The 55,213-nt window shown below is 67.7% G+C and carries 55 protein-coding genes, 1 tRNA gene and 3 pseudogenes (2 of these 59 only partly in view); 28 read left to right on the forward strand and 31 right to left on the reverse strand.

The features are described from left to right. Together C1A17_RS04220 and C1A17_RS04225 are read left to right on the forward strand one after the other, a co-directional pair. Positions 1–145, forward strand: partial view of an MgtC/SapB family protein gene (locus tag C1A17_RS04220; protein ID WP_101651017.1) — the end only. It extends 563 nt beyond the left edge of the window; the window shows 145 of its 708 coding nt (coding positions 564–708); its start codon lies beyond the left edge, outside the window; it ends in the stop codon at positions 143–145. Between the two features lie 189 nt (positions 146–334). Next, entirely contained in the window at positions 335–994 is a 660-nt protein-coding gene (locus C1A17_RS04225) for a hypothetical protein (RefSeq protein ID WP_101651020.1), read from the forward strand. Positions 995–1,009: 15 nt separating this feature from the next. Here C1A17_RS04225 and C1A17_RS04230 read toward each other — a convergent pair whose 3' ends face one another. Continuing rightward, positions 1,010–1,582 carry a mismatch-specific DNA-glycosylase gene (locus tag C1A17_RS04230; RefSeq protein ID WP_101651022.1) on the reverse strand — a complete coding sequence of 191 codons (573 nt, stop codon included), beginning with the start codon at positions 1,580–1,582 and terminating at the stop codon, positions 1,010–1,012. 84 nt (positions 1,583–1,666) lie between these two features. Here C1A17_RS04230 and C1A17_RS04235 point away from each other — a divergent pair, with 84 nt between their 5' ends. Further along, the gene (locus C1A17_RS04235; RefSeq protein ID WP_146000572.1) at positions 1,667–2,350 is read left to right on the forward strand and encodes a hypothetical protein; all 684 of its coding nucleotides are present in this window, start codon (positions 1,667–1,669) and stop codon (positions 2,348–2,350) included. Here C1A17_RS04235 and C1A17_RS04240 read toward each other — a convergent pair. After that, positions 2,307–3,134, reverse strand: coding sequence for an alpha/beta fold hydrolase (locus tag C1A17_RS04240; RefSeq protein WP_245873420.1), 828 nt, complete (start codon positions 3,132–3,134; stop codon positions 2,307–2,309). The two genes, C1A17_RS04235 and C1A17_RS04240, sit on opposite strands and share 44 nt — an antisense overlap. A gap of 67 nt (positions 3,135–3,201) precedes the next feature. Here C1A17_RS04240 and C1A17_RS04245 point away from each other — a divergent pair, with 67 nt between their 5' ends. Then, positions 3,202–3,507, forward strand: a complete 306-nt coding sequence (locus C1A17_RS04245) for an acylphosphatase (RefSeq protein WP_101651026.1) — start codon at positions 3,202–3,204, stop codon at positions 3,505–3,507. Between the two features lie 11 nt (positions 3,508–3,518). Then, positions 3,519–4,214, forward strand: a complete 696-nt coding sequence (locus C1A17_RS04250; protein ID WP_101651028.1) for an HAD family hydrolase — start codon at positions 3,519–3,521, stop codon at positions 4,212–4,214. A 31-nt stretch (positions 4,215–4,245) separates the two neighbouring features. Here C1A17_RS04250 and C1A17_RS04255 read toward each other — a convergent pair whose 3' ends face one another. After that, positions 4,246–5,187, reverse strand: a complete 942-nt coding sequence (locus C1A17_RS04255) for a diacylglycerol/lipid kinase family protein (RefSeq protein WP_180953206.1) — start codon at positions 5,185–5,187, stop codon at positions 4,246–4,248. 20 nt (positions 5,188–5,207) lie between these two features. Beyond that, a complete protein-coding gene (locus C1A17_RS14140) occupies positions 5,208–5,633 on the reverse strand; it encodes a hypothetical protein (protein WP_180953207.1) in 426 nt (141 codons plus the stop codon). A gap of 41 nt (positions 5,634–5,674) precedes the next feature. On the opposite strand from C1A17_RS14140, the gene C1A17_RS04260 reads away from it, so the two are divergent. Further along, positions 5,675–6,190 (forward strand): hypothetical protein, encoded by a 516-nt coding sequence (locus C1A17_RS04260; RefSeq protein WP_101651033.1) that lies wholly within the window; start codon positions 5,675–5,677, stop codon positions 6,188–6,190. Between the two features lie 9 nt (positions 6,191–6,199). Here C1A17_RS04260 and C1A17_RS04265 read toward each other — a convergent pair. Then, positions 6,200–6,270, reverse strand: a tRNA-Gly gene (locus tag C1A17_RS04265). A gap of 161 nt (positions 6,271–6,431) precedes the next feature. Here C1A17_RS04265 and C1A17_RS04270 point away from each other — a divergent pair. Next, entirely contained in the window at positions 6,432–6,851 is a 420-nt protein-coding gene (locus C1A17_RS04270; RefSeq protein WP_101651035.1) for a hypothetical protein, read from the forward strand. 143 nt (positions 6,852–6,994) lie between these two features. Here C1A17_RS04270 and C1A17_RS04275 read toward each other — a convergent pair whose 3' ends face one another. After that, positions 6,995–8,542, reverse strand: a complete 1,548-nt coding sequence (locus C1A17_RS04275; RefSeq protein ID WP_101651037.1) for an HNH endonuclease signature motif containing protein — start codon at positions 8,540–8,542, stop codon at positions 6,995–6,997. Between the two features lie 197 nt (positions 8,543–8,739). Between C1A17_RS04275 and C1A17_RS04280 the strand changes: the two genes are divergently transcribed. The 6 genes from C1A17_RS04280 to C1A17_RS04305 all read left to right on the forward strand — a co-directional run bounded on the left by C1A17_RS04280 (position 8,740) and on the right by C1A17_RS04305 (position 11,748). After that, positions 8,740–9,354: an NAD(P)-dependent oxidoreductase gene (locus tag C1A17_RS04280; RefSeq protein ID WP_180953208.1), complete on the forward strand. Its 615-nt coding sequence runs from the start codon at positions 8,740–8,742 to the stop codon at positions 9,352–9,354. A 44-nt stretch (positions 9,355–9,398) separates the two neighbouring features. Beyond that, positions 9,399–9,824 carry a hypothetical protein gene (locus C1A17_RS04285; RefSeq protein ID WP_146000573.1) on the forward strand — a complete coding sequence of 142 codons (426 nt, stop codon included), beginning with the start codon at positions 9,399–9,401 and terminating at the stop codon, positions 9,822–9,824. A gap of 40 nt (positions 9,825–9,864) precedes the next feature. Continuing rightward, positions 9,865–10,308, forward strand: coding sequence for an alternative ribosome rescue aminoacyl-tRNA hydrolase ArfB (arfB, locus tag C1A17_RS04290; protein ID WP_101651042.1), 444 nt, complete (start codon positions 9,865–9,867; stop codon positions 10,306–10,308). Between the two features lie 28 nt (positions 10,309–10,336). Then, positions 10,337–11,191, forward strand: coding sequence for a class I SAM-dependent methyltransferase (locus C1A17_RS04295; RefSeq protein WP_101651044.1), 855 nt, complete (start codon positions 10,337–10,339; stop codon positions 11,189–11,191). Positions 11,192–11,287: 96 nt separating this feature from the next. Next, positions 11,288–11,509: a hypothetical protein gene (locus tag C1A17_RS04300; RefSeq protein WP_101651046.1), complete on the forward strand. Its 222-nt coding sequence runs from the start codon at positions 11,288–11,290 to the stop codon at positions 11,507–11,509. Then, the gene (locus C1A17_RS04305) at positions 11,506–11,748 is read left to right on the forward strand and encodes a hypothetical protein (RefSeq protein ID WP_101651047.1); all 243 of its coding nucleotides are present in this window, start codon (positions 11,506–11,508) and stop codon (positions 11,746–11,748) included. The genes C1A17_RS04300 and C1A17_RS04305 overlap by 4 nt, the downstream gene beginning before the upstream one ends. Here the strand turns inward: C1A17_RS04305 and C1A17_RS04310 are convergent. Both C1A17_RS04310 and C1A17_RS04315 read right to left on the reverse strand, forming a co-directional pair. Next, the gene (locus tag C1A17_RS04310) at positions 11,734–12,168 is read right to left on the reverse strand and encodes a bleomycin resistance protein (RefSeq protein WP_101651049.1); all 435 of its coding nucleotides are present in this window, start codon (positions 12,166–12,168) and stop codon (positions 11,734–11,736) included. The genes C1A17_RS04305 and C1A17_RS04310 overlap by 15 nt on opposite strands. Beyond that, entirely contained in the window at positions 12,165–12,722 is a 558-nt protein-coding gene (locus C1A17_RS04315; RefSeq protein WP_101651051.1) for a putative immunity protein, read from the reverse strand. The genes C1A17_RS04310 and C1A17_RS04315 overlap by 4 nt, the downstream gene beginning before the upstream one ends. Positions 12,723–12,869: 147 nt before the next feature. On the opposite strand from C1A17_RS04315, the gene C1A17_RS04320 reads away from it, so the two are divergent. Both C1A17_RS04320 and C1A17_RS04325 read left to right on the forward strand, forming a co-directional pair. Further along, on the forward strand, positions 12,870–13,697 hold the full coding sequence (locus C1A17_RS04320; RefSeq protein WP_101651053.1) for a hypothetical protein: 828 nt from the start codon (positions 12,870–12,872) through the stop codon (positions 13,695–13,697). Between the two features lie 9 nt (positions 13,698–13,706). Next, positions 13,707–14,405 carry a hypothetical protein gene (locus C1A17_RS04325; protein WP_101651055.1) on the forward strand — a complete coding sequence of 233 codons (699 nt, stop codon included), beginning with the start codon at positions 13,707–13,709 and terminating at the stop codon, positions 14,403–14,405. 58 nt (positions 14,406–14,463) lie between these two features. Here the strand turns inward: C1A17_RS04325 and C1A17_RS04330 are convergent, their stop codons facing one another. Further along, complete coding sequence (locus C1A17_RS04330) at positions 14,464–15,045, reverse strand: DUF1345 domain-containing protein (protein ID WP_342750294.1); 582 nt, start codon at positions 15,043–15,045, stop codon at positions 14,464–14,466. A gap of 222 nt (positions 15,046–15,267) precedes the next feature. Here C1A17_RS04330 and C1A17_RS04335 point away from each other — a divergent pair, with 222 nt between their 5' ends. Together C1A17_RS04335 and C1A17_RS14785 are read left to right on the forward strand one after the other, a co-directional pair. Beyond that, on the forward strand, positions 15,268–15,507 hold the full coding sequence (locus C1A17_RS04335) for a PspC domain-containing protein (RefSeq protein WP_101651059.1): 240 nt from the start codon (positions 15,268–15,270) through the stop codon (positions 15,505–15,507). Between the two features lie 719 nt (positions 15,508–16,226). Next, entirely contained in the window at positions 16,227–16,481 is a 255-nt protein-coding gene (locus tag C1A17_RS14785; RefSeq protein ID WP_180953210.1) for a hypothetical protein, read from the forward strand. 6 nt (positions 16,482–16,487) lie between these two features. Here the strand turns inward: C1A17_RS14785 and C1A17_RS04345 are convergent, their stop codons facing one another. The 6 genes and pseudogenes from C1A17_RS04345 to C1A17_RS04370 all read right to left on the reverse strand — a co-directional run bounded on the left by C1A17_RS04345 (position 16,488) and on the right by C1A17_RS04370 (position 20,165). Continuing rightward, positions 16,488–16,841: a putative quinol monooxygenase gene (locus tag C1A17_RS04345; protein ID WP_101651063.1), complete on the reverse strand. Its 354-nt coding sequence runs from the start codon at positions 16,839–16,841 to the stop codon at positions 16,488–16,490. Then, positions 16,838–17,632, reverse strand: a complete 795-nt coding sequence (locus C1A17_RS14335; RefSeq protein ID WP_219618250.1) for a VOC family protein — start codon at positions 17,630–17,632, stop codon at positions 16,838–16,840. Before C1A17_RS14335 ends, C1A17_RS04345 begins: the two co-directional genes overlap by 4 nt. A 123-nt stretch (positions 17,633–17,755) precedes the next feature. Then, a pseudogene (locus C1A17_RS14340) lies at positions 17,756–18,157 on the reverse strand (DUF3995 domain-containing protein); the annotation flags it as partial. A 288-nt stretch (positions 18,158–18,445) separates the two neighbouring features. Next, a complete protein-coding gene (locus tag C1A17_RS04355; RefSeq protein WP_219618244.1) occupies positions 18,446–18,760 on the reverse strand; it encodes a HigA family addiction module antitoxin in 315 nt (104 codons plus the stop codon). Then, positions 18,735–19,016 carry a type II toxin-antitoxin system RelE/ParE family toxin gene (locus C1A17_RS04360; RefSeq protein WP_101651069.1) on the reverse strand — a complete coding sequence of 94 codons (282 nt, stop codon included), beginning with the start codon at positions 19,014–19,016 and terminating at the stop codon, positions 18,735–18,737. The genes C1A17_RS04355 and C1A17_RS04360 overlap by 26 nt, the downstream gene beginning before the upstream one ends. A 426-nt stretch (positions 19,017–19,442) precedes the next feature. Then, a complete protein-coding gene (locus tag C1A17_RS04370; RefSeq protein WP_101651071.1) occupies positions 19,443–20,165 on the reverse strand; it encodes a TetR/AcrR family transcriptional regulator in 723 nt (240 codons plus the stop codon). A gap of 87 nt (positions 20,166–20,252) precedes the next feature. On the opposite strand from C1A17_RS04370, the gene C1A17_RS04375 reads away from it, so the two are divergent. Together C1A17_RS04375 and C1A17_RS04380 are read left to right on the forward strand one after the other, a co-directional pair. Next, positions 20,253–22,010, forward strand: a complete 1,758-nt coding sequence (locus C1A17_RS04375) for an oleate hydratase (protein ID WP_101651073.1) — start codon at positions 20,253–20,255, stop codon at positions 22,008–22,010. Positions 22,011–22,069: 59 nt separating this feature from the next. Beyond that, complete coding sequence (locus tag C1A17_RS04380) at positions 22,070–22,525, forward strand: uracil-DNA glycosylase family protein (RefSeq protein WP_101651075.1); 456 nt, start codon at positions 22,070–22,072, stop codon at positions 22,523–22,525. 91 nt (positions 22,526–22,616) lie between these two features. Here C1A17_RS04380 and C1A17_RS04385 read toward each other — a convergent pair whose 3' ends face one another. The 4 genes and pseudogenes from C1A17_RS04385 to C1A17_RS04400 all read right to left on the reverse strand — a co-directional run bounded on the left by C1A17_RS04385 (position 22,617) and on the right by C1A17_RS04400 (position 25,369). After that, complete coding sequence (locus C1A17_RS04385; RefSeq protein ID WP_425427272.1) at positions 22,617–23,312, reverse strand: DUF2254 family protein; 696 nt, start codon at positions 23,310–23,312, stop codon at positions 22,617–22,619. 10 nt (positions 23,313–23,322) lie between these two features. Beyond that, a pseudogene (locus tag C1A17_RS14790) lies at positions 23,323–23,829 on the reverse strand (DUF2254 family protein); the annotation flags it as partial. 152 nt (positions 23,830–23,981) lie between these two features. Then, positions 23,982–24,842, reverse strand: a complete 861-nt coding sequence (locus C1A17_RS04395; protein ID WP_101651081.1) for a 3-hydroxyacyl-CoA dehydrogenase — start codon at positions 24,840–24,842, stop codon at positions 23,982–23,984. 125 nt (positions 24,843–24,967) lie between these two features. Further along, positions 24,968–25,369, reverse strand: coding sequence for an HhH-GDP family DNA glycosylase (locus C1A17_RS04400; protein WP_101651083.1), 402 nt, complete (start codon positions 25,367–25,369; stop codon positions 24,968–24,970). Between the two features lie 158 nt (positions 25,370–25,527). Between C1A17_RS04400 and C1A17_RS04405 the strand changes: the two genes are divergently transcribed. After that, positions 25,528–26,391: a hypothetical protein gene (locus tag C1A17_RS04405; RefSeq protein ID WP_146000575.1), complete on the forward strand. Its 864-nt coding sequence runs from the start codon at positions 25,528–25,530 to the stop codon at positions 26,389–26,391. A gap of 889 nt (positions 26,392–27,280) precedes the next feature. Here the strand turns inward: C1A17_RS04405 and C1A17_RS14345 are convergent. The 4 genes from C1A17_RS14345 to C1A17_RS04425 all read right to left on the reverse strand — a co-directional run bounded on the left by C1A17_RS14345 (position 27,281) and on the right by C1A17_RS04425 (position 30,653). After that, the gene (locus C1A17_RS14345) at positions 27,281–27,442 is read right to left on the reverse strand and encodes a hypothetical protein (RefSeq protein WP_219618245.1); all 162 of its coding nucleotides are present in this window, start codon (positions 27,440–27,442) and stop codon (positions 27,281–27,283) included. A 255-nt stretch (positions 27,443–27,697) separates the two neighbouring features. Further along, complete coding sequence (locus C1A17_RS04415; RefSeq protein ID WP_101651087.1) at positions 27,698–28,522, reverse strand: alpha/beta fold hydrolase; 825 nt, start codon at positions 28,520–28,522, stop codon at positions 27,698–27,700. A gap of 55 nt (positions 28,523–28,577) precedes the next feature. Next, positions 28,578–29,357: a BPL-N domain-containing protein gene (locus C1A17_RS14695; RefSeq protein ID WP_146000576.1), complete on the reverse strand. Its 780-nt coding sequence runs from the start codon at positions 29,355–29,357 to the stop codon at positions 28,578–28,580. A gap of 993 nt (positions 29,358–30,350) precedes the next feature. Next, complete coding sequence (locus C1A17_RS04425; RefSeq protein ID WP_101651556.1) at positions 30,351–30,653, reverse strand: HigA family addiction module antitoxin; 303 nt, start codon at positions 30,651–30,653, stop codon at positions 30,351–30,353. 55 nt (positions 30,654–30,708) lie between these two features. Here C1A17_RS04425 and C1A17_RS04430 point away from each other — a divergent pair, with 55 nt between their 5' ends. The 6 genes from C1A17_RS04430 to drmC all read left to right on the forward strand — a co-directional run bounded on the left by C1A17_RS04430 (position 30,709) and on the right by drmC (position 45,025). After that, a complete protein-coding gene (locus tag C1A17_RS04430; protein ID WP_101651088.1) occupies positions 30,709–31,116 on the forward strand; it encodes an integrase core domain-containing protein in 408 nt (135 codons plus the stop codon). Between the two features lie 117 nt (positions 31,117–31,233). Next, the gene (drmD, locus tag C1A17_RS04435) at positions 31,234–34,395 is read left to right on the forward strand and encodes a DISARM system SNF2-like helicase DrmD (RefSeq protein WP_101651090.1); all 3,162 of its coding nucleotides are present in this window, start codon (positions 31,234–31,236) and stop codon (positions 34,393–34,395) included. Between the two features lie 62 nt (positions 34,396–34,457). Continuing rightward, positions 34,458–38,474, forward strand: coding sequence for an Eco57I restriction-modification methylase domain-containing protein (locus tag C1A17_RS04440; RefSeq protein WP_245873425.1), 4,017 nt, complete (start codon positions 34,458–34,460; stop codon positions 38,472–38,474). Further along, positions 38,471–42,199 (forward strand): DISARM system helicase DrmA, encoded by a 3,729-nt coding sequence (gene drmA, locus C1A17_RS04445; protein WP_101651094.1) that lies wholly within the window; start codon positions 38,471–38,473, stop codon positions 42,197–42,199. The genes C1A17_RS04440 and drmA overlap by 4 nt, the downstream gene beginning before the upstream one ends. Further along, the gene (gene drmB / locus C1A17_RS04450; RefSeq protein ID WP_101651096.1) at positions 42,196–44,301 is read left to right on the forward strand and encodes a DrmB family protein; all 2,106 of its coding nucleotides are present in this window, start codon (positions 42,196–42,198) and stop codon (positions 44,299–44,301) included. Before drmA ends, drmB begins: the two co-directional genes overlap by 4 nt. Continuing rightward, on the forward strand, positions 44,291–45,025 hold the full coding sequence (gene drmC, locus C1A17_RS04455; RefSeq protein WP_101651098.1) for a DISARM system phospholipase D-like protein DrmC: 735 nt from the start codon (positions 44,291–44,293) through the stop codon (positions 45,023–45,025). Before drmB ends, drmC begins: the two co-directional genes overlap by 11 nt. Before the next feature lie 94 nt (positions 45,026–45,119). Here the strand turns inward: drmC and C1A17_RS14045 are convergent, their stop codons facing one another. The 3 genes from C1A17_RS14045 to ychF form a co-directional block, all read right to left on the reverse strand. After that, the gene (locus C1A17_RS14045) at positions 45,120–45,461 is read right to left on the reverse strand and encodes a hypothetical protein (RefSeq protein ID WP_146000577.1); all 342 of its coding nucleotides are present in this window, start codon (positions 45,459–45,461) and stop codon (positions 45,120–45,122) included. Positions 45,462–45,732: 271 nt separating this feature from the next. Continuing rightward, a complete protein-coding gene (locus C1A17_RS04460) occupies positions 45,733–47,580 on the reverse strand; it encodes a DUF262 domain-containing protein (protein WP_101651101.1) in 1,848 nt (615 codons plus the stop codon). Between the two features lie 88 nt (positions 47,581–47,668). Further along, positions 47,669–48,772, reverse strand: coding sequence for a redox-regulated ATPase YchF (ychF, locus tag C1A17_RS04465; RefSeq protein WP_101651558.1), 1,104 nt, complete (start codon positions 48,770–48,772; stop codon positions 47,669–47,671). 131 nt (positions 48,773–48,903) lie between these two features. Between ychF and C1A17_RS04470 the strand changes: the two genes are divergently transcribed. Next, positions 48,904–49,806 (forward strand): alpha/beta fold hydrolase, encoded by a 903-nt coding sequence (locus C1A17_RS04470; protein ID WP_101651103.1) that lies wholly within the window; start codon positions 48,904–48,906, stop codon positions 49,804–49,806. Between the two features lie 9 nt (positions 49,807–49,815). On the opposite strand, the gene C1A17_RS04475 is transcribed toward C1A17_RS04470, so the two are convergent. Together C1A17_RS04475 and C1A17_RS04480 are read right to left on the reverse strand one after the other, a co-directional pair. Further along, positions 49,816–50,625: an LLM class flavin-dependent oxidoreductase gene (locus C1A17_RS04475; protein WP_101651106.1), complete on the reverse strand. Its 810-nt coding sequence runs from the start codon at positions 50,623–50,625 to the stop codon at positions 49,816–49,818. A gap of 37 nt (positions 50,626–50,662) precedes the next feature. Further along, positions 50,663–51,052: a heavy metal-responsive transcriptional regulator gene (locus C1A17_RS04480; RefSeq protein WP_010079214.1), complete on the reverse strand. Its 390-nt coding sequence runs from the start codon at positions 51,050–51,052 to the stop codon at positions 50,663–50,665. 107 nt (positions 51,053–51,159) lie between these two features. Between C1A17_RS04480 and merA the strand changes: the two genes are divergently transcribed. Continuing rightward, positions 51,160–52,584: a mercury(II) reductase gene (gene merA, locus C1A17_RS04485; protein WP_010079213.1), complete on the forward strand. Its 1,425-nt coding sequence runs from the start codon at positions 51,160–51,162 to the stop codon at positions 52,582–52,584. 369 nt (positions 52,585–52,953) lie between these two features. Here the strand turns inward: merA and C1A17_RS14795 are convergent, their stop codons facing one another. The 3 genes and pseudogenes from C1A17_RS14795 to C1A17_RS04505 all read right to left on the reverse strand — a co-directional run. Then, positions 52,954–53,856, reverse strand: coding sequence for a hypothetical protein (locus tag C1A17_RS14795; protein ID WP_425427267.1), 903 nt, complete (start codon positions 53,854–53,856; stop codon positions 52,954–52,956). Positions 53,857–54,334: 478 nt separating this feature from the next. Beyond that, positions 54,335–54,730, reverse strand: a pseudogene (locus tag C1A17_RS14800) (relaxase/mobilization nuclease domain-containing protein); the annotation flags it as partial. Further along, positions 54,727–55,213 carry the 3' portion of a hypothetical protein gene (locus tag C1A17_RS04505; RefSeq protein WP_101651112.1) on the reverse strand. 104 nt of this gene lie beyond the right edge of the window, so the window shows 487 of its 591 coding nt (coding positions 105–591); its start codon lies beyond the right edge, outside the window; the stop codon is at positions 54,727–54,729. The gene C1A17_RS04505 and the pseudogene C1A17_RS14800, both read right to left, overlap by 4 nt.

Genomic DNA, 55,213 nt, shown 5'->3' on the forward strand with positions numbered 1-55,213 from the left:
CGTCCCGAACGGCGGCCGGCATCTCATCGAGGCCGAGCTCCGATTCACCCCGCGGCAGAGCGGTGTGGAGCGCGGGGTGTTCGAGATCCTTCACGACATCGAGGGCGTCCACTCCGTCGAGGTCAACGAGCAGGTCAACGACTGACCTGCGCGTTCATTGCCCCGGTGGGACCCCGGCGAGTACCGTCGGGAGCACCGGCCCGCACGGTGCGGGCCTCCCCTCGACGAGGAGACCCGCCATGATCACCGCTTCCCCGGGCCTCGGCTTCCACGGCTCGGCCGAGATGCCGCTCAAGGAGCAGCCCGGGTGCGTCACCATCGACTGCGGCCGGGAGTGAGGGCCGAGCCGAAGCCGCTGAGCCCGGCGCAGGCGCGCCGCGTCGAGGAGCAGTGGAGCACGTTCACCCGCACGGGGCACCTGGAGGTCTCGATGAGCACCGGGCGCTCGGTGCTCCTCCTCATCGGAGCGGTGGTCTTCGCCGGGCTCGCCGCGCTCGCCATCGTCGTCAACGTCCAGGCGGTCATGTGGGGCGAGGAGACGTGGCACATCCTCCTCAACCCGATGTTCTGGATCTTCGTCGCCGGCTTCGTGCTGTTCGGCGTGCTCGGCATCCCGGCGGCGACGGTGGCCATCGCGAACCGGCCCTCTCTCGTGCTGACACGGGAGGGGTACTTCCGCGTGGTCGGACTCCCCGGCCGATGCCTTCGCCACGGCTTCCTTCCCTGCACCGCTGTCGAAGCCGTCATCCTCACCAATATCCCCTCGCTCCGCTGGCCGATGCCTCCGACCCGCCTGGTGACCCTCGTCCTCACCCCGGAGACCTTCGACCGGCACATCGCTCATCAGCGGGCGACGAATCGACGGCTCCGACCGGCCGAATCCCGGTTCTTCGGCCCCCGGGCGGTCGCACTCCATGATGGGTACCGGCACGGCACTCGGGTCGCGTTCGAGCTGTTCGCCTGCGTGCACCGACAGGCCGTGCGCGAGTTCTGAGCGGATACCGGCCGGTCAGTCGGGTGCGACGGCACCTGCTGCCAGCGCGATCTCCCGGTAGGCCGCAGCCAGGTCGTCGAGGCTCGAATGGGCGTTGAGGCCGCTCGGGTTCGGGGCGACGAACAGCTCGGTGTCCGGCCACGGCGAGGGCTGCCTCCCGACCTTCGCGCGCGGGAGTCCGAACGCGGTCCGGTAGGCGGTGATGCCGAGGACTGCGACGACGCGCGGCCGCTGCTCGAGGACGAGCCGGTCGAGCCGCGCCGCACCCTCACGGAGCTCCTCGGCGGTGAGCTCGTCCGCGCGGGCGGTGGCGCGCGGACAGATGTTGCTGATGCCGATGCCGCGCTCGGTGAGCTGGGCGAGGTCGGCATCCGTGAACCCGGCCGAGGCGTCGATGAGCGAGGCGGTGATGCCGGCCCGGTGGAGCGCGGGGTAGAAGCGGTTGCCGGGCCGGGCGAAGTGCGCTCCGGTGGCTGCGGTCCACAGTCCCGGGTTGATCCCGACGAACAGCAGTCGGAGCGGATCGGGGAGGAGATCGGGGACGGTGGTGTCTCGGTACCCCTCGAGCTCGGCGCGGCTGAAACCCATGAGCGAACGGTACCGTGGGAGAGGTCGGCGCGCAGCGGGCGGGCCGCCCGTCCCGAAGGAGACCCCGATGATCAGGGCCGCGGAGTGAGTCGGAACGGTCGACCGCTCTCCTCGAAGGAGGCCGGGCGGGTGGAGGCGCTGTGGGCGACACTGCTCCGGACCGGCAGTGTCGAGATCCCGATGGGCGTCGGGCGCGTGGTCGCCGGACTGTGCGGCGCCGTCCTCTTCGCCGGGTTCACCGGCCTCGCACTCGCCGTCACCGCGCTCGAGGTGGTCCGCGGCGAGGAGACCTGGCAGGTCGTCCTCAATCCGCTGCTCTGGGTCTTCGTCGCCGGATTCGTCCTCTTCGGCATCATCGGGATCCCGTCGATCCTCGCGCTTCTCGCCGCGCGCCCGTCCCTCATCCTCACCCCCGAGGGGATGGCCGAGCACACCGGACGCACCGGTCACCGCACGCGGCGCTCGTTCCTCAGGTGGTCCGAGATCGACGACGTCCGCGCGACCTTCATCCCTCAGCGGTGGCCGCTGCCGCCCACGCACCTCGTCACGATCATCCTGTCACCCGCGGCCCACGACCGCCGCTCCGCCGATCGCGGTCGCGCCCGTCGCACCCTCGATGCTGTCGAAGCGCGGATCTCCGGGGCGAGGTCGGTCTCGCTGCGGTCGGGGTTCCGGGGAGGCAGCCGGGTGCTCGAGGCGCTGCTCTGCCGCGCCCACCGGCACTTCAGTCCCGGTCGTCGAGGAGGAACCCCCGGAGCACCGCGATGAATTCCTCGGGCTTCTGGGAGTGGATCCAGTGCCCGGCGCCCTTGATCATCACCCTCGCGGCGCGCGGGAACAGCGCGCGCATCGCATCCCCGTACTCGGGGCGGATGTAGTCGGAGTCCGCACCGCCGACCCACAGCACCGGGCGCTCGAACCGCGCGTCGCCGAGGTCGGGGAAGCCCCCGATGGTGCCGAGCGAGTCGTGGAGGAGCTCGAGATTGGGCTCCCAGCTCAGCCCCTCCTCGCCGGAGCGGAGGTTCTGGAGGAGGAAGCCGCGCACGGTGCGATTGGGGATCGGCCCGGCGAGCGCGTCGTCCGCCGCCGATCGTCCGTCGAGAGCGTCGAGGTCGAGGGCACGGAGGCTCGAGAGCAGGTGGTCGAACTCGCTGTCGCCCGAGGCCTTCGCGCCGTCCGCGTCGGTCCCGACCGGGGAGATGTCCTCGACGACGAGCCGGTCGACGAGATCGGGGTGCCGCAGGGCGAGGACCATCGCGACCTTGCCGCCCATCGAATGGCCGATGACGTCGACCGGACCCTCGGAGGCGAAGTCGGCCCGGAGCTCGGCCGCGACATGGTCGGCCATGTCGAGGTAGTCGAAGTCTGCGGTCCACTCGGAGCCGCCGTGGTTGGGCAGGTCGACGAGCAGGCTCGTGCATTCGGGCTGCAGGCCCTTGGCGATCCGGGTGAAGTTCTTCCCCCGGCCGAACAGCCCGTGGAGGAATACGACGCGGCGATCGCCGTCGCCGACGGTCCGGGTGCTGAGGTCGATGCGCTCGGTTTCGGTCACCGGTGCAGTCTATCGAGACCGCGCACAGCCCTCCCGGCGGCGCCGCCCCGCGGCTAGGCTGGTGATCATGACGAACTCCGAGCAGACTCCGGACCGGACGGACCTCCGAGAAGTGCAGGTCGTGGTCACCGGCGAGGTGCAGGGGGTGTCGTTCCGCGAATCGTGTCGCCGCGAGGCAGAGGCGCGCGGGGTCACCGGCTGGGTCCGCAACACCGACTCGGGCACTGTCGAGGCGCTGTTCGCCGGCCCGGGCGACGCCATCGAGGCGATGATCGACTGGTGCCGCACGGGTCCGCCGGCGGCCCAGGTCGCATCCGTCCACGCGGAGCCGAGCGACGGATCGACGCCGAGCACCGGATTCATCGTCCGCTGAGGAGGAGCATCATGCGACACGACACCGTCCTCCTCGACGTCGACGGCACCCTCATCGACTCGACCTACCACCACGCGATCGCCTGGCACCGCGCGTTCCGCGATCACGGCATCGACCTCCCGATGTGGCGCATCCACCGCGCGATCGGCATGGGCGGCGATCGGCTCGTCGCCGCCGTGGCCGGGGACGCGGTCGAGGAGCGCCTCGGCGATGCGCTGCGCGAGGCCCACGGGGAGAAGTACGAGGAGATCGCCGAGGACGTGGGGCCGCTGCCGGGCGCGCGCGAGCTCGTCGAGTTCCTCGGCGCGCGCTTCACCGTGGCCCTCGGCTCCTCGGGCAGTCCCGAACACACGGCGCTCGCGATGGAGAAGGTGGGTCTGGGCGAGCACGACATCGCCGCCGCGACCTCCTCAGGCGACGCCGTCTCCTCGAAGCCCTCACCGGACATCCTCCGCGCCGCGCTCGACCAGGCCGGCGGCACGAGTGCGATCGTCATCGGCGACGCACCCTACGACATCGTCGCGGCGGCCCGCATGGGAGCACCCTGCATCGCGGTGCGCACCGGGGGCTTCGGGCCGGCGGAGCTCGAAGCCGCCGGCGCAGTCCTCGTCGTCGACGGACTGCCCGAGCTCCTCGAGGCGGACTGGGACGCGCTCGCGCATGCCGCACCGCCGCCGCACGCCGAGGACGACCCGCCCGTGCTCTGACGGGCCGCGTCCCGATCGGTCCGGTGCGCGGTCAGGTGAGGAGCCGTACCGCTCCGGGCACCACGGTGACGTCGACGACTCCCCCGCCCTCGGAGCCGGCGAGCACCTCGTCGCCGTCGGCGAACACCGGAACGCCGTGCGGGACCGCCACGCGCACCCGGACGGCGCTCCGCTGCCGCAGCGGGGCGAGGAGGCGGTGGGCGCGGAGGTAGACGAAGGGGAAGAGCCCGGCAAGCGCCGCGCGGGGCAGCTCACCGACGATGCTCACCTCGGCCCGGCCGTCGGCGAGGTCCGCACCGGGTGAGAGAGGGATGCCGCCGCCGATCGTCGGGCCGTTCTGCACGCAGACGAGGGCGGCCGGCGTCGTCCGTATCTGCTCGCCGTCGCAGGAGATGCCGAACTCGGCGGTCCGGAACCCCGGCAGCTCCGCGGCGAGCGCCACCAGGTAGCGTCCCGCCGCGGGAAGGCGACGCAGCGTGTTGGCACGCTGGTTGACGAGCGCGTCGAAGCCGATGTTCACCGAGTTCGCCACCCAGAGGTCGAGGGAAGCCTTCGCGCCCTCAGCGTCGGTGACGACGCCGAGGCGGAGAGCGTCGACGGCCCGCGCGGTGAGCGGACCCTCCGCCAGCCGAGTGAGGACCTCGGCGAGGCGGGGACCGGGCCGGCGGGTACGGATGCCGGCGGCGCGGGCGAAGTCGTTGCCGGTGCCTGCCGGGATCACGGCGAGAGGCGTTTCGGTGCCGGCGACGAGCGCGACACCCGCGGCGACGGTGCCGTCACCGCCGATGACGACGACGGCGTCCACCCCGCTGTCCACCACCGCGCGAGCGTGGGCGAACTGCGCCTGCTGGTCGGCACCGTCGGGCACGCTGAGCCCGAGTCGTCGCGTTCCTGCGGTGAGGGCCGTGCTGATCGCCCGCCGGTCGCGCGTCGCGTGCGGGTTGAGGAGGACGAGGACGCGACGGGTCGACATCGGCGTGGTTCGGCGGGCGGTCAGAACCGCGAGAACATCAGTCCGGTGGAGAACCCGATGACCATGTTGACGACGATGTCGATGAGGAGGACTCCTGCGATCGTCAGGGCGATGACCGCCGCCGTCCTCCGCGGGCGACCGCGGAAGAGCGCGACGATGCCGAACGCGATCGCGATGAGCGCGACGACGGCGGTGATGACCGCGCCGACTCCGCTGATGAGGGTGTAGGTCGCGGGATTCGTCGGGAAGTTCCCGCTCAGCGGCAGCATCACCATGACGGCGGACCGGGCGATCGACAGGCCCCAGGCTGCGAGAGCGATGATGAGTGCGGTGATTCCGAACGGCCCGCCGAAGATCCCGGTGCGCCCGGACCGGGCTGGTGGGACGGGTGCTGACGCTGCGGCGGTGCCGGGGTACGGCTCCGGGGACTGCCATGGGGTGCTCATGGGACGAGCATAGGCGGTCGCGCTGTGACAGTATGCGAAGCATGATGCCCGCGCAGGACGAATCCCTCACTGTCACCTACGACACGACCGGCGACCGCCGGACGCTCGAGCTGATCCGTGATCTGCGTGTCCCGCTGCTCATCCGGGTCGGTTCCGTGATCGCGTTCGTCGTGATCGCGTGGGTGTCGCTGCGCGGGGACTCCGTCAACTGGTTCATGCTCGTTTTCGGCACTCTCCAGTTCGTGTTCCTCATGGTTTTCGCACCCCGCTGGATCATCGATGGCATGGAGAAGAGGATCGGCGTAGCGATGCACGATGGGGTCGTGTTCGCGCTGACCCCGGAGGGGCTGTGGCGGGCCCATGCGGACGGGACCGGCACGCTGCACCCCTGGAGGGACGTGCGGATGTCGGGGACGATGAAGGAGAACTCGGAGGAGTACTTCGAGCTCTCCGTGCGAATTCCCGGGGAGAGGCTGGCCCTGAGCGCCAAAGGGCTGCGGGTGCCGATCGAGACGATCCTCGAGCGCCGGGCGAGGTTCGCGAAGCGGGGCCGGTGAGGCCGAGAGAGCGGGCGACGGGAATCGAACCCGCGTATCCAGCTTGGGAAGCTGGCGCTCTACCATTGAGCTACGCCCGCGTACCGGACCAGTCTACATCGACTGCGCCGGTGTCCGGCGGCAGCACGGATTCGGCGAGTCCTCACCGGAGCCGCTGCCGCCTGTGACCTCAGGATGAGCACTTATCCACACAGTCGGATCGGCTCTTCCCGCGGCACTCGTCGAGCAGCAGGATCTGAGCATGAGCTTTGCAGACCTCCCCTCGAACTGGCCCGAACTCCCCCTCACCACTCCCGGCCTCGCCTGCGATGTCGTCGACCTCATCCTCGGCATGCGGGATCGGGCGAACAATTCTCTGCTCGTCCTCCCCTGTGACGAGAACGCTGTCCCATTCCCCTCGCCGATCGTGTTCGAGAGTATGCAGTGGCGCTGCTCCGCCCTCGAGCGGAAGGAGAGGTTCGCGCTGCTGTCGGAGATCGGAGTGCCCGGCATGCTCGTCGCCCTCTCGTGCTACGCGACGATCCCCGATGACGTCGCACTCCGCTGGCACCGCACTGCATCGCTCGTTCTCCCGGAGAACGGGGTGCGGCTCGTCGGACTCTTCACTGCCACGCGCCACGGAGTCCACGAAGTCGGAGGCACGGGCGCCCATGCCGCATGACGGTTCCGGCGCGGTTCCGGAACCGCGCGGCTTCAGCTGCGGAGCTACGGAACTCCAGCTGCGCAACCTTGTGAATTCAGTCCCGCAGCCAGTCAGCCGGGTTCCGAACGCCGCCGCACACCGGGCGCCCATTGCAGCCGTCATCACGACGCCAGAGGGTACTCGCCGATACGGGACCGCAACAGATGCTCGGCCATACTGAGGATCCTGCCGGCGGGCGGGTGCTCGTCGTCGACGTCTCGCTTTCGGCCGACATCCCTGACCTCACCAACTACGCGATCCTCCCCGGCTTCGCGGTCCACTCCAGTTGCGATGTTCTTCCCGGTTTCGCGATCCTCCCCGGCTTCGCGGTCCGCTCCACCGTCGAAATCCCCCTCGGCCGGTCCGGCGCGGGTGGGATCGGCATGCGCATCCGTCCCGGCGGCGGCCTTCGGGCTGACGAGGTCAGTCTGTGTAATCACCATCGGCGGGGTGTCCACCGAGTAGTGGTGTCCGGTCGGCGTCCGTACCGTCAGCCGCTCCGGCACCGCCGCGTGGATCCATCCCGGATTCTCCTTGGCGTAGTTGCATGCCGCGCACAGTCCCGAGGCGTTCCGGATGTCGGTCGCCCCGCCCTCTCGGTAAGGGGTCGCATGGTCGATGTGTCGGATCGGCGCATCGCAGAACGGGCTCCGGCACACGTCGTCGCGGATCATCACCAGCCGGCGCAGCAGCCCGGTGAACTCCCGCCGACGCGAATCCATTCCGACGAGCTGTCCTGAGCCGGGAGCGGTGAACAGCCGGCGGAGGAACACTCCCGCCTCGTTCGTCCGGAGCATCCGGCGCGCGGACCCCGCCGGAAGAGGACCATGACCGGGGATCCACGCCGGGTGCTCACCCTCGCCGACGAGAGCTGCGTCGGTCATCACCAGCTGCACCTCAACAGGCACCGCATCCGCGGCGGCCTGACCCGTCACGCGCTCGACCAGCAGGTCCGCCGCGGTCTGGGTCATGCTCCGGCCGCCGGCCTCGCCGGTTCCCACCATCGCGGCGGCCGTCTTCCGCAGGTTCGAGTAGGCCGCCACGGCCTGGGTGAGCGGGAGGAGCGCGGTCAGGTAGGCCATCCCTCCGGGAGCGGGACGCACGCTCACGCGGCGCTCGGCGGCGCACCGGTCGAGATGCTCCACCGCGGCGACCTGGTCGAGACGCTGAGCATGAGCGCGTGCCTCCGCACCGAGTCTGCGCACGCCGGTCGTGTCGAGGCGGTCCGCCATGAACTCATCGACCCGCCGCCGCTTCTCCGGGGACAGCCACGACGTCTCCCGGTGGAGGACGTGGGCCTTCTCCTCCGAGATCACCCCTGCGCTCAGCGCGTTGAAGGCATGGGGCAGATCGTGATCGAGGGACCGGGCGAGTCCGAGGAAGCGCGCACCGCGGGCCGGGGATTCCCGCCGCGCGAGGCCGATCTCCGCTCCCAGTCCCCGACAGCGCTTGGCCTGCGGGACCCCGCGGGCGGCCTCGTCGTCCTCGCGGATCGTCGCGAGATCGTTCGCCGCACGAACCTGCGCAGCGACTGCGGCAGCCTTGAGCTCTTCGAGAACGCGGATCCGATCGATGGCCTGTGCCTGGGTCGCGACCGGCGGAAGATGCGCCAGCTCATCACGCAGTGCGGCGAGATCCTCGCCGGTTCGCACGCGCTGCTCGGTGGTCATGACAATCACGGTACCGGGACCCACGGACACGGTCCTGACCAGCTGAAATGCGGGCCGAGGAGTTCATGATCCGACTCTGCGGATCCGGCCATGCACCGCGGCCGCGGCGGTTTCGGGCCCGCCGCCGCCCGGTGCCCATCCGGCTAGGATCGGTCCCTGACCGGACAATGCATCCACCACGAGGAAACGGGGGCCCTGTGAAGCTCACCATCATCGGCGGTTCAAAGGGGACGGGTCTCCGGCTCGCAGAGCTTGCACTCTCCGCCGGGCATGCGGTCACCGTCGTCTCCCGCAGCGGCACGGCGCCGAGCGGAGCGGTGAAGGCGATCGGGAGCGCGACCGACCCCGGGCTCGTCACTGCTGCGATCACCGGCGCGGATGCCGTTGTCGTCACCGTCGGTGGAGCCAAAGGCGTGCGGCATCAGCGGGCCGCCGTCACGCGGACCGTGATCGCCGCGATGCAGCAGGCCAGCGTGCGCAGACTGCTCGTCCAGTCGTCGCTCGGCGCCGGCGATTCCGCCTCGCAGCTGCCGAAGCCGCTCAACCTCATCGCACCGTTGGTCCTCGCGAAGCCGCTCGCCGATCACGACGAGCAGGAATCAGCGGTGAGGGAGTCGGGACTCGACTGGACGATCGTGCGTCCCGCAGGTCTGACCGACAAACCCACGACCGGTCGGTGGCAGGCGCTCGAGACCGGGGATGCAGGGAAGCTGCGCGGATCGATCCCGCGCGCCGACCTCGCTGCGTGCATGCTCGAGGCACTCGAGGACAGCGCGACCTTCGGCGCAGCACTCGGGGTGAGCAGCCGGTAGGTTCCCGTTCTCGGTACTCGGTCCCCCTTGCTACCCTGGCCCCCGTGGACGGATTCGAGGGAGAGCAGTACATGCGCCGGGAGCGCCGCGAGGCGTTCCTCATGGTCGTCATCGCCCTCGCCTTCGCCGCGGTCAGCGTCGTCCTCATCCTCTTCGCCGGGAATCCCTGGGTCGGGGCGGTCGGCATCGCGTTCTCCGTCGGCGTGCTCGCCGCCGCCATCGCCAAGTCGAACCGATCGCACGAGCCCGCCGCGCGGATCGGCGCTCTCATCGGGTCCATGGCCTTCGGCGCCACCGGCGCGGCGATGATCGCATCGTCGTTCATCACCCCGTCGCCGTTCGGCGAACGACAGCTGCCAGTGCTGATCTCGGGCGTCCTGTTCCTCGTGCTCTTCGGCGGCGGATCCGTCCTGCTGCTCCTCCACCAGATCCGCCGGAGCCGCGCTCCCCGGAACAGGACGCGCCTATGAGCCCGACCACGGCGGGACCGGGGAAGCCGGGACCTCTCGCATGGACCCGCTGAGGATCGAGTCCGGCCCCGGGATCCCCGGCGGCCTCGTCACCCCCGCCGCTGACCTCACCGAGCGGTTCGCGCGGTCGTCCGGCCCGGGCGGCCAGGGAGTCAACACGACCGACAGCAAAGTCCAGCTGTCGATCGACCTCGGGTCCTCCCCTGCCTTCACCGAGACCCAGCGCCGGCGCGTTCTCCGGGCCCTCGACGACCGTCTCGTCGGCACCGTCCTCACCATCGAGGCGTCCGAGCACCGCGCACAGATCCGCAACCGCGCCGCCGCCCGAGCCCGGCTGGGCACCCTCCTGCGCGAGGCGCTCGCACCGCCGCCGCCCGCCCGCCGACCCACTCGCCGCACGCGCGGCTCGGAGAGGCGACGGCTGGCGGCGAAGAAGCGGCGAGCGGAGATCAAGTCGACCCGGCGACGGCCGACCGGTGAGTGACGAGCCGGGAGCCGGATAAGCTCGTCGCATGACTCCCCACGCCTCTCCCGACAGCACCACCTGGTTCGAGGACAACCGGAAGAACTGGGACGACCGGGCGGCCGTTCACCAGGCATCCGGGTACGGGATCCCCGAACTCATCGACGACCCCGAGGCGATCCCCTCCACACTCGCCCCCGATGTCGACCGGCTGGGCGACCTGCGGGGCGCCGCGGTCATCCACCTGCAGTGCCACCTCGGCACCGACACCGTGGGTCTGTCCCGCCTCGGGGCCTCCCGCGTGGTGGGCGTCGACCTGTCCGGCGCGTCGATCGCGCATGCGCGGGAGATCGCCGAGTCGTGCGCGGCGGACATCGAGTACGTCGAGGCCAACGTCTACGACGCCCGCAGCGCGGTCGAGGGGAGCTTCGCCCTCGTCTACACCTCGCTCGGGGTGCTGTGCTGGCTCCCCGACATCGATGCGTGGGCGCGTGTCGTCGCCTCGCTGCTGTCCCCCGGCGGTCGGTTCTTCATCCGCGACGATCACCCGATGTTCATGACCGTCGGTGAAGACGTCAGCAACGGGCTGCGCATCGAACAGCCGTATTTCCAGCGGGACACGCCGCTGACCTGGGAGGACGAGGGCAGCTACATCGAGATCGCGGCCGAGGCGCCGGAGATCACGCACACCCGCAACCACCAATGGAACCATTCCCTGGGCGAGATCGTCACCGCCCTCGTGCGCGCCGGCCTGGTCATCGACGCGCTCGAGGAGGTCCCGTACTCGGCCTGGTGCCCGTGGCCGGAGCTCATGATCGACGACGAGGAGCGCGGATACCGACTGCGGGAACGCCCCGAGCGGCTCCCCCTGCAGTTCGTGATCGAGGCGCACCGGCCGGAGTGAGCGGAGCACACCGTCCGGAGGAGGAGAACCCAGTGGTGCAGCTGGCGAGGGCACAGGCGGACGGTCGACTCGACCCGGATTGCTAGGGTCGGCTCCATGGGATCCCGGACCGTCCTCGCCGCCGCGATCGTGACCGGCTGCGCCCTGCTCGCCGCGTGCGCCGGCCCGGCCGACCCGGAACCGGGCGCTCCCTCCTCGCAGCAGTCGTCCGAGGGCACCGCGGGTTCGAGCAGCACGGATGTCGATCCCGATCAGAAGTTCCCCGAGGTGCTCGCGGCCGGCCTCATGGCCGACGGCGACGGGTACCGCATCAGGTGACGGTCTCCTCGCCCTACGACACCCCGGACCGGTACGCCGACGGATTCCGCGTTCTCACGCCCGACGGCGCGGTGCTCGCCGAGTTCGAGTTCACCCACGATCACGCCGATGAACAGCCCTTCACCCGCGCCCGCGGTCCGTTCGAGATCCCCGCAGACGTCACCGAGGTCGAGGTGGAGGCGCGGGACAGCGAGAACGGCTACGGCGGCGGGACCGCCGTCGTGTCAGTGCCCCGGTGAGGACACCGGTCGGGTGCCGATCTCGGTCTGCAGGCGGAGGAGGTAGCCGTCGGGATCCTGGACGAGAAACTCGACCACTCCCACCTCCTCGTCGCCGGCGCGGTACCACTGCTCCTCGGGGTCGGCGAAGAGCGGCCAGTCGGCATTCTCCAGCCGGCGCAGGATCGGGTCGAGGTCGGGCACCTGGATCTCGAAGTTGATTCGTCGGCCGAGCGGGGGCTCGAGCTCACCCGTGGTCCAGGAACGACCGGGCGCGATCTGGTGGAGCATGACGTGCGCCCGCCCGAGCGTCGCATAGGCAAAGCGATCCTTCGGCCGGTCGAACGCGACGGTGAAGCCGATGAGATCGCACCAGAATCCGAGCGAGCGGCTGAGATCGCTGACGGCCAGCTCCGGAACGAGATCGGGCAAGTCGCTCATGGGAGCCTCCGTGCTCGACCCGTCGAACCGATCTGCTCCTGGATCCGGCGGATGGTCGTGCCGAGGACGCCGCTCGTCAGCAGCCCCGGCCCGAGCGGCCCGGAGGCGTCGGCGCCGAGCGGCGGAAGCTGTCGCAGCGCCGCCCGCTCCGCATCGGTGAGCTGTGCGAGCTGCCAGTTGACCTCGCGGTCGGCCGACTCCGGGTCGTCCAGATTCGCGAGCGCAACCGCCTTGACCGAATACGCTGCGGCACCGAGCGCATGCGCACCCATGTGCGCGACCGCGGCCGCCTGTCCGACGGCCCGGGCCGCTGCGGCCCCGGCAGGCGTCGTTGCGGACTTCGCGGCCTTGACGGCGACGAGCCGTCGTGCGATCTCCTCGGCTGTGGAACCTCTCCCCCGGCTGTACTCCCGTGCCCGGCCGAGTGCTTCGGTGACCGCGGCCTGCGCATCGGTATCGGCGTCGAAGAGCGGGAGGACGCGCTCGGCACATGCCACCGCCCACCGGGCTGCAGTACGGCGGTCGGTCTCGCTGAGGGTCTGGATCGAGGCCATGGACCGATGGTCGCACAGCGCACGGTCTTCGGCCGGATTCCCCGCAGTCCGTGTCGGTGAGGGAACACGCAGCCGCGGCACCACTCACCCGGCGCCGGACCACTCGTCGGGCCCCGGGCCGGAGCGCCGTCTGAGACCATCGGTGTCATGAAGAGCAATCCGCTGGACCTCGCGACCCGCAGGTGGTGGCGCCTCGTGGGGCGCCGTGTCGACCTCGGCGGCCGGGAGTCGTGGCTCGCTGCACCTATGAGCCCGGGACCGGTGGTCGGAACGTCGTGGGTCGGCTCCCCCGGCACCCCGCAGCCGGGAGATGACCCAGATGCCGGACTCCTCGCCGATTTCGACGCGCTCGCCGGTCCGCGGTTCGACCCAGGCATCGTCGACGCCGCGATCCGCAGCTTCTACGGGCACACCGGCCAGTGGGCCATCGACGTGTGGAGTCAGTGGTCGCCGCTGTTCCAGCCGGCCGGGGCTCTCGTCGCCGCTCTCTTCAGCCGGCGCGTGCAGCAGCTCGCGTTGCCGGTCCAGCCGCTGGCGGTCTCCCGCGGCATGGAGAGCACGGTGATCCCGCTGCTGTCCGCGGACGGTCGGCAGGAGGCGGCGGCCTGGGTGCGCACCCTCCGGGCCACCGGGGAGACGGTCTTCAGCGGCCGCTACGCCGTCGCGCACCTGCCGGACGATCCGCAGCCCATGGTCCACGTCGCGTTCCCGCTGGAGAACGGGAATCTCCAGGTCTACCTCGAACCGCGCAACCACGGGTCCGGAGGTTTCTCGCTGGTCTCGGGACGCGGCGCGTTCGGGCAGCCGGGCGCCTATGTCGTCGTCTCCCATGCCCGCGGACACTCCGCAGCGCGGGTGCCGATCCATGAGCGCTTCGACCTGTACGTCGATGAGCAGGGGGTGCTCCGCACGGATCACCGACTGCAGATGGGGCGGGCGACGGCTCTCCGCCTCCATTATCGGATGGCGCGCTAGGGTCGGGGCATGCACTCGTTCCATCTGGCGCACGTGGGACCGCTGCGCGGAGCCGCCGCATTGCTGCGGCCTCCGCAGGGAGCCCGGGTCCCGGGACTGCGCGCCGCCGAGGTCATGGCCGGGATGCGACTGGGCGCCCCCGTCGTCTCACCCCATCGGCTGCAGCTGAGCCGGCTGGCCATGTTCGCGGAATGGGATGACGAAGCCGCGCTCGAGGCGTTCCTCGCCAGCCGGGGGCTCGGGCAGGCGTTCGCCGGGGGCTGGCATCTCCGGATGGAGTTCCTGCGGCGCTGGGGCAGCGTCGACGCGTTCAGCGCCCTCCCGGCCGAGGTCGGCGCGGCGGCCGCGGACGAACCGGTGGCGGCGGTGACGCTCGCCCGGATGCGCCTGCCGGAGCTCCTCCGATTCATCCACTGGGGGCGTCCGGTCGAGCGGCAGGTCCGTGATCATGCCGACACGACGCTCGCGATGGCCGCGATCCGCCCGCCGCGGACCGTGTCGACGTTCTCCATCTGGAGCAGTACCCGGGCGATGACCGGTATGGTCTTCGGCCGCGACCACGGGGTGGGGACGCAGCGGCACGTGGCCGCGATGCGCGAACGCGAGCGGCGCGACTTCCACCACGAGTTCACGACGCTGCGGTTCCGGATCCTGTCCGAGCACGGCGCGTGGGACGGGCGATCCGACTACTCACGCGCAGCAGCCTGAACCCCCACCGGCGCGGCATGGGAGCGTGCAATGGTCGGCGCGGTCACGGGTGAGGTCACTACTGGGCGAGGTTGACGATGAGATTGATCGACGCGGCGATGATCACGGTGCCGAACAGGAAGGAGAGCATGGAGTGGGCCCAGACGATGCGCCGGATCGCCGGAGTCGTGAGATCCGTGTCGGCCACCTGGTAGGCCATCCCCAGTGAGAAGCTCAGATAGGCGAAGTCCGAGAACCGCGGCGTGCCGTCGCTGCCCTGGAACTCGATGCACCCCGGTTCGGCGCCGAGGTAGTGCTTGGCGTAGCGCAACGTGTACGTCGTGTGGACCGCCAGCCATGACGCACCGACAGTGAGCATCCCCAGGACCGCATCCGCGATGCTCCGGCCGAGGACCAGCATGACTCCGACCGCCACGAGTGCTGAGAGCGCCGCACCCACGACGAGCACCTCGACCTCCGACCGGGTCGGGTCCACCTCGGCGAAGTGGTCCTTCGTCCGGTCCTCGTCGAGCCGGGCGAACAGCCAGATCAGCGGGAGGCTGTAGGCGAACATCGCAGCGCACATGCCTGCGAGCACCTGTGCGGTAACCCCCCTCGGCGACGAAGCCCGAACCCAGACCGACGGCCACACCCACTGCACCGGACACGGCCAGGCGCACGGCCATCCGCTGGTGGTACCGAGAGGATCTGCTCACCGTTCCAGGCTACTCCCACTCTCCGACGCCACCGGTGAGAGGAGCAGGCCCGCAGGCGAGCGGTCCTCAGCCGAGGACGACACCAAGTGCGGAACGGGGGCACTCCCCCTCCCGGACTCGGGTCAACCCCACTGTCGCAGCGGACGGCCCGACGTAGTGTCGACACCATGAAGAAGCTATTCGATTCCATCCGCACCGCTCGTTACCGCCGTGGGCCGCAGCGCCTCGTCGCCGGCATCTGCGGCGGCCTGGCCGAGATCCTCGGCCTCAACGTGTGGCTCGTCCGCGTGCTCGTCCTCGTCTCGTTCGCACTCCCCGTGCTGGGGGTCGGCGCGTACCTCATCGCCTGGGTCGTGACTCCTTGGCGGGACGGCAGCATCCCGCTCGAACGGGCGATCAGCAGCTGAGAGCGCGGGTGCCGGGCTCCTGCGGGACGGCAGATCCGTGCCGATGCACGCTCGATGAGACGATGAGTCCATGACAGCAGCTGCACGCCGCAGCCGAGGCGCCGGCCCGGCCGCCGGCACCGGGAGGCCGATTCCCTGGTGGGGAGTCGCACTCGCGGTGGCGGCGTGGGTGGTGCTCTGGTCGCTCACTCCGGGGCTCCTCGAGCACGGGGTCGGCAGTCTTCTCAGCACCGAGCTCGGCACCCAGGTCCTCATCGAGAGCGCCCTCGCCCTCGTCGTGCTCGCGCTCATCGCCCTCCTCCTGCCCCGGCGCACCGCTCGGCCGCTCGCACCGTCACAGCAGATGTGGGCATACACGGTCCCGGCGGCTCTCGCGATCGCACTGCCGTTCCACTACTCCCTGCCGGCACCGGTCGGGATCTACATCGTCTGGATGGCCGTGTCGGTGCTGTGGCAGCAGCTGCTGACGTTCGGGCTGCTCCAGGACGTGCTGCGCGAACGTCTTCCGGCGTGGGCGACGATCCTGGTGGTGACCGCGATCTTCTGGGCCGGTCATGCGGTGTGGCTGCCGGACCGGTTCGGGTTCGACCAGCCGCTCGCTGGCCTCGGGATCGTGGCCATGGGTCTCGTGGTCAGCTCCCTGCGCGCGTGGTTCGGTGTCCTCCACATTCCGCTCGCGCTGCATCTGACGTTCCGTCGGAACCGGTGGCTTGCGTTGGGTGTCTGCGACAGCCGCACTGGTCGCGATCGTCGGGGTCTGGTCGATATGGGCGGCACCGCGGGCACGGCGGCGGCTGGCGCTGAGGCCGCGCCTCGTGCTCATCGCGGTCCTCGGCGTTCTCGTCGCAGTCGGCTTCGTGGTTGCAGGACGCGTCCCCGAGGTTGTGCTCACCCTCGTCTCGACCTGCACGGTCGTCCTCGCGCAGTCGCGTGATTCAGCCACCCGGTCGGACCATCCAGGGCAGTCGCCATGACGGCTATCAGGAACTGTCCCTGCGCGTGATCGAGGATTCATCACCGCCCTCGAACGTGTACCGTCGTTCGATCCCGGCGGTCGCTCTCCCCCACGCGCTCTGCCTCACCCGGTCCTGGTGCGCTGCGAACGCCTCGGCGTCGGTGAACTCCTCGTCGACCTGCCAGACGAACGGGTCGACGGTCGGTCGGACCTCGAACACGAGGCACCCGGGTTCGTTCCAGCTGAGCTCGATGTGCAGCGGCAGATGGCGCAGCACCGTGTCCTGCTCCGCTGCGGAGGAGCAGGCGAGCTGCCCGGTGAGAGCGACCCTCCCGCTTGCGCCGTGCTGGTCGATGGCACGCTCGTCGCCGGTTGTCATTCCCCTGGTGCGCCCTCGCCAGTGGTCGAGGAGATCACTCCGAAGGCCGCGCCCTGCGGATCGGCGACCACGGCGTATCGGCCGTAGGGCGAGTCCTCTGCCGCCATGAGCACGGACCCACCGCGCTCCTCGATGGCGGCCACGGTGGCATCGGTGTCCTCGACGGCGAACGAGACCTGCCAGTGCGAGGGCACGCCGTCGGGCAGCATTCCGACGGCGTCCATGAGTCCGGCGCGTGCCGCATCACCGGGGGCGTTCGTGATGTAGCGCATTCCTTCGGCCATCGGCTCGGGGGTGTTCTGCCACCCGAAGACGGTGCGATAGAACTCCGCGTCGGCGTCGAAGTCCGTGGACATCGAGTCGAACCACACCGCTGTGCCGACCTGGCCCGAGGTGTCGAATCCAGTGAAGATGTCCACCTGCCACAGGCCGAAGGCGGCGCCCGAGGGGGCGGCGACGATCGCCATCGACCCTATGTCGCCGACGGCCATGGGCGGGACGAACTCCTGTCCGCCGTGCTCGGTGATCTGGTCGATCGTCGCGGCGATGTCGTCGGTGCGGAGGTAGACGGTGAAGGCGGCCGGCATGGACGGGGCGAGCTCGCCCTGCTCGTTCATGTTGAGAGCGGCGCCGCCCACGGGGACGCCGACGTCGACGATCTGGTAGTTGCCGAACTCCTCTCCCATGGAGGTGAAGTTCCATCCGAAGATGTCGTGATAGAAGGTCTTGGCTGCGTCCAGGTCGGTGGTGCCGAGGTCCACCCAGGTCGGGGTGCCGGGTTCGATGGTCATGGGGATCCTCCTCGAGGGGACGTCACGGCTGTGACGTGACTCACGGTACCGCGTGGAGGGTGATTGTGGGAGCTTCCACGACCTGCGTGATGCGATCAGCGCGCCGAAGAGCAGCAGCGCCCACGCGCAGAACAGCGGGTCCCAGAGGAATGCATGGCCTTTGAGCGCCGAATCTCCCGCAACCTGCGCACCCGAGGCGATCCCGAACCACGCACCCACTGTTCCAGCGCCTCCCCAGACGAGGAGGACAGCGGCACCCGCCCACGACAGCACGCGCACCCATCGATGGGCCGGAGGTCGCAGATGGTCGAATAGCGGGACCAGAGCTCCTGCAGCCTTCGCGACCCCGACCGCCACGAGCATCAGGCCGACGCCCGTGCCTCCTTCACGCTGCGTATCGACGGCGAACTGCCCCACCGTCTCCAGCAGCCACCCGCCGCCGAGGGCCCAGTAGAAGCTGAACGCCGCATGGATCGAGCCGATGGCGGCCGCTCCGGCGAACATCCGCATCCCTGGACGACTCATCACGCGGTTCAAGTTAACGATTCCGTGGATCCGTCAACTGAACGGAGAGTGGATCGCGTGCGACGGCCACGCGAACAGATGCGGTCTCGGCCGGCCGATCGCGCTCGCGTCTCCCCTAGAAGTGGTTCCGAAAGCGACAGCGAACTCGTTCGGGGTGACGTTCGGACCTGTCGCACTTGGAGGACTCCAAGTGATTGCGGTGATGCGCCCGCAGCTAGTCTATGAAGGTGATCACAACGTCATGCGCGTCTTCGGTGCCGGTTCGAGAGGGCCGACCCGAGTGACCGCTCAGCCGACGCGGAGCGGATGGATCTGGTCGAGTGAGTCGCCCAGTGCGTCCGTCTCGATCTCGAGATCGTAATGCGACTGCAGGTTGATCCAGAACTGCGGATCCATATCGAAGAGGCGCCCCAGCCGCAGCGCGGTATCTGCCGTGATGCGCCGCTGACCGTGCACGATCTCGTTGATCCGGCGCGGCGGGACACCGATCGAGACCGCGAGCTTGTTCTGGGTGATCCCGAATCCCTTGATGAAGTCCTCCATGAGGATCTCACCAGGGTGCACGGGTGCCCACTTCTCAGTGGTAATCGACGAGTTCGACATTCTCGGCACCTCCATCCGTCCAGGTGAAGCAGATTCGCCACTGGTCGTTGACGCGAATGCTGTGTTGCCCTGCCCGGTCTCCCTTGAGTGCCTCCAAGCGATTTCCCGGTGGCACCCGCAGCGAGTCCAAGTAGCGTGCAGCATGAATCTGCGCCAGCTTGCGGATCGTCGCCTTCTGCACCCGGGGATCGATCGACGGCACCTTCTCGCGATGCCACAATCGCTCGGTCGCCTTGTCCCCGAAGGATCTGATCACACGACCAGTCTATAACGCCGAGCGTCAATAACGCTACACGTTAAACCGGAACTCCACCACGTTCGGTAGCCGAGTAACCTTTGACGTAGATTGACTCCACGAGTGCTGAGGCTAGGCGGGCCGCCGTCTACCTGCGGATCTCTCAGGATCGCGAGAACCGTCGCCTGGGTGTGGACCGCCACAGGGAGGACGCCGAGGCGCTCATCAAGGCTAGAGGATGGACTCCAGCAGGGGTCTACGAGGACAACGACATCTCCGGCAGTGGAGTTCTCCGATGGCGCCATCGCCCCCGCCCTGCTGGGCGAGGATCTGACGGTGGGCCCCACACGACCGCGGCGGGCACGCGCCTGCCGGCCGCGCGGCGGGCCATCGCGGCGGCGCCGGCCGGCGCCAGCGGCGGCTCGAACGGCCCGGACGGCTTCCGGGTCACCGGGCGGCGCCCGCCCCCGCCACCACGAGGTCGATGAGCCGGCGGAGCACAACATCGACGTCCTCGCCGTCGATCCGCCCCTGCCGGGAGCGGTTGAGCTCGGCCAGCACCCCGGCGACGATGAGGCGGGCGCCGGTTGCCGCAGCCGCACCGGGCTGCTCGCCGGCAGTGCCTGTCGCACCGTCCCGCGCCGCCCCGATCGCACCGGAGGCGTCGGCCCGGCCGTCCTGCAGGCGCGCGGCGATCTGCTCTTCGAGGCGATCGACGTGGTCGAGGACCCGCCGGCGATGCGGCATGTCCGCACCGAAGAGGATCTCGCGGGCGACCCACGTCGCAAGCTCGGACCAGCGCCGCATCGCGGTGACGAGCGGCGAGATCAGCTCCGCGATCCGGTCCGCGGTCTGCCCGCCCGCCGTCGCGGCGCCGGGCGCGACGAACGCAGAGAGCGAAGGGGTGGTCGTCGCGCGCTCGTGGGCTCCCCAAAGCGCATCGACGACCATCATGAGCAGCTCGACCTTCGTCGCCGCGTACTGGAAGACAGTGCCCTCGGCCACGTCCGCCGCGCGCGCCACCTCGCTCATCGAGGTCCGCTCGAAACCGCGCTCCTCGAACAGCGCGCGCGCCGCGGCGAGGATGCGGGCGCGCTTCTCCGCCTTCGCCCGCTCGCGCCTGCCCAGCGTCGCCGAGGGCGCCAGCTCCGTGTCATCCCGAGTGTCCATGCGGCCATTGTAGTCGACTCAATTCTGAGTACACTCAATATTGAGGCCGGGTGATCGGCATCCGGCACGCGACGGGAAGGATGGATCATGAAGCACACGGCAGGCAACTACGAGGCGTTCGCGCGTCCCCGCCCCGCACAGCACGCGCAGGAGACGAAGGCCTACATCGTCGGCAGCGGGCTGGCCGGGCTCGCGGCGGCCGTCTTCCTCATCCGCGACGCCGGGGTCCCCGGCGCCAACGTCACGATCCTCGAAAAGGGCGAGATCGCCGGCGGTGCGCTCGACGGCCTCGACGTCCCGGAGAAGGGCTTCGTCATCCGCGGCGGCCGGGAGCTGGAGAACCACATGGAGTGCCTGTGGGACATGATGCGCTCCATCCCCTCCCTGGAGCTCGAGGACGCCTCCGTGCTCGACGAGTTCTACTGGCTCAACAAGGACGACCCCAACTACTCGCTGCGCCGCGCCACCGTGCGCCGGGGCGAGGACGCCGGCCACGAGGGCCGCTTCGACCTGCCGAAGCGGGCGCAGAAGGACCTGTTGAAGATCTTCCTCGCCGAGCGCTCCGAGATGGAGGGCAAGCGCATCGACGAGGTGATGGGCCGCGAGTTCCTCGACTCGCCGTTCTGGATGTACTGGCGGACGATGTTCGCCTTCGAGGAATGGCACTCCGCGCTCGAGTTCAAGCTCTATCTCCACAGGTTCGTCCACCACATCGGCGGACTGCCTGATTTCTCGGCGCTGAAGTTCACGAAGTACAACCAGTACGAGTCCTTCGTCTTGCCGCTCATGCACTACCTCACCGAGCGCGGCGTCGTCTTCCAGTCCGGCACCGAGGTCCTCGATGTGGACTTCGCCCACCGCAACGGCGAGATCCGCGCCACCGCGATCCACTGCCGCCGCGACGGCGCCGAGGAGACCATCGAGCTCGGTGAGCACGACCTCGCGCTGATGACGATCGGCTCGCTGGTGGACAACTCCGATGAGGGCGACCACCACACGCCCGCAGCCCTCAACGAGGGCCCGGCCGCGGCCTGGGACCTGTGGAAGCGGATCGCGAAGAAGGACCCGTCGTTCGGGCGCCCGGAGGTCTTCTGCTCCTCGATCGAGGAGACGAAGTGGGAGTCGGCCACCGTCACGACGCTCGATCAGCGCATCCCGGCCTACATCGAGCGCATCGCCCAGCGCGATCCGTTCAGCGGCCGCGTGGTCACCGGCGGCATTGTCACCGCCGAGGACTCCTCCTGGCTGCTGAGCTGGACGGTCAACCGCCAGCCGCACTTCAAGAAGCAGCCAAAGGACCAGATCGTCGTCTGGGTCTACGGCCTGTTCGTCGACGTCGACGGCGACTACGTGAAGAAGCCCCTGTCGCAGTGCACCGGTGAGGAGATCACCCAGGAGTGGCTCTACCACCTGGGAGTGCCCGTGGAGGAGATCCCTGAGCTCGCTGCGACGGGCGCGCGGTGCGTGCCGGTGATGATGCCCTACGTGACGAGCTTCTTCATGCCCCGTCACGCCGGGGATCGGCCCCGGGTCGTCCCGGAGGGCGCCGAGAACTTCGCGTTCCTCGGGCAGTTCGCGGAGACCGGCCGCGACACGATCTTCACCACCGAGTACTCCGTGCGCACCGGCATGGAGGCCGTCTACGAGCTCCTCGACGTGGAGCGCGGCGTGCCGGAGACCTGGGGCTCGACGTACGACGTGCGCGACCTCCTCGAGGCCTCGGCGCGCATGCGCGACGGCAAGAAGGTGGAGATCCCCGGACCGGCCGCGCTGCGCGGCTACCTGCGCGACAGGTTCGAGCACGGAGAGATCGGCCAGCTCCTCGAGGAGCACGGCCTCATCTGAGCCCCGCCCACCGCGGGTGCGCCTCGGGCCCGGTCCCGAGGCGCGCCTAGGCTGGTCCCATGTCGCCCACCGCTCCCCTCGGCTCCGAATCCCGCCTGCCCGCCGCCTGGCGGCCCTGGCGCCGGCCCTCGCCGCTGGCCGAGCACGGGATCGGGATCGCCTACCTCGTGGGACGGACCACGGCGCGCGCCGCCCAGCTGACCCGCGCGGAGCTGCGCGCGGGCGGGCGGCGCCTGATCCGGCGCGCCGCGGTGCTGCGGCCCTGCGCCGTCGCGGTGGTGGGCATCACCGCATTCCGTCAGGCCTTCGACCGTCCCGGTGCGGTGCTCGGGGTGCAGCCGGTGGCCGATGAGTCCGGGGCGCCGTGGGTGCCGGGGTGGCCGGACGGGGTGGCCCTGTGGGCGCTGCCCAACCCCAGCGGGCTCAACGTCCATGAGACCGCCGCGACGCTGGCGCAGAAGTGGCGGGAGGTGTGGGCGGCCACCGGCGCCCCGCCCGCCTCCCTAAGGGGCTGAGCCGTCGCGCTCAGGCCGGCGGAGCCTCGGGCTCGGGGACCTGCTCGGCGCGCGCCGCTGTGCCGAGCGCCCGGCCCAGGCCCTGCGGATCCTAGCAGCCGGCCAGTCTGCGGTCGAGCAGGGCCGCTCGCTGCTGGAGCTCGCACTGCCCGGCGAGCGTGTCGAAGAGCGCCCGCAGCCGCCGCTGGATCTGGACGCTGCCGGTGCCGTACTGGCGGATCTCGTCGGTGGCCGCGGCGACGTAGTCGGCCCAGCTGCGCTTCCAGTCGCGCAGCACCGACGCGTCGGGGTGGGCGGCCAGGAGCGCCTCGCGCTTGGCGACGTCCGGGGCGAGTTCGGCGAGGACGTCCTCGATCTCGTCGAGCGCCTGGACGGCGCGGTTGGGATCGTTGCCAACGGGCGAGAGCGCTTTGAACGCGATGTCGACCATGGCGCGGATCGCGCCGAGGGGCCGGCTGGCGCGCCAGAGCACGTCGCCGAAGTGCCAGCTGGCGGGCGAGAGCGCGTCGCCGAACGCCAGCGCCGATTCGAACGCGCGGCACTGGGCCCGGCCCACCGGCGCCGAGGTCCGGAAGAGGATCCCGCCGCTCGGCACGGGGGTGCCCAGGCTGGGCACGAGCTCGATGCGCATGCCCCACGCCTCCTCGCAGTCGAGCAGGCGCGGGATGCTGACGGCGAGCACGACGTCCCCCGCGGGGCGCGGCGGCGCCGGCGCACGGGGCGGCCGCCGGCGGCGGTGCCGGTGGCGAGCTTCGCGGCGCGGGTGTGGAAGCGTAGCGGGTGGAATCGCGGCCCTCGGCGGCGAGGTGGCGCAGCAGCGCGCCGGGGTTGAGCAGCCGGCACACGCGCACGGCGACCGCGATGAACATGACGCCGCAGCCCACGGTGATGGCCACCGACACGACGGTCGAGGCCCAGAGGCGGTAGGCGTCCCCGCCCACCGCGATCGAGAGCGCGATGAGGAGCGCATAGGCGTACGTGCCCACGAAGCAGCCCAGCCCCCACTGGATGACGCGATCGGCCTGGAAGACAGGCGAGATGCGCACGGACAGGGCGGTGACGCTCAGGCTCATGGCGGCCGTCAGCCCGCTGAAGACGAGGTCGGCCAAGGTAACCATGGCGCAGGAGATGATTCCCAGCAGCGAGCCCACGGCTCCCGCGTCGAGCTGCGGGAGTGCAGCGGCGGCGCGAGCGCGCGGTCGAGGGCAGGCAGCACGACGCCGAGGGCGAGGGCGAGCAGGAAAAGGCGCAGGGGGATGCCCCACATCGTGGGCACGCGGACGTGGCGGCACATGGCCGCCCATTCGCGGCGCGGTCTCCCGGCGGGCCGGGCCCGCCTCGGAATCGCCGTCCCTCAGCGCTGCACCCACACGGGCCTCCTCGCGACCGGGCCGCCCGGCGGCGCGCCCGCCGCACCCGTGGCGCGGCAGGTCGAGCCTACCGAGCGCTGCGGGACTCAGCCCTGCGGGTCGTCGTAGAAGCCGCCGCCCGCGCCGGCGCCCATGCGGCCGCGGTCGATGTAGTGCTCCTTGAGCCAGGCGGCGAGGCGCTGGCTGTGCTCATCGCCGCTCGACAGGATGTTGTAGGCGGTGCCGAGCCCCACGACGTCGTAGATCTGGAACGGTCCCATGGGCGCGCCCGTGGCGATCCGCCAGACGTTGTCGACGTCCTCTGGCTGTGCGTAGCCGCCCGCCGCCAGGTCGAGGGCCGCATTGAGGAAGGGCACGAGCAGCGAGTTGAGCACGTAGCCGGGGCGCTCTTTGAGCACGGGGATGGGCACCATGCCGATGGCGCGGGCGAACTCCACAACAATGTCGAAGACCGCGGGGCTCGTCTTCGCCGTGCCCATGACCTCGGCGGTGTTGAACTTCCAGATTTGGTTGGCGAAGTGCAGGGCGAGGAAGCGGTCGGGCCGCCCCGTGAAGTCCTTCATGTCGCTGGGCAGCAGGGTCGAGGAGTTCGTCGCGAAGATCGTGTGCTCGGGGGCGAGCGCCGCGAGCTTCTCGTAGGTCTCGCTCTTGATGTCGAGGCGCTCCGGGACGGCCTCGATGATGAGATCGGCATTCCCCGCGGCCTGCGCGAGGTCCGTCGTCGTCGCCAGGCGCTCGAGCGCTGCCTGCGTGCTGGCCTCGGTGGCGCCCTCGACCTCGACCCGGTAGGCGGTGACGAGCGCGTCCAGGCGCTTGCGGCCGGCGCTCAGGGCCTCGTCGCCGATGTCGTAGACGGCGACGTCGAAGCCGGAGTAGGCGGCCTGGTAGGCGATCTGGGCGCCGAGCACTCCGGCGCCCAGCACGGTGACGCGGGCGATGTCGCTCATGGTGTTCCTCCTCGATGGGCCGCCGGGGCGGCAGCCGCGCAACCTGCGCGCCTATTTTTGAGCTTACTCATTTTTCCGCGCTCGGCAAGGGCGCGGCCCGGCGCCCGCTCCCCTCGCGTCCGGGGCTACCTCCGCAGCGCGCGGCGCACGAGCGCGGCGGCGAACCGCGCCCGGTCGGCGGGGGCAACCAGCCCGGCCAGCGCCTCGGGCTCGGCTGGCAGCCCCGCCCGGCGCGCGCCCTCGAGCACCTTGGCATCGAAGACCGGCGGGAGGGACCAGATCCCCTGGACCTCGCGCAGGAAGATCTGCGCCCCGGCGGGCCCGATGCCGGGAAAGGCGCGCAGCAGGCGGCTCAGGGCCGCGGGCTCTGCGTGCCCCGCTGCACGCAGCCGGCGCAGGTCACCGCCGTAGTCCGCGAGCAGGTGCTCGGACATGCGGCCCAGGCGGGTCGCAGTGCTCTCGTCGTAGCGGCGGTAGCCGGCGCGGCCCAGCGCGGCGACGCGCTGGCGGTGCGTCGAGGCGCGCATGTGCGCCGGGGGTGGTGAGGCCGGCGTCCCACAGCTCACGCGCGGCGGCCACCGCGATGTCCGCCCCATCGTGGTCCCTTCACAGTGGAGCAGGTCCATCGGAATCTTAGCTATGGCCACCGACAACGAGAGACGTGTTCGGGGCGCAGAAGGCATCTATGGACCTATCGCCAGACGTTGGATCGGAAAACGAACGCATCGACGAACGCCTGTCGGAGATCGAGACGCAGTCGAGCGAGCAGGCGGAGTCGATCGCGGTAGCACTCGACGAGCACAAAGCCGCCCTCCCGGAGCAGCAGACGCAGTTCGCGGAGCTCGTCGACAAGAAGACCTCCGAACTGCAGGACGAGCTCGCGCCCCTGCGCGAGGCCGCCAGCGAAGCGGACTCGATCATCGAGCAGCAAAAGACACGCCTCGACACCGCACTGTCGTCGCACCAGGAGAAGTTCTCGTCAGGGCAAGACGATCGCACTGAGAAGTGGACCAGCCTCCTTGCGGACAACGAGTCAAAGCTCCAAGAACACCTGACTGCGATGCGCGAGCACGAGGAGCAGTCGCGGAAAGTCCAGTCGGCAGTGGGCGTCAACGCGACGGCCACCGACTACGGCGCATACGCGAACGCACAGAAGGAGGCCGCCACACGATGGCGCATCGGTGCGGTCATCGCGCTGTCGATCGCAGCCGTCGCGTTCCTCGTCGTGGCCGGCGCGCCGCTGTTCGGCTTCGGCGGGAACTCGGAGTGGTGGGAGGTCGTCCTGCAGAAACTCGGCGCGCCTGTCGGCGCTGCCGCGGTCGGCTACGTCCTCATCAGGGAGTCGGGGCAGCACCGCAAGGAGGAGCGCTCGGCGCGTCAGGTGCAGCTCACCCTCACAGTGCTCGAGCCGTTCATCGCCAACCTGCCGGAGAAGCAGAAAGAACGCATCCGCGTCGAGACCGTTCGGCGGATCTTCGCAGAGCAGCGGGACGGATCTCCGGTAGCCGGCGGCGTTGCCCGGGAAGACGAAGCAAAGGCGAAAGAGTAGGCCGACTCGTAACAACGTCTGTCGCGAAACCCTTGCCAACGTCGGGCGGCGTGAACAAGCGTGCAACTTGCAGGAAATTGCGCCTAGACTGCCCAGGCCGAAACGGATCTAAGGGCAAGACGATCTATGAGCGCCGACTGTTAGCAGAACGAATGTAGATCCGGTGAGCTCAGCCCTCCCGCCGGTTATCGAGAGGCAAGTCTTACCGAGCATGACCGTCGATGCCAACCGCCTTCGTCTCGCGCCTGGTGAGTTTCGCGCGCCGTTCTGCCCGCGTCAGCGCGTCTCGTAGCTCTCCCACGCTTTCGATCGGCAAGTCCCATCGATCCTGGTCGAGGATTCGCCCAATACGTTCATCGAACCTGCGAACCGCGCCGAGGGCAGCCTTCGCCTCGAAAGTTGCTTGAAAATGGCGGCTGAAGAAGTCTTCAAACGACCTTTTCTGAATGGGCGCCATGTCTGTTGGCGAGATTCCTGGGTACGCCAACCCCATTGGGCCAGTGCGGGTGGCGACCCACCGCTCCAACGCCACACGAGCTTCGCGTAACAGCCGCCGGCCCTCACGCCGTTCTGCAACAGAACCACCGACAACCTGCGTCAGGTATCCACCGAGCAGCGCACCGACAAGAGCGAGCGCAGGAACAGTAAAGTCCAGAAGATCCGTATCGTCATCCCAGAGTCGTGACTGATTCTCATCTAGAGTTACGCACACGCTTCGTTTGCGACGTGAACGTCCCAGAATCGAATCGCACCGTTCCGTCCAAGGATCGAGGCGATACGGAAGGGGTTAGCAAGAACGGTGATGCGGCTTTGACCACATTACGCTACTCATACATTGAACCTAAATTCAACCACGTTCCGTAGCCGAATAACCTTTGGGGCCGCACCGTCAGTCAGCGGCAATGTGCCCACGCGACGCCTCAGCGAGTGGCGGCAGATGAGTCTCGACGACATCGCGGACCACGTCGATGTCATCGCGCCCGAACAGCGCGCGAGTCTGCTCGAGCAGACCGGACGCACGCATCAGGAGATTCCCCTCGGCGGGATCCATCTCGACGAGGATGTCGATGCCCGATCAGGCAGACGCGGTGCCCCGTGCAACGGACCCGAACAGCCTCGGGTTGGTCGCGCCGTACCGGTACAGAGCACCTGGAACTCGTCACGACGCGCAGCGAGGAGCTCGCGCAGGGCGAGCTTCTCGGGTGCCATGACGGTCTCAGACATGCTTCCGGGGTACTGGGCCTGGCAGCACGTCGACATGGCGCTCTAGGTGTAGTTGGTCATGACGTTCCGGCACGGCGCACCATCAGCGCCCACTGGCGTGCGTCCCGTTGATTCGCTCGCGGGCCAGCCAGCGACTGAGCACGTCGATCCACATATCGAAGGCGTCGAGGTGCGCGTCATGGCCCCCGCCATCGAGATCGATCCTGTCTGTATGGGACCTGCGCCGGATCAATGCGTCCCGATCGTCGTTGCTGAACATCCCATGCTTCGCGAACACCGCGAGCGTCGGGACCGCCAGAGCCTCCCACTCGTCCCAGCGAGGCTCGTGCACCGCCTCGATCACGCGCTGCATGACGGCGGCGTCGAAGCGCGGTACGAGGCCATGCTCCGTCAGTTCGAAGTCTGCCACCCAGGCGTCAACGATGGCGTCCCCGCCGAGGAACTCTCTCGCCGCGGCCTCGTCCTCGAACGGCACTGGCCACGACGCGAAATACCTGCCGAGCTGTGCGGCCTCGCCCGGATCATCGCTGCCCTTCACATGCCCTTCCAGCATCACGTGCCCTTTGACCAGGTCTGGTCGCGCCACCGCGACGAGGAACGCGGTATGGGCTCCCATCGACTGCCCGACGAGCACCGCGCGCTGCCCAGGGACGAGCTCCTCGAGCACTGCGACGACGTCTCCGACGAAGGTATCGCGCGACACGTCATTGGGAAGCCGTGTGCTCGCACCGTGCCCCCGCTGGTCCACGAGTAGCACCCGATATCCCGGTAACGCTTGCGCCGTGGGCAGCAGCTCGCACGAGCTCCCCGCGAGACCGTGCAGCAGTACGACGACGGGGCCATCGCCACCGAGGTCAGTGACCGCGATCGAGACACCGTCAGGGCGTAGCACCATGCGGTTGGTCATGCCACCTCCAGTAGCTTGATCTCGGCAGAGGCGCCGCACGTGGCCTTCCCAGCGATCAACTGAGAATCCGCTTGACGAGCGGCAGCGCATATTGCCAGTCGTCACCGTCGGGATCGACGAGATCGGCGTCCTCGAACCAGGTCACGTCTGCCTCCGGATGAGGGCCAATCAAGCCCACATTCCCATCGCCGCACCGATAATATGCGGCAGCGAGATCGCCTGTTTCATAGTGCGCATACTCCTCCGCACCATCTCTTGGCAACCGCGCACCCTCTTGAAAATAGGTCCAACGCACGGTCTCACCCCACGTGACTGCCACCACTTGATCACTGCTATCTTCCACAGGGAAGCCGGGAACACTTACCTCCCCCTCAACGGAATAATCAAGCAAACCGAAGCCCTCGCTCCCGGCGAGATATGCGCCCATGCAGATTCCGAGGTAGCTTCCACCGGCAGCAATATAGTCACGTAGCCCGCGGATGAAATCCGCAGGAAAACTCTGGGCCGCACCACTGATGTCGTCCCCACCACCTGGCTGAGCGTAGAGGGCGGCCCCAGATAGGGCACTCGCTTCGAGAGGGACCTGTTCGTGTGGGCCGATAAACGCAACGTCCAGGCCAAGCGGTGATCGAGACAGCCGCTCTGCAAGAATGTCCGAGCATCCTGCGCACCCTGCGGGGCCGCGGTACACAAGGGCGATTCGCCCGTCCGAACCCCCGTGCTCGTTCGTGCTGGTTGGTGCGCACCCGTTGACCAGCCCGGCGACCGGGATCGTCAGCAATCCCCCGAGGACCGACCGGCGCGTCCATCCAGCAGGTGGTTCGAACGTACTCATAGCTCGATCCTAGTGACCTTGCTCCACAGTTCACCGAAGCGACCGCGGACGAGCAGACGGGGCCGCCTCCTTCGCGTTGTCGATGACTGGTGGAGGTTTGACGCCCGAGTACTTCATTTCGGCGCGGAGGATTCGCGCCCACTGGTCACTGATGACGGCATCGAGGCCTGCTTCGAGAGCTTTTACCCTCGCGGCGCCCCTGTCACTCTCGCGGGCGCCCATCCCACATGGCCGACGACACGACCTTCGATCCTCGCCATGATGTGGACATCATGTGGTGCGTAGCCGTAGGGCTGTTGCGGATCCGACTCTCCGAACCCCTTGAGATATTCACTTTCGAAGAGCTGTCGAAGCCCACGCAGATCGGCCTCAGGGAGCTCTTGGTGGACGAGGACCTCGATCGAACGACGCTTCACGGGTCCGCATTCCACGGGTCCGCGAGTTCGACACCGGTGTGCTGGAAATCCTTCACATTGCGCGTAGCGCAGGTTGCCCCGTGCGCCACAGGCAGATCGCGGCGATCTGGGCGTCGGCCGTACTGACAGGCGCACCTGCTGCCTCGCGCGACGCGAGCACCTTTGCGTATCGCTCCGCCGCGTCAGCATCGAATGCGAGCACCGACCGGCTCCCCCGATGCGGCGCTACTGCTTGCCCGATCCTCTGAGCCAGCTCGTCTTTGCGTCGCCCTTCGAAACGACACTGGCCCGGCCCTTGATGACGAGGCGACCGGGGCGATCTCGGATCAACGATCGAGCGTGCTGATCACACGTTGAACCGGAATTCCACCGAGTTCCGGCACCGCCGACCATCACAAGGAACTGGACGATGCCGTCTCAGAAACGCGACGCAGCACGTCCTGCCCGACGATCGCAATGCCGCGTGGCCAAGCTGCCCAGACGGCATTGGCCAGGCTCGACTTCCCACTGTCGGAGTTGCCGCGGATCCTGATCAGTCGAGAATCCTCGGAACCGACGAGCGTCGAGGCCGCGGAACTCATGCCGATAGAAGAGGCCTGATCGCTGCGATCTGCTCCCCTGCACGATCCTCCGCGCGGTCGAGCTCATAGTGGCTCTGCAGGTTGATCCAGAACTCCGCCGAGGTCCCGAAGTACTTCGCCAGCCGCAGCGCGGTGTCGGCCGTGATGCCCCGCTTTCCGTGCACGATCTCGTTGATCCGCCGCGGCGGAACCCCGATCGAGACGGCGAGCTTGTTCTGCGTGACGCCGAAGCCCTTAATGAACTCCTCCATGAGGACCTCACCCGGGTGGATCGGCTCGATCCTGTCAGTGTTAGTCAACGATCTGCACCTACTCCGGTCCGGCGTCGAACTCGCCCTCGCGGAGGCCGAGGCCATGCTCGACGGCACCAAGCTCATCGATCACCTGACCGACCCCGACACGGGTGAGATCGTCCCCATCACGCTGGTCACCGACAACGGCGGCCCCTTCCGGTCGTTCCGCTTCGAGCACTTCATCACCGCCCATCCCGAGCTGCGTCATGTCCGGACTCGCGTCAGGACGCCGGGTCAGAACGGGGTCCGCGAACGGGCCTTCCAGAGCCTGAAGTATGAGCGGCTCTACCGCGAACAGATCGACGATGCCCTCGACCTGGTCCGCGAGGCCGATGCCTACCGGGCCGAGTTCAACACCATCCGCCCCCACGAGGCGCTGGCCTGGAACCGGCCGTCACAGGTCCACCGCGGGCTGGCGGACCCGACCGTCCCCAACTTTCCCGAGCCCGAAATCCTGCCAACTACTTGACGCGGGACAAGCCCCGCGCTGAACACTCAAGGAGTTGATTCGTACAACAACGCCAGTGGGTGCCCGATACAATTAAGGGGCGCAGGCCATGCCCGATGCGCAGAACAGGAGCCCCGAATGCACTTGAATGAGCCAATCCGGCGGCCGCAAGTGCCCGTTCCGGGACAGGTTGTGGAGGTTCGAGGCAGCCGCTGGGCCGTCACTGACGTCGTGTCGCAAGGGTTGGGGCGAAGCCCTGCGGATGACGCGAACACCGAACCGCAAAATGTCGTGACGCTCCAGTCGATTGATGAGGACCGCCTGGGTGAGGAGCTTGCGGTCGTCTGGGAGCTTGAGGTCGGAAACACGCTCGTGCCGGACCAGGGCCTACCTGCACGGCTCTCCCCGGAGACATTCGACGACCCCAACGTTCTTGGAGCCTACGTCGACGCTGTGCGCTGGGGCGCGGTGACCAGCGCGGATGAAAGCTCGTTCCAGTCCCCGTTCCGGTCCGGCGCCAACATCGAGGCTTACCAGCTGGAGCCGTTGCGCCGTGCACTCACTTCCGCTCGCACCAACCTCCTGCTTGCTGACGACGTTGGCCTCGGCAAGACGATCGAGGCTGGCCTGGTCATTCAGGAGCTGCTGCTACGCCACCGTGCTCAGACGGTCGCGATCGTGTGCCCGCCGAGCTTGGCGATCAAGTGGCAGGACGAGATGCGGGAGAAGTTCGGTTTGGACTTCACCATCGTCAATAGCCAGACGTTGGCTGACGACCGCCGTCGTCACGGCCTCGCAGCGAACCCGTTCCGCCTGCACCGTCGTGTCATCGTGTCGATGGCGTGGCTGCCGACACCCCGGGCGAAGCGCCTGCTGCGAGACATCTATCAGTCGGCCGACAGCGGCTCGGCGCGCTCGTACGCTTTCGATGTTCTCGTCGTGGACGAAGCGCATCACGTCGCTCCGTCGGGCCCCAGTTCCCTCGGAGGTGGGCGCGGTTACGCCGTTGACAGCCGCCGCACGGTTGCGGTTCGCGAGCTCGCGAAGCGCTGCGAGCACCGGCTGTTTCTGACCGCCACGCCGCACAACGGCTACTCCGAGTCGTTCACCGCGCTGCTCGAGATGATCGATCAGCGACGTTTTGCTCGCGGGGCGTCGATCGACGAAAAGGCGCTCGCCGAGGTGACCGTGCGACGCCTGAAGACCCAGCTGGCAGACAAAGACTTCAGGGCCCGCAAGATCAACCTCATTCCCTTCGAGCCGAACGCAGATGAGGAAGCGATGTTCGGCATGCTCGTGGATTTGCTCACCGCGAGTGCCAGAGCGAATGGCAAGAGCGCCATGGGCGACATCCTGGGCCTGCTGCTGCGCAAGCGCCTGCTCTCGAGCCCGTGGTCGTTCGCGTTGACGCTGGAGCAGTATGAGGCCTCTCCCGAGGCCGCGGTGGTGACCCTTGATGACTACTACGCCGAGGTCGTGGGCAGTGACGCCTCGGATGAGGAAGAGGGTCTGACAGAGCACCCGGAGTTTGCGGCGATGACGCAGGCGAAGTCTGCGCACCCGCTGAGCGAAGCGACGCAAAGCGAGATCGACCGTCTGACGGCCTGGGGCCGAGGTTACGAGAACAAGCCCGACTCCCGGCTGGACGCCCTGATCACCTTCCTCGACGCGGTGTGCCGTCCCGATGGCCGGACGTGGAGCAACGAGAGGGTGGTCGTCTTCACCGAGTACGCGGCAACTCTGGAATGGCTGCAGCGCGTTCTCGCCTCGAGGAAGTACGACGAGTCGCGGCTTGCCGTGATCCAAGGTTCGACGCCTGCCGACGAGCGTGAACTGATTCGCGCCAGGTTCACGGCCCCGCCGCACGAGGAGCCGCTGCGCGTTCTGTTGGCCACCGACGCCGCCGGCGAGGGCATCGACTTGCAGACCTTCTGCCACCGTCTCGTGAACTTCGACATTCCTTTCAACCCTTCCCGCCTGGAGCAGCGCATCGGCCGGATCGACCGATACGGTCAGCGCGAGACGCCAAAGGTCTACTATCTGTCGCCCGTCAAGGAGTCCTCTGCGTACTCGCTTGATCACGCTTTCGTCCGGCGCATCGCAGAGAAGGTCGCGCAGACCGAGTCGGACCTCGGAACGGTCAACCCTCTCATCGACGCCGAGGTCCGCGGGCACTTCATGGGACGCCCGGCGCCAGCCGTTGCTGGAAGGGCCGGAGGCGCCCAGATCTCCCCGGAGCTCGCAGCGCTCAAGGGCGAGCAGCAGCTCAATGCGCAGTTGACCAAGCTCGCTGCGTCGTACGGTGATGCCAAGGGCAAGTTGCACCTCACCCCGTTCAACGCCCGACGCGTTGTCGAAACGGCGCTCGCTGTGAGCCGTGAGCCCGGGCTGAAGGCGCATCCGGATGCGCTCTATGACGAGGACGGCCCGGAGACCTTCGCTGTCGATCATCTGGGTCCACGGTGGCAGCCGGTGCTGGCCGGCCTGCAGACAGTGCTCAACCCGGACGTCTACCGGCCCATCACGTTCGACGAAGAGCTGGCCCGCACCGACCCGGGGGTCGTGCACATCCACCTCGGGCACGCCCTCATGCAGAAGTCGGCGCGGCTGTTGCGCAGCGGACTGTTCGGGGCGTCGTCCGACATGCACCGGGCGACCGCGGTGGTCGATGAAGCGATCCCCGAATCGTGTGTTGCGGCCGTCTCCCGCCTGGTCCTTGTCGGGCGTGGCGGGTTGCGTCTGCACGAGGAGGTCTTCGTGACCGGCATCCGTCTGCACGGTAACGCTATGGCTGAGGAGAAGGTCAACGGCCTGCTCGACAACGTGTTGGATCGGCCTGAACTCAAGCCGGCAGACGAGGCCGTGCGCACCGAGTTGGCGAAGGTCTGGAACGCGGAAGGCTCCAGGATGCGCACTCGTCTCGAGAATGCGATGGAGGCCCGGGCGCATAGGCGTCAGGACGCAGTGCAAGGCACGTTGGATAAGCGCCGTGACACCGACCTGCAACGTGCACAGGAGATCTACGCGCGCTTCCGTGACAACCTTCGCATCTCCTTGGAGCAGGCCAAGTCCGAGGATGCGCAGCAGTTGACCATGCTGTTCGCGGATGACCAGCAGGCACAGCGACGCCGTGACATCCGCGCGATGGAGGACCGCCTCGACACCCTCGAAGCCGAGGAGAAGCGCGAGCTGGACGGTCTTCGCGCCCGGTACGAGGACGTCCGCCCGTATGTCTCGGCCGCGGCGGTGGTGTTTGCTCTCACGCCGCAGGACGCAGCGAAGTTCGGAGGTGTGCGATGAGTCGGGGTACGAAAACGTTGCGGCGTCCGACGCGCAGTGTTCGCGAGGCACACCGCGCTTGGTTGGAGTTGGTCGACACTGAGGGTCCGTTCATCGCCCTGCCGGTACTGACAAAGGCCTTCGGATCCGGCATCCCGCAGCTCGAGGCAGGCAAGAAACTCGCGTTGACGGCGGCCAAACCGGTCTTTGATCGGGCCCGCGACGCCTTTGATGAGGCCAAGGACAAGGACAGCGCGCTTCCGGTGTACCGGTCGGCACGGGACGCCTGGGTCGAGACGGTCCTCCGTGACGTGCTCGGATGGGGCAAGTTCTGGCAGCCAGGTGACGCCGCCTGCGCCACGACAGTGCGGTCGCCGGATCACTCTGTTGAGGTGAAGGCCACCGGAGCCCTGCGTCGCAAGGATGACGTCGGCGCATTGGTCTGGGTGATCGACCCCGTCGAGGGCCTGCGCGAAGCCGGTACGGACGGCTGGTCGGACAGCCCGATCGACCGGATGGAGCTGCTGCTGCGCGAAGCAGATCTCCCCGTTGGCATCGTGACGGACGGCCGCTGGTGGGCTGTGGTGAGCGCGCCGAAGGAGACCATCGCGGCGTCCGGAATCGTCGATGCGCAGACCTGGATCGAGGAACCCGAGGTTCGCGATGCCTTCGTCGAACTCCTCTCACCCGGGCGGCTCGTTGGCAAGAAGGACGAGGAAAAGCTCAGCACGCTCTTCAAGGATTCCGTGTTGGCCTCGGACGACATCACAGAGGAGCTCGGCAAGCAGGTTCGTCGTGCCGTCGAGCTCGTCGTCGCCGCCCTCGATGAGGCCGCTGCGGACGCTCGCCACCGCGGAGAGCCCGACCCCCTTCCGGCAGAAGGTGAGGAGATTTACGATGCCGTCGTCACAGTGCTCATGCGCGTGGTGTTTTTACTGTTCGCGCAGGAACGTGGCCTGTTACCAACCGGCGAGCTGTATTCTGCTGGGTATGGCCTCTCTGACCAGCGTGAAGTGCTCGAAAAGCGCCTCCTCGACGAGGACGCTGAGGCGCTGGACGCGACGTCGCTGACCTGGCACCGCCTTCTTGCAACGTCGCAGGCGCTGTATGCCGGGGCCACCTTCGAAGACCTGCGACTACCCGCATATGGCGGTTCACTGTTTGACCCGACCCGCTTCCCGCTTCTCACCGCGACAACACAGCGTGGCACGCTGGCGGTGACGGTGAGTGATCGCGTCATGCTCGAAGTGCTCCGTGCCGTCCAAACGGCCCATATCAAAGGCGAACTTCGGGTGATCTCGTTCCGCGACATTGACGTCGAACAGATCGGCTACATCTACGAGGGCCTGCTCGGCTACACGGTCAAACGTGCCCCGGAGGTGCTCATTGGCCTCGCCGGGACCAAGGGCTCCGAACCCGAAATCCCGCTCGCGACGCTCAACGACCTGTACGAACAAGTTGATGGTGATGACGCCAAGCTCGGTGCCGCGGTGGTGAAATGGGTCAAGGCCAACCAACCGGGGGCGGAACACAAGACCGCCGGCCAGTACGCGAAGCTGCTGGCGGCCGGTGACACGATGGCCGATGCGGAACAGGCGCTGCGCTCGGTGACGACCGACGAGGATCTCCGTGCCGAACTGCGCAGCTGGATAGGGGTGATCCGTCGCGACCTGCGCGGACGCCCGGTCGTCATCCTCTCCGGTGGCCTCGTGGTAGCCGAGACGCCGTCGCGGAAGAACGCTGGCGCGCACTACACCCCACGAGCCCTGGCTGAGGAGGTCGTCCTCCACGCCCTGGAACCCATCGTCTACGCCCCTGGTCCGCATCAGACCGCCGACCGGAGTGCGTGGCAGCTCAAGTCATCCACCGAGATCCTCAACCTCAAGGTCGCGGACATCGCGTGCGGATCAGGGGCGTTCCTCGTCGCGGCCGCCCGATACCTCGCCGCACGCCTCCAGGAGGCGTGGCTGGCCGAAGGCACCTGGATTGACCGGTCACCGGCAGAACGCGAAACGAAGGCGCTGCGTGCCGTCGTCGCACACTGTCTCTATGGTGCCGATATCAACGGCATGGCCGTTGAAATGTGCAAGCTCTCCCTGTGGCTCGTGTCGCTGGACCACAACCTGCCGTTCTCGTTCGTCGACGACAAGGTGCTGCACGGCAACTCCCTGCTCGGCCTGACGTCGGTGCGGCAGCTTGAAGAACTCCACATTGCGCCGAAACCACCACACAATCAGCAATTTGGCCTCGAGTTCTCCGGCACCGAGCTCGTCGCGCGGTTCGATATCAGCGACCGCATTCAACGGGCCATTGCGTTGCGCCAAGCCCTGGCATCAGAGATCGACAACAACGACCCGACTCGGTCGGCGAACGCCAAGCACAACCAGATGCGCCAGCTGAGTGAGCACACTGCACAGGTGCGCACCCTGGCCGACAGCGTCATCGCCGCAGGCCTCGCCCTGGGCGGCAAGCCCAGCAAGAAGCTCGATGAGGCCTATGAGAATCTCCGTATGGCGGTGGGCCGGGCCGTCCCTGCCCCCGGAGGCACACCCGACACCGCCATGCTGGACGCGATCCTGAAGAAGGGGCTCACGCCCGCGGTCTCGACCGACTACGAGCGCTGGCAGCCGCTGCACTGGTGCCTTGAGGTGCCGGACGTCATGGCCCGGGGCGGCTTTGACGCCATCATCGGTAACCCACCGTTCCTTGGCGGCAAGAAGATCACCCCTGCGATGGGCAAGAACATTCGCGAATGGCTAGTTAATCAAATAGCAGAAGGGGCAGTCGGCAACGCGGATCTGGTTGCCTATTTCATCCTGCGCGCCGCCTCACTCCTGCGAAAGTCTGGAGGCTTCGGGCTTGTAGCAACAAACTCGATCAGCCAAAACGAAAACCGGAAGGTGGCACTAGCTCCGCTGTTGATGACGGAGTTCGAACTTTACCGAGCTGTGCGGAGCTCACGCTGGACGGCGCCAGGTGCAGTCTTGGAGATTGCACAACTTTGGGCCACCCGAGAGTCACTGGGCGCCGGCGTACCCCGCTGGGTTGACGATCTCTCCACGCACCGCATCTCAGAGCACTTAGAACCGGCGGGGCGAGTTCAAGGCGACCCATCGCCACTCTCTGGCAGCCGAGACCTCGCGTATATCGGATGCAACGTCAACGGCATGGGGTTCACACTTCCCAAAGAGACCGCTGCCGCTTGGATCGCCGAAGATGAACGGAACCGTGAGGTACTTCGCCCATTTTTTGGCGGAGAGGAACTCAATGAGCAACCTGTAGCCAAGAGCTCTCGCTGGGTGGTGGACTTCTTCGGCATGACGGAAACACAGGCTCGTTCATTCGAAAAGCCCTATGCCTGGGTGCTGGAGAGGGTCCGCCCTGAACGCCTCAAGCTGAAAAACAAGCCTAAGCTACAGGAGAAGTGGTGGCTGTACGAAGCTTCTGCGGTGGAGTTGAGACGCCGCCAGGAGGGCCTGAGAGAGGTACTCGCGCAGACGAGGCTCAGCAAAACACAGATGCCGCTACGCGCTCCGGCTTCAGCACTATTTGCCGATTCGTGCGTCGTATTCCCTTTCCAGGAACATTGGATGCAGGCGGTCTTATCTTCTTGCCTCCACCAGCAATGGTCCCTGGTCTACGGCTCCGGGATGAGGGATGATCCCCGATACACGCCCAAGTCGGTGGCCCGAACTTTCCCGATCCCAAAGGAGACCAGCGACCTCAATGTCATCGGCAGAAGACTCGACGACTTCCGATCCCAAGCTATGCAAATTAGAGGCATCGGAATCACCGCGATCTACGATCTGGTCAATTCCCGAGGGTGCAGCGATCCAGACATCTCGGAGCTTCGCCGGATTCACGTCGACCTCGACAGCACTGTCATGGCTGCGTACGGCTGGGGCGATGTCGAGCTCAACCACGGGTTCCACACCTACCGGCAGATGACACGGTGGACGGTGTGCCCCGAAGCGCGAGATGAGATTCTCGATCGGCTCCTCGAAGAAAATCACCGCCGCGCCGCGCTGCAGGACGGCACACCGCCGCTCGCTGACGATGAGGGCGACGGCACGACTGAGATGGAGGGGGACCAGAGATGACTTCCAATACACCGCCGTACGAGTTACCCATCGAGGATGAGAAGACCTCCTGGGCTGCACGGGAAAACCTTCACGATGTGCTCACCCGTGAACTGCTCGGCCCCGCCGAGGGCGACGACGAGACGCTGCAGATGACGCCGGACAGCCGGTACCTCATCGGGCGCATCGCGCCGGCAAAGGTCAGTTCCGGCACGGATTCTCCGTCCGCCGAGGGTGCGGACGACCCTGAATCCACCTTGGACATCGGCGACGACATCGATGCCAAACTGAGCACTGGGGTCCCGCTTCCGAGCGTGGACGAGACGAGCGGCGATGCCGACGAGGATGCAGCCGAGGACGCCCCAGTCAAGCGTGGCCTCATGATCCCTGCGTCCATGGGTCTGCGCTTCCAGCTCCCGCTCGACGTCGAACGGGTCACCGTGCGCGCGAACTGGGGCACATATGAGCCCGAATCGACTGACAAACTCATCCCCGGCACAGACCGGCATGAGCGGGTCTTCCACCGCAAGGATCACGATTACCTGCGCACCCTCACCGTCCACGACCTCGTCGACGGCATCACCCACGAAATTCAGCTCGAAAACGACGTTGTCCTACGGGTCGACGCAGAGACTGACCACAGTGCCGATGCGAGCCGCAGCCGTCGCATCATCGAGATCGCACTGTGCAACGACACCGAGACACCAACGCACATCCCCGTCAACGCCTGGTTGTTCCAGACTCAGCTCTACGTTGAAGCCGAAGGCAAGCCCGTCTTCTTGCCCGTCTACGACCCGCTGCTTGACCCGGAACGCTCCACGGACGACGACGAGCTCAAACGACTCGACCTGCAGTACCGCGACCTGCTCGAATTCGCCATCGGTCGAACCTGCTCCGCGGACTGGACCGTCGCGGCGGGCGAGCGTCAGGCCACTCAGGTGCGCACCACCTGGCTCCCGACCGTCGAGACCCCGCAGACCCTCGCTGGTGAAACGCTAGGGGCAGTCACGGACATGCGCGCGTTGGCCGAGGCTGCCAAGGACTCCGATGCCCTCGACGCCGCGCTTCGGCCCATCGTGGACGGCTATGCGGAGTGGCTCGATGCCAAGCGCACTGAAGCAGTGTCTCTCCCGGCGCATCTCCGTTACACTGCGCTCGAGACGATCGAGGACGCCGAGTACGTTCATGCCCAGCTCGCCGACGGTCTGGCGTTCCTGCACGGCAGCCAACAAGCACGTGAATGCTTCGCGTTCATGAACACTGTCATGGCCGAACAGCGCGTCCGCAGCCAGATCGCCGCACTGCGTATCACCGACGCGGATCTCGATCTTGACGACGCGGCCGAGCAAGTCGCGAAGCGCGGTCCCGGCGCGCATTCGTGGCGTACGTTCCAGCTCGCATTCATACTCATGCAGGTCCGCGGCCTGTGCGAACCGACGTACGCGCGGCGCTCCGTCGACAACCTCGCCCGAGTGGAGCTGCTGTTCTTCCCGACCGGTGGTGGAAAGACCGAGGCCTACCTCGGCCTCGCAGCGTTCACCTTCGCCATCCGCCGCCGCCAAGGCGTCATCGACACCCCAGATGGACCCCTGAACGGTGGTGCAGGGGTCAACGTCCTCATGCGGTACACGCTGCGCCTGCTCACCTCCCAGCAGTTCCAGCGCGCCGCAGCCCTCGTCTGTGCGGCCGAACTTGAACGCCGCAAGGATGCTGGGCGGTGGGGCGAAGAGCCCTTCCGCATCGGACTGTGGGTTGGTACGAACGTCTCGCCGAAGTACGTCAAGGATGCAGCCGATGAGCTCGAGAAGGTCAACGAGGGACATGGGCGCCGGCTCACGGTGCTTCAGGTGAAACGATGTCCTTGGTGCGGCACGGCCATCACATCCCGCCACATTAATGTCGACAAGACGGCTGGCCGCGTCTACGTGTACTGCGGTGAGGAGTTCGGAGACTGCCCGTTCTCCCGTCATGGCGAGGTCGAGGGCGGCCTGCCGATCCTCACCGTCGACGAGGAGATCTACCGCCTCGCTCCCGCTTTCCTGATCGCGACTGTCGACAAATTCGCGCGCCTTGCCCGTGAGGGGCAAGCCGCGCACCTCTTCGGGTACGTCCGAACGCGGTGCGAGCGCCATGGGTACGTCCACCCCGACGACAGCGGTTGCAACGGGACGACGAGACACCAAGCCACCGATGACTTCCCGGCAGCCGAATCGCGAGACGTCTCCCGGCTGCGGCCCATCGATCTGATCATCCAGGACGAGCTGCACCTCATCACCGGCGCCCTCGGTACGACGGTCGGTCTGTTCGAACTCGCCATCGATGCCCTGACGTCGTGGCGCTGGTCCGACGGCCAGCCCGTCAAGCCACTCCTCGTGGCGTCCACCGCGACGGTCCGCAACGCCGGCGAACAGACGAAGGGACTCTACGGTCGTCTCCCGTTGCTGTTCCCACCGCGAGTACTCGACGCCGCCGACACATACTTCTCCACCGAGGTCCCCGTGTCGAAGAACAACCCGGGACGCCGCTACGTCGGCGTGAGCACCACAGGTGTTCGCATCACCACCGCGGAGATCCGTATTGCGGAGGTCCTCATGGCAGGCGGCCAGCTGCTGCTTGACCGTCTCGGTGAGGCCGCCGACCCGTACATGACGCTCGTCGGCTACTTCAATGCCACCCGCGAACTCGCCGGCATGAGCCGCTACGTCCAAGACGACGTCCAGACCGCCCTCGCGAAGGGGCGCCGCGGCATCGGTCTACCGCGCCGCGTCGGCACGGCATACGGCGAGCTCAACCTCTCGGAGCTCACCAGTCGTGTCTCGGGCACTGCCATCACCGACACACTGGACCAGATGGCGCTGACGTTCGACCCGGCGCTGGACACCACGGCCGCACGCGAAGAGATTCGTGCTCGGCTGGCCGCCGACAAGCCCGTGCAGAAACGCACCAGCCCGCCGTTCGACGTCGTGCTCGCGACCTCGATGCTCCAGGTCGGTGTCGACGTGACCCGGCTCGGACTCATGCTCATGGTCGGCCAACCGAAGAACACCGCCGAATACATCCAGGCCTCCTCCCGCGTTGGTCGTGACGCCGGGCGTCCGGGCCTGGTCGTCACGCTCGGAAACTGGGCGCGGCCACGCGACCTCGCACACTACGAGGCATTTCGGCACTACCACGAGACGTTCTACGCCCAGGTCGAGCCCCTGTCCGTGACACCGTTCTCGGTCACCTCGCTGGAACGGGGCCTCGCCGGGGTGCTCGTCAGCGCGATTCGCGTTCTCGAGGCATCCCAACTGGACGGGCTCTCACCGGAGCGGGATGCGTGGCGAGTCAACGACGCCACCGCGTCCGCACGCGTCAAGGCGCTCATCGACAAGCTCGTGGCTCGTGCCGTCGCCGCCTCACCCGACCCGCTGACCGAGGGTGCTGTCCGCCAGCGCCTTGACGCCGCGCTCGGCCTGTGGAAGAAGCGACAGCAGTCGGTCAGCTCAGTTGAGAACAAGACCCTGGTGTACGAAAAGATTCACCGCACGAACGCCAGTGACTTCGCCCCACTCGTGCGGAGTGCAGAGAACGTGCCCTCAGCGCCCGATGCCTTGTCGGGTCCCCCGTTCGTCGTCGCCAATTCGATGCGCGAAGTGCAACCGGAGATCAACATCCTCGTCAGCCCACGGCCGGAGAACCTCATGTGGAGACCGTCCGATGACACGCCGCAGTGGGCGCCGCAGCCGAGAGGAGACCAGGCATGAGTACCGAACCGTCGTACGTGAGCACCGTCGACTCCCACAGCCAGACCCCGCTGGACCCCCTCGGTGACTCCGACGCTCTCAAGGACACGGGCCAGAAAAGGAATCGCGCCAAGGTCGGTTCTGCCCGGCCGTCCTCGCTGCTGTACACGTACGGGCCCGGCTCGATCATGGACCTGTCTCACTTCACCGTGATGCCGTCGGGCCTGCAGGACTGGGAGCGCATCTGGGCCCGCCGCGAAGGCACCCCGACGATCCACGCCCCGGCGTTGCTGGATGCTGTCCGCACCCTGCTCAAACACCGAGTCCAGGAGCTGCGCCCCTTCCCTCACCAAACAAGCAGTTCCTACACGGGCGATGAGGGCCGAGACCTCGGCATTCCGGCGCGTGTCTTTCCGCAATGGTTGCGCTGCACCGGCTGCGACATGCTGGGGCCCATCGCCAAATTCCAGTACAAGAACACCAACCCCTACCGCCCGGATGAGGCGATCTTCGAGCACGAGTCGTGCCCCGGTCGATCGCGCCCTCGCGACAAGCAAGCTCGGGGAAAAGCCAAACCGGCTGGTACCAGGACGTCGAAGCGGCGCCCGGCTGTAGCGGCGCGCTACCTGCTGACATGTATTGACGGACACCTTGACGAGTTCCCCTACGATTGGTGGGTTCACGAGGGCGCGCACTGCCCGAAAGCGGACACCCCCATTCTGAAGATGGTCGACCACTCGGGTGGACGTGGTGCCTCCGCCACCATCGTGTGCGACTCCTGCGAGGCTCGACGTCCGATGAACCAGGCACAGGGTGAGGTGGGCCGTTCCAAGCTGCCAGGTTGCCGCGGCCGTCACCCACACCTTGACGGCTTCTCCCCGGGCGGGTGCGATCGCGACCCGCGGCTCATTCTCGTCGGTGCTTCAAACCTCTGGTTCCCGGCACTGACCTCAGCGATCGTCATGCCGCGACTCGAGCCCGAGCTGAAATTCGCGGACGAAGTTGACCTCATCCGGTCTGCCCTCGCGCAGGATCCCGATGTGGCCGCCGAAGACTACGTCGGCGCCACCAAGCCCTTGCGCAAGTTTCTCAAGGGCGTCCTTGACGTCACCGAGAAGACAGACGATGAGCTCGCCCAGCTGCTGGACGCCGTGATCAATGAACCGGCCGAGAGGTCGGTTGAAGAGAAACACGAAGCCTTCGAAAGGTGGAGCCCGGTCGATCTGCTCGTCCCGGAGTGGCGGTATCTGCAGAAGGACCCGATCAAGGATCATCACGCGGACGATCGCAGCGGGTTGGTGCTGTCACCGCGCACACTTTCGCCCCACCTTCCTGACGGCATCGGCCGCGTCCTGGCTGTCGACAAGCTGCGCAAGGTCAACGCACTCATCGGATTCACTCGCGTCGATGAGATGGATCGTGTCAACGATCTCGCCAGCCGACTCGTCCCGCTCACCGATGACCCAACTCCACCCTGGGTCGTGGCCACCGAGGACCGTGGCGAGGGGCTGTTTCTGCAATTCAATGAAGCCATGGTCGCTGCGTGGGAGGAACGCGTCATGGGTTCACCGCTGTGGCAGGCCCACCGCGCTTCGCACCGGCGCAACTTCGAAAACCGATTCTCTGACACCGCCGCTGCCGTGTCGCCAGACGAGCGCCTGCCCGCGCCGCGCTACTGGATGATTCACACCTTCGCGCACCTGCTGTTCCGACAGATGGCGCTCAGCAGCGGCTACGGAGCAGCGAGTATCAGCGAGCGGTTATACGCCTGGCAGGCAGACGGCGAGCGTCCGCCCGCTGCGGGCGTGTTGATCAGCACGACGGCCTCCGACAGCGACGGGACGCTCGGTGGTCTCGTCCGTCTTTCTGAACCGGATCTGTTGGCTGATCTCATCCGCAAAGCTCTGCTTCACGCGGGCCGGTGCTCGTCGGACCCGATCTGTGCCCGGCGCACTCCCAAGGCGCCCGAAGATTTCCTGCACGGCGCTGCCTGCCACTGCTGCGTCATGGCATCCGAGACATCGTGTGAGCGTGCGAACCGCTTCCTTGACCGCAGGCTGCTCATTCCGCTGCCGGGGTCGGACCCGGACATGGCGTTCTTCAAAGATTCTCATGTCCAATGAATCGGAGGCTGCCCGTGCTCTCGGCGCATACCTGACCGGTGCCGAGGCGCGGCAGCTAGCCGATCAACTGGACGGTGGAGTCCCAGCTGCGACGGTGAAATCTGGCCTGGCTCCAGCACGCCGCGCCCATATCTGGGAGCTCTTGCAACAGGCGGGGCTCAGCACCAGTCGTCAGGCCGTTGTGCAGACCCTGCGCGCCGTTGAAGGCGCACGCGCGTCGTCGATCGTCGTCTCGCCGATCTGGACCGCTCCAGACAACTTCGCCGGCGCCGGCAAACTCACCAGCACCCTGCACGAATACGTCGACAACGCACGAGAGTCCGTCATCTGCGCGACCTTCAACTTCCAACGCAGTTCGGCGCTGTGGCGCTCCTTGCGCTCCGCCGCGGCCCGTCCCGATCTGGACGTTCGCATTTACATGGACACCGATGCCGCGGACAACAATCGAGCACTATGGAAGCCATCTACGACGGAGGTGGCTCGCGCACTCCACCCCGCGGCTGTCTATCGAACCGTCTCGTGGCGAGGCAAGCAGGTACGGACACACGCGAAATTCATCGCAATCGACCACCAGTACCTCATCGTGATGAGCGCCAACTTTTCGAAGTCGGCCGAGTTGCACAACATCGAACTCGGTCTCGTCGTCCACGACAAGGCCGCCTGCGAAGGCGTCATCAATGCCTTCGATGGATACGCGAGTCTTTTTGAACTCGTAGATCCCTGATCTGCTCCGTCAGGACCAGCTGCCACTCGATCACGCCAAGAGCCTGCCGGGCGCGGCCAAAACCGGCCGCTCCTCAGGCAGTTTCAGGAAGGGATCAGACGTTGAACCTGAACTCGACCACGTCAGCAGCCGTCAACTCGGGCAGAGTAGACTCCCACCCTGCTCCGTCAGACAAAGTTGGAAACACTTTTTTGAGTTTCGCCAATGCCCCATTGGCAGATGCCGCCGACACCTTGAACACCTCAATCTCTTCCTCCGAAAGCTCGCTGGCGAAGGAATTAAGCGCCTTTACGACGAGCGATAAGTGCTGAAGTACGACGTCGCGGGAAGACTTATCGGCCCTCCGCAGGTCTTGAATCAACCCCGAGCACCGTTGAAGAAGCCAGAGTATCTCAAATACGCCGTGACGAACTTCTTGCTCCTCGTCATCCGTCACAGCGAACTCGCGGAGTGGATGGGCAGGCGTCCCGATTCGCGCGTTCGGGGAGGTTGTTCGCCCCGGTGTTCCTCCACCCAAGCTGTGAGGCGATCCCGGGCAACCGCAACGGAGCCGGCGGTCAGCGAGACAATGAACGCGTCGACGCGCGCGATTGCGGCAGCTCTACGATCAGATCGCCATGCCATGAAGGCGAACACGGCAGCAGCGCCCATAGCGAAGGCATTCGCCCAAGCACCCAGCATGCCCCACATTGCAATCTGCTCAGGCGTCACCTCTTGCCCCCAGAGGTTAATCCGCTACGGAACTCCACCGCATCACCATCAATACCTTGTTTGAGAATGGCCAGCGGGAAGCGTTCTAGCACCCTCGCTGCCAGTTCTTCGGTGCGGTTCTCGATGTCGTCAGGGGTCCAAGACTCCCTCGTGGCCAGGTCAGCGTTCAGTGACAGTCCGTTTCGATAGCCGATGTGCCTGCCCTTTGCGTCCTGGCGGTCGCGCTTCTCAGGGAACGACTTGTTGCCGAGGTTGCTGTTATACGCGGTAATGGTGAGGTTGCCGAGCCTATGCTTGTGCTCCTCCTGAACCTGGGCAGCGACCTCCTCGCCCCCGAGCATCTCCTGCCACTCAGCCGGAAGGTTCTCGCCCTGCGGGAGGATGTGCTCGATCGTCCAGACGAAACGGTTCTTTTCCTGACGCCACAGGTCGACACGCGTCTCCTTGGTCATGGCGTCCTCGGCCAGCGTCGCGAGGACGAACCGGGCGACGTCGCTGTTCTCCTCGTAGATTCGCCCCAGGAGGCGGGTGCGGAACTCCTCGTCGGACACTGAGGCCGCACTCAGCTTCTCCCCGACGATCTCCACCACATCGTCGCCTCGGGCATCACCCACAGCGTCGATGGTCGTCATAAACAGCTTCGCCAGCGCGTACGTCTGCGGGTATCCCGTGAGGTTGCGTCGGACAAAGAAGCTCGTGAGGCGGTCTACGACCGTCTCGATGTGTGCATCTGTCAGAACCAGATCGGACTGCTTCGATATCAGCCACATGAGGAGCACGTAGGACGGCGCGCCCTGAGCGCGCATCAGGCGCTGGAACGACCGGTCAAGGGTTGTCGGCTGGTCGAGTTCAACGACGCAGTTGATTCGCCCGTAGACCTTGCTCGCCGCCACCAGCGAATCGACGACGCTTTTGAGGCCCTGCTCGAGGACCTTCTCGTAGACCCTGATCAGGTTGGACTTCGTGGCGACCGAGGCGTTTGAGACTTCGGGCAACTCTGACTTGAACGCGTTGTAGTAGTGGCGGAGGAAGCGCTCCTGGGTGGAGTAGCTGTCACCGAGGCTGGTCAGCATGTCGTTCCAGTGCTTGAACGCCTCGTCGACGTCCATGATCTGCTTCTTCTCCGACTCGGCGAGAAGGTGGTTCTTGATCAGGTCCACCGGCGAGAGGGGCATCCCGCGGTTGTTCAGGGACTCGAACAGCACGAACGCGTCGGCGTGGTTGGCCACCTCAATCTTCACGATCACCGCCTGCAGGGCCGCCTCATGCACCCGCAGGGCTGCCTCCGGCTGTGTGATCTCCTCAGTCTCGGCGAGCCTCTGGATCGCGGAGCGGAAGTAGCGGTAGCACTTGGCAATCCTGCGGCTGGGGAAGTACGGCTTCCATTCTCCCTCCACCGGCAGGCCGGCTTCCTCGAGCACCTTGCGGAAGTCGGAGAGGTTGTGGCCCTGCTTCTGCGGCGTCACCCTCGGCTGCTGGTCGGCTTTCCGCACCAACTGCCGACCGAGGTTGACGACATCCGTTCGTGTGTCGTCGTCGAGATCGTCGAGGTGCTCCTTGAGTACCGAAAAGACGGCGGCCAACAACAAGGTGAGCGTCGTCAGTCGCTGCTGCCCATCGATGACCTGCAGGATGTTGCCCTCGAGCGTGTCCGTGGTCTGGTCGAGCGTGATGATGGTGCCCAGGAAGTGCGCGCCGTCGGCCTCAATGAGATCTTCGAACAGGTCTTCCCAGTGGGACTTATACCAGGAGTACTCGCGCTGGTAGGGCGGGATCCGGTACAGCACGTTGCCTTCGTGACTGAACAGCGTGTGCACCGGATACTGGTTGGCAGATTTGATCATCGAGAACCTCCCAGCTCACGCGCCCATATGTGGCTGACCTCTCCGTCGATGAAGTCGCGGACCCTGTCGTGCAGGTTGCGTGATTCTGTCACTTCCTACCCCCAGAGGTTAATCCGCTACGGAACTCCACCACGTCACCATCGACCATGACGTAGTCCTTGCCCTCCATGCGCACGCGGCCGGCTGCGCGGGCGTCGGCCATGGATCCGTGCTGATCGAGGTCCTCGAAGGACACGATCTCGGCCTTGATGAAGCCCTTCTGGAAGTCGGTATGGATGACGCCGGCCGCCTCGGGCGCGGTCGCCCCCTGCGGGATCGTCCAGGCGCGCGACTCCTTGGGACCGGCGGTGAGGTACGTCTGCAGCCCGAGCGTGGAGAAGCCCACGCGCGCCAGCTGGTCGAGACCGGCCTCGTCCTGCTCGCTCATCTCGAGCATCTCCGCCGCCTCGTCGTCGTCGAGCTCGGCGAGCTCGGACTCGAACTTCGCGTCGAGGAAGATCGCCTCGACCGGCGCGACGAGCGCGCGCATTGCGTCCTTCTGCGCCTCGTCGGCGAGCACGTCGTCGTCGACGTTGAACACGTAGAGGAACGGCTTCGTCGTCATGAGCTGGAGCTCGCGCAGCGGGCCGGCGTCGAAGCCGTCGGTCTGCATCGCCTGGTACAGCGTCCGCCCCTCCTCGAGGATCGCCTGCGCGGCCTGCATCGCGGCGAGCACCTCGGGCGCGGTCTTCTTCTGCTTGACCTCCTTCTCGATGCGCGGCGTGGCCTTCTCGATCGTCTGGAGGTCGGCGAGGATGAGCTCGGTGTTGATCGTGTCGATGTCGTCGGCCGGGCTGACCTTGCCGTCGACGTGCACGACGTCGGAGTCGGAGAACCCGCGGATGACCTGGCAGATCGCGTCCGCTTCACGGATGTTGGCGAGGAACTGGTTGCCGAGCCCCTCCCCCTCCGAGGCGCCGCGCACGATCCCGGCGATGTCGACGAAGCTCACCGTCGCCGGCAGGATCTTCGCCGAACCGAAGATCTCGGCCAGGCGGTCGAGCCGGGGATCCGGCAGCTCGACCACGCCGATGTTCGGCTCGATGGTCGCGAACGGGTAGTTCGCCGCGAGCACCTGGTTCTTGGTCAGGGCATTGAACATGGTGGACTTGCCGACGTTGGGCAGTCCGACGATTCCGATAGTAAGAGCCACGGTCACCCAGTCTAGCGGTGAGCGCCGCACCCTTGACACGGGCCCGCGAGCCGGTAGGTTCGGGCACCACCGGCCGTCCGCGCCGGACCACCGCGCACCGCGTCCCACGACCGCTCGCCCCAGGGGAGACCATGGCAGAGTTCAGCACGTTCACCGCCTCCGACGGCACGCCGATCGAGTACGCCGACATCGGCTCCGGACCGGTGCTCTTCAACATCCATCACTACGGCGGCAGCACCGAGATGCAGATGCCCATGCTCGAGATGCTCGCCGGCGACTTCCGGTGCATCACGTTCTCCCAGCGCGGTTGGGGAGCGACCCCGCTGCGCGGCGAGATCAGCCTCGCCCAGTCCGCCCGCGACGCCGGGGAGCTCCTCGACCACCTCGGCGTCGAGAGCGCCTACTTCGTCGGGCTCTCCATGGGCGCCGCCGTGACCTGGGCCTATGTCGAGCAGTTCGGCTGTGCGCGGATGAATCGCGCCTTCTTCATGGACATGACGCCCAAGCTCGTCAACGAGGACGGGTTCGACGGCGGCCTCTACCAGGGCTGGTACACCCCGGAGCGGTACGCAGCCGACCTCGAGCTCCAGCGCGCGGACTTCCCCGCTTTCCAGCGGTACTTCTACGAGCAGGTGTTCTTCCCGCACACCCGGGACGAGGAGCGGACCTTCGCCTTCGACGAATCGCTGCTGCCGGTCTTCGCGCAGCTCATGCCCGCCGCCGGCTTCCCGCCGGGCACCCCGGTCGAGCAGCTCTTCGAACCCGAGCCCGGGATGCTCGACACGCTCCAGGAGTACTGGCGGGCGATGGGCGAGGCGGACCTCCGCGGCGCGCTGGCAAACTTCTCCGTCCCCGTCCATCTCCTCCACGCCCGGCCGGGCTCGATCTACGACGAGCGGACCGCCGAGTTCGTCCGCGACGCGATCCCCGGCGCCCGGCTCACGTACGTCGACGACGCCACGCACATGTCGTTCCTCGTCCAGGAGCTGCCGCGCGCAGTCGACGAGATCCGTGCCTTCGCCCGCGAGGGGTGAGTCAGCGCCTCACGCCGAGGTGCCCTGCACCGGACCGCGGTCGTTCGGCTCCCAGCCGAGCTCCGGGGCGACGTGCTCGGCGAACGCCTCCAGGATGCGGAGGTTGAAGTCGACGCCGAGCTGGCTGGGGATCGTGAGCATCACCGTGTCCGCCGCCTGCACGGCAGCATCCGCCCGGAGCTGATCGATGAGGACATCGGGTTCGGCGGCGTAGGTCTTGCCGAACGTCGAGCGGAGCCCGTCGATGACCCCGATCTGGTCGGCCGCGCCCTGACCGCGCAGCCCGAAGTACAGCCGGTCCTGCTCGGTGATGATCGGGAAGATGCTCCGGCTCACCGACACGCGCGGTGCTCCCTCATGCCCGGCCTCCCGCCACGCCTCACGGAACAGCGCGATCTGCTCGGCCTGGAGATCGCCGAACGCATCACCGGTCGCCTCGGTGAGCAGCGTCGAGCTCATGAGGTTGACGCCCTGCTCCCCCGCCCAGACGGCGGTGTCCCGCGAGCCGGCGCCCCACCAGATCCGGCCGGCCAGGCCTGGGGAGTGCGGCTCGACGCGCAGCCGCGCACCTGCGCCGAACTGCGCGGGGTCGGCCTCCGCGATCTTCTCCCCGCGCACCGCGCGCATGAAGAGGTCGAACTTCTCCCGGGCGAGGTCGGCCCCGCGCGGATCGGTCGAACCCGTGTACCCGAACGCCTCCCAGCCGCGCAGCGCCGGTTCCGGTGAACCCCGGCTCACCCCGAGCGCCACCCGCCCGCCGGAGAGCAGGTCGAGCGCGGCGGCCTCCTCGGCGAGCTGCAGCGGGCTCTCGTAGCGCATGTCGGGCTTGTGGCGTTGGTGCGACCGGCTCTGCCGTTTACAGGTACCGGCAGACCTGGTCCGCGCTGCACGAGTCGGGGTCGGGCTGCGCGGCGTCGCGTCTGAGCTCGGTGATGGTGTCGCGCAGCGCGGCGAGCTGGGCGATCTGCTGCTCGATCTCGGCGAGGCGTGCGTCGAGGAGGTCGCGCACGTGCTCGCAGGGAGCAGCGCCGTCGTCGCGGATGTCGAGGATCTGGCGGATCTGGGCGAGGGTGAGGCCCGCGGCCTGGCCGCGGTGGACGAAGTCGATCCGGGCGGCCGTCTCGGGCGCGTAGTCGCGGTATCCGGACGGCGTGCGCTCGGCCGGCGGCAGCAGGCCCTGCTCCTCGTAGAACCGCAGCGTCTTCGCCGTCGTTCCCGCCCGCTCGGCGAGTTCCCCGATGCGCATCGCAGGCCCCCTCTTCTTTCGGCAGAAGTCCTCTTGACCTTCCCCTGCACTGGAAGGTCCAGTATGGCTGAGACAGACCGGAAGACCAAGTGTTGACAGGAGCTGCGATGCCCACGAAGTACGACCTCGCCATCATCGGATCGGGCGGTGGTGCGTTCGCCGCCGCGATCCGCGCGACCACGCTCGGCAAGTCGGTGGTGATGATTGAGCGCGGGACGCTGGGCGGCACCTGCGTGAACACCGGCTGCGTGCCGTCGAAGGCCCTGATCGCCGCGGCCGACGCACGGCACTCCGCGGCCGACGCCGCCGACCGGTTCCCGGGGATCGCGACGACGGCGGGGCCGGTGGACATGCCCGCCCTGATCGCCGGGAAGCAGGCGCTGGTCGAGTCGCTGCGGGGCGAGAAGTACGCCGACGTCGCCGACTCCTACGGGTGGGCCGTCCGCCGCGGCGACGCCGCGTTCGCCGGCACCCCCGACGCTCCGGTCCTCCAGGTCGCCGGGGACGACGGCAGCACCGAGACGATCGAGGCCGGGCACTTCCTGGTGGCGACCGGCTCTCGGCCGTGGGCCCCGCCGATCGACGGCCTGGACGAGACCGGGTACCTGACCTCGACCACGGCGATGGAGCTGACCGAACTCCCTGAGTCCCTGCTCGTGCTCGGCGGCGGCTACGTCGCCCTGGAGCAGGCGCAGCTGTTCGCCCGGCTCGGCTCCCAGGTCACCGTGCTGGTCCGGTCCCGGCTCGCGTCGAAGGAGGAGCCGGAGGTGTCCAGGACGCTGGAGGAGGTGTTCGCCGACGAGGGCATCCGGGTGGTCCGCCGCGCGCTGCCGACGCGGGTGTCCCGCGACGCCGCGACCGGGCAGGCCGTCGTCACCGCGGACGTCGCCGGGGGGCGGGAGGAGTTCCGCGCCGACCAGGTGCTCGTCGCCCTCGGACGACGACCGGTCACCGACGGGCTCGGCCTCGACAGGGTCGGGGTCGAGACCGGGGACCTCGGCGAGGTGGTCGTCTCCGACCGGATGCAGTCCTCCCACCCGCGGATCTGGGCCGCGGGCGACGTGACCGGCCACCCCGAGTTCGTCTACGTCGCCGCCCACCACGGCACCCTCGTCGCCGAGAACGCGTTCGCCGACGCCGACCGGGCCGTGGACTACGCCCGACTGCCGAGGGTGACGTTCACCGGCCCGGCGATCGGCGCGGTCGGGATGACCGAGAAGGACGTCGTCGCCGCCGGGATCCGCTGCGACTGCCGCGTCCTGCCGCTGCACCACGTGCCCCGCGCACTGGTCAACCGCGACACCCGCGGCTTCGTCAAGATCGTCGTGGACGCCGACACCGGGAAGATTCTCGGCATCACCGCCGTCGCCAAGGACGCCGGCGAGCTCGCCGCCGCCGGGGTCCACGTGCTCGGCAAGACGGTCGCCGAGGTCGCCGACGCCTGGGCCCCCTACCTGACCATGGCCGAGGGCATCCGGATCGCCGCCAAGGCCTTCACCACCGATCCGTCGCTCCTGTCGTGCTGCGCGTGAACGCGCACGCAGACAATCGGGGGGAACGCTCAGCTGGGAGAGGAACAGACGATGAGCGGCGATAAGGACCACGACTCGCATCGCGCGGGCGTGCTTGTCGGTGCTGGGACGGGCTTGCTCCTGTTGGCATGCTGCGCGCTTCCGCTGCTGATCTGCTGCGGCCTGCCTCTCCTCGCCGCGGGCGGAGCCCTCGCAGGTATCGGAGGTTTCCTCGGCAACCCTTGGCTCATCGGTGCCGGGATCGCAGTCGGGGTGGCCGTCACAGCGGCGATCGTCCTCCGGCGACTGCGGCGGCACCGACGTCGCTCGACCGGCTGCTGCGGCAATCGTTCGACTACTGACCGGGGTCAGTAGTTCGAGTGGCTCCAGTCATCGTCGCCAGTTCGGCCACGTCGGCATCCCGCGACCCTTCCAGGTCTCCACGAGGCCGGCGGCCCAGCGGATGGACGCGAAGAGCCCGTAGCCGGCCCCGGCGAGGCCCACGGAGACCACGAGCCAGCGCCCGATGGCGAGCCATACGCTCCCGTCCACGGCGAGCGCCCACTGAGCGCCCGTGATGATCCCGGAGATGCCCATCCAGAGCCCGCCGACGACGACGAGCACCGGCAGGAGTGCGAGGCACATCGCCGCGACGGCGGACCAGAGCTGGCGCGCCTCGACCTTCGCCGTGGCGGCGATGATCCGCTCGGCGCGCTCGTTCGAGGCGTCGAGGTTCGCGGTCATCGTGGCCGACGCCTCCCCGGCGACTTGCTCGACGGCCTTCTCGACCCGTTCCTCTGCGCGCTTCTCGATCCACTGGACCGCGCCGCCGACCTGGCTCACGAGCTTCTGGTTCGCTGTGGCCTGCGCCTTCAGACCCTCAATCGCCGAGGCCGTAGCCGCGCGATTCTTCTGCGCCTCCGCGACCAAGCTCCGCGACGCGGCGTTCAAGCTCTCGCCGTTGAGACTCTGCGCGAACTCGCCGAGCGTGCTCGCGATCTCGTTCTGCCTGCTCTCGATACTCGCGATCCTCGCGGACACGTCGCTGGAGGGCGAGGAGGTCGACGCCGGGGCCGTGATCCGCTCCAGCCGCCTCGTCGTCTCCTCGTCCATGACCTTCACGAACCCCGCGAGCTTCTTCTGCAGCTCGGCCAGCCGGTCGAGCCTCGCGTTCTGCGCCTCGACGGCGGTGAGGATCGAGGTCAACAGGTCCATCGTCTCCGGACTGCCGAGCTGCTGCCGCTGCTCGTCCTGCGCGTTCTGCTGCTTCAGCCTGTCGAGTGCTGCGCTCATGGTCCTGCTTCTTCTGCTGCTGGTGGTAGTCGAAGAACGCCTGCGCGCCCTCCGGGGTGAAGTCCGCCGAGAGGGCGCTCGTGCGCTTGCGGCGCTCGGCACGCCCGGACTCGCCGCGGCGGTCCTCGATGTAGAGCGTCCAGGTCTCGTTGCCGAGGTTCTTGCCCCGCTTGCTCACGGCTGTGTGCAGGCGCATCCGCGGCACCCGCGCGCCGTCGTCGCCGAGCTGCTGGTTCTGCTCCTCGATCACCGCTTCGAGACCGGCCTTGTCCGCCGCCCGGGGATCGACCAGGGCGGCGCTCATCCGGTCGCCCATCTCGCGGTCGAGCCCGCCCTCGGCGAAGTCCTCGCGGCGCAGCTCCCAGTCCTTCGGAGCGTGCTCCAGCCGCTTCACGACCGAGAGGGTGTGATCGCGCATCAGCTCGTCGTTCGCCGACTGCACGCCGCGCTGGCTCCCGGCCTTGCGGTCGTGGAACGTGCGGTAATCCGAGAGCGCCTTCCCGGTGCGGTTGTTGTGGTTGACGACCAAGATGTGATTGTGCGGCTTGCGGCCACGGCCATCCACATGCGTCAAGACGAGGCAGTCCGAATCCGGGTGCATCCTCTTCGCCAGCAGGTAGCCCAGATCGTTCACCCGCTGCACGTCCTCCGGGTTCTTCGGGTCGAACTCCTCATCGCTGAACGACTGCCGATAGTGCAGCGCCTCGACGTCGCGCTTCGTGTTCTGCCTGAGCGCGCGGGCACGCGCCGAGAACATACCCGGGCCTCCGGGCACGTCGCACGTGACCGCGACCCCGCGCTCGTCCTCTTTGCCCCGGATGTAGCGCTCCGTGTCCGCGGCGCCCGTGCTCGGGCTGTAGTGCGTGGTGCTCATGACGCCGCCCGATCACCGAGCAGCGCCCGGACCTCGCGCACCAGCTCGATCAGCTCGGGCGCCTCCGCCGACAGCGCCACCGCCTCACCGGCCCGCGCGCGGCGGTCCAGGTCGTTGACGTTGATCGCCAGCGGGCGCACCTGCGCGGCCAGCTCGCGGGCGTCCGCCGAGGCATGCGCGCGCGTGTCGACGCCGAGCAGGTGCGCGGCCACAGCGGCATCCAACTCCTCGCTCCGGGAGGCGTGCAGGGCATCGCGCACGACGGCCCGCACCCACGTGCTCGGAGCCAGCCCGAGCCGCTCCGCACGAGTGCGAAGCGCCCCAAGCGTGGCGTCATCGAAGCGGGTATCGAGCCGCCCGCCGCTGCCACGACGACGCTTCGCACCGCCGTGACTCTGCCGCACAGCCTCCGCATCAGCCCGGCCGGTGTTCACCTGGGAGTCGGCCTGCTGCTCCACCTGTACGCCAGAGTGGCAAGCAGTA

This window comes from Brevibacterium ihuae (assembly GCF_900184225.1).
Lineage (GTDB): Bacteria > Actinomycetota > Actinomycetes > Actinomycetales > Brevibacteriaceae > Brevibacterium > Brevibacterium ihuae.

Coding starts and splice junctions, on each gene's coding strand:
- C1A17_RS04230 (WP_101651022.1), bottom strand. CDS start 1,582: ATGGGTTTCAGCCGCGCCGAGCTCGAGGGGTACCGAGACACCACCGTC.
- C1A17_RS04245 (WP_101651026.1), top strand. CDS start 3,202: ATGACGAACTCCGAGCAGACTCCGGACCGGACGGACCTCCGAGAAGTG.
- C1A17_RS04250 (WP_101651028.1), top strand. CDS start 3,519: ATGCGACACGACACCGTCCTCCTCGACGTCGACGGCACCCTCATCGAC.
- C1A17_RS04255 (WP_180953206.1), bottom strand. CDS start 5,187: ATGTCGACCCGTCGCGTCCTCGTCCTCCTCAACCCGCACGCGACGCGC.
- C1A17_RS14140 (WP_180953207.1), bottom strand. CDS start 5,633: ATGAGCACCCCATGGCAGTCCCCGGAGCCGTACCCCGGCACCGCCGCA.
- C1A17_RS04260 (WP_101651033.1), top strand. CDS start 5,675: ATGATGCCCGCGCAGGACGAATCCCTCACTGTCACCTACGACACGACC.
- C1A17_RS04270 (WP_101651035.1), top strand. CDS start 6,432: ATGAGCTTTGCAGACCTCCCCTCGAACTGGCCCGAACTCCCCCTCACC.
- C1A17_RS04275 (WP_101651037.1), bottom strand. CDS start 8,542: ATGACCACCGAGCAGCGCGTGCGAACCGGCGAGGATCTCGCCGCACTG.
- arfB (WP_101651042.1), top strand. CDS start 9,865: ATGGACCCGCTGAGGATCGAGTCCGGCCCCGGGATCCCCGGCGGCCTC.
- C1A17_RS04295 (WP_101651044.1), top strand. CDS start 10,337: ATGACTCCCCACGCCTCTCCCGACAGCACCACCTGGTTCGAGGACAAC.
- C1A17_RS04300 (WP_101651046.1), top strand. CDS start 11,288: ATGGGATCCCGGACCGTCCTCGCCGCCGCGATCGTGACCGGCTGCGCC.
- C1A17_RS04310 (WP_101651049.1), bottom strand. CDS start 12,168: ATGAGCGACTTGCCCGATCTCGTTCCGGAGCTGGCCGTCAGCGATCTC.
- C1A17_RS04315 (WP_101651051.1), bottom strand. CDS start 12,722: ATGGCCTCGATCCAGACCCTCAGCGAGACCGACCGCCGTACTGCAGCC.
- C1A17_RS04320 (WP_101651053.1), top strand. CDS start 12,870: ATGAAGAGCAATCCGCTGGACCTCGCGACCCGCAGGTGGTGGCGCCTC.
- C1A17_RS04325 (WP_101651055.1), top strand. CDS start 13,707: ATGCACTCGTTCCATCTGGCGCACGTGGGACCGCTGCGCGGAGCCGCC.
- C1A17_RS04335 (WP_101651059.1), top strand. CDS start 15,268: ATGAAGAAGCTATTCGATTCCATCCGCACCGCTCGTTACCGCCGTGGG.
- C1A17_RS04345 (WP_101651063.1), bottom strand. CDS start 16,841: ATGACAACCGGCGACGAGCGTGCCATCGACCAGCACGGCGCAAGCGGG.
- C1A17_RS14335 (WP_219618250.1), bottom strand. CDS start 17,632: ATGACCATCGAACCCGGCACCCCGACCTGGGTGGACCTCGGCACCACC.
- C1A17_RS04355 (WP_219618244.1), bottom strand. CDS start 18,760: ATGTCGAACTCGTCGATTACCACTGAGAAGTGGGCACCCGTGCACCCT.
- C1A17_RS04370 (WP_101651071.1), bottom strand. CDS start 20,165: ATGGACACTCGGGATGACACGGAGCTGGCGCCCTCGGCGACGCTGGGC.
- C1A17_RS04375 (WP_101651073.1), top strand. CDS start 20,253: ATGAAGCACACGGCAGGCAACTACGAGGCGTTCGCGCGTCCCCGCCCC.
- C1A17_RS04380 (WP_101651075.1), top strand. CDS start 22,070: ATGTCGCCCACCGCTCCCCTCGGCTCCGAATCCCGCCTGCCCGCCGCC.
- C1A17_RS04395 (WP_101651081.1), bottom strand. CDS start 24,842: ATGAGCGACATCGCCCGCGTCACCGTGCTGGGCGCCGGAGTGCTCGGC.
- C1A17_RS04400 (WP_101651083.1), bottom strand. CDS start 25,369: ATGCGCGCCTCGACGCACCGCCAGCGCGTCGCCGCGCTGGGCCGCGCC.
- C1A17_RS04405 (WP_146000575.1), top strand. CDS start 25,528: ATGGACCTATCGCCAGACGTTGGATCGGAAAACGAACGCATCGACGAA.
- C1A17_RS14345 (WP_219618245.1), bottom strand. CDS start 27,442: ATGGATCCCGCCGAGGGGAATCTCCTGATGCGTGCGTCCGGTCTGCTC.
- C1A17_RS04415 (WP_101651087.1), bottom strand. CDS start 28,522: ATGACCAACCGCATGGTGCTACGCCCTGACGGTGTCTCGATCGCGGTC.
- C1A17_RS14695 (WP_146000576.1), bottom strand. CDS start 29,357: ATGAGTACGTTCGAACCACCTGCTGGATGGACGCGCCGGTCGGTCCTC.
- C1A17_RS04430 (WP_101651088.1), top strand. CDS start 30,709: ATGCTCGACGGCACCAAGCTCATCGATCACCTGACCGACCCCGACACG.
- drmD (WP_101651090.1), top strand. CDS start 31,234: ATGCACTTGAATGAGCCAATCCGGCGGCCGCAAGTGCCCGTTCCGGGA.
- drmA (WP_101651094.1), top strand. CDS start 38,471: ATGACTTCCAATACACCGCCGTACGAGTTACCCATCGAGGATGAGAAG.
- drmB (WP_101651096.1), top strand. CDS start 42,196: ATGAGTACCGAACCGTCGTACGTGAGCACCGTCGACTCCCACAGCCAG.
- drmC (WP_101651098.1), top strand. CDS start 44,291: ATGTCCAATGAATCGGAGGCTGCCCGTGCTCTCGGCGCATACCTGACC.
- C1A17_RS04460 (WP_101651101.1), bottom strand. CDS start 47,580: ATGATCAAATCTGCCAACCAGTATCCGGTGCACACGCTGTTCAGTCAC.
- C1A17_RS04470 (WP_101651103.1), top strand. CDS start 48,904: ATGGCAGAGTTCAGCACGTTCACCGCCTCCGACGGCACGCCGATCGAG.
- C1A17_RS04475 (WP_101651106.1), bottom strand. CDS start 50,625: ATGCGCTACGAGAGCCCGCTGCAGCTCGCCGAGGAGGCCGCCGCGCTC.
- C1A17_RS04480 (WP_010079214.1), bottom strand. CDS start 51,052: ATGCGCATCGGGGAACTCGCCGAGCGGGCGGGAACGACGGCGAAGACG.
- merA (WP_010079213.1), top strand. CDS start 51,160: ATGCCCACGAAGTACGACCTCGCCATCATCGGATCGGGCGGTGGTGCG.
- C1A17_RS14795 (WP_425427267.1), bottom strand. CDS start 53,856: ATGAGCGCAGCACTCGACAGGCTGAAGCAGCAGAACGCGCAGGACGAG.